The sequence below is a fragment of the Streptomyces sp. NPDC002276 genome (assembly GCF_053891435.1).
Genome location: NZ_JBSFCQ010000003.1, coordinates 1 through 57,671, shown reverse-complemented (window position 1 = coordinate 57,671; position 57,671 = coordinate 1). Strand labels below are relative to the sequence as shown.

The window sequence follows — 57,671 nt, the reverse complement described above, 5'->3', positions numbered from 1 at the left end:
GTCGCGGCCGGGCAGGTCGAGGGCCGCGAGGTCGTGACCGTCGAGGGGCTCGCGGACTACGCGCGGGAGAGGGGGTGCAGTCCAAAAAAGTGTGACGCTTCTGCGAAGAGTGACACACTTTTCTCGGAAGGGGTCCCCGCCCGGCAGGCCAAGCCGCTCGACTCCCAGACCGGCGAGGGCACTCAACTCGCCCCCATCCAGCAGGCGTTCATCGACGCCGGCGCCGTCCAGTGCGGCTTCTGCACCCCCGGTCTCCTCGTCGCCGCCGACGAGATGCTGGAGCACAACCCGAACCCGACCGACGCGGACATCCGCGAGGCGCTCTCGGGCAACCTGTGCCGCTGCACCGGCTACGAGAAGATCATGGACGCGGTCCGCCTGGCGGCCGCCCGGCAGGGAGAGGCGGTCTGACATGCCCGGCATCTCCGCAAAAGGCGCCCCCATCGGCACCCCCACCAAGGTCACCCAGGGGTCCAAGACCAAGGGCGGCATCGGCGAGTCCACGCTCCGCCCGGACGGCACCCTCAAGGTCACCGGCGAGTTCGCGTACTCCTCCGACATGTGGCACGAGGACATGCTCTGGGGCCAGATCCTGCGCTCCACGGTCGCCCACGCCGAGATCGTCTCCATCGACACGGTCGAGGCGCTGAAGACCCCGGGCGTCTACGCCGTCATGACCTACGACGACCTCCCGACCGACGTGAAGAACTACGGCCTGGAGATCCAGGACACCCCCGTCCTCGCGCACGGCAAGGTACGTCACCACGGCGAGCCGGTCGCGATCGTCGCCGCCGACCACCCGGAGACCGCGCGCCGCGCGGCTGCGAAGATCAAGGTCGAGTACCGCGAACTCCCGGTCATCACCGACGAGTTGTCCGCGACCGCGCCGGACGCGATCCTCGTCCACGAGGGCCGCGACGACCACCACATCGGCCATGTCCCGCACCCGAACATCGTGCACCGTCAGCCGATCGTCCGGGGAGACGTCGAATCCGCCCGCGAGCGTGCCGACTTCATCGTCGAGGGCGAGTACATCTTCGGCATGCAGGACCAGGCGTTCCTGGGCCCGGAGTCGGGCCTCGCGGTCCCCGCCGAGGATGGTGGCGTCGACCTCTACATCGCCACCCAGTGGCTGCACTCCGACCTGCGCCAGATCGCGCCCGTGCTCGGCCTGCCCGAGGACAAGGTCCGGATGACGCTGTCCGGTGTCGGCGGCGCGTTCGGCGGTCGCGAGGACCTGTCGATGCAGATCCACGCGTGCCTGCTGGCCCTGCGCACCGGCAAACCCGTGAAGATCGTCTACAACCGTTTCGAGTCCTTCTTCGGGCACGTCCACCGCCACCCCGCCAAGCTCCACTACGAGCACGGCGCCACGAAGGACGGCAGGCTCACCCACCTCAAGGCCCGCATCGTCCTGGACGGCGGCGCCTACGCGTCCGCGTCCCCGGCCGTCGTAGGAAACGCGTCCTCGCTCGGTGCCGGACCGTACGTCATCGACGACGTCGACATCGAGGCCATCGCGCTCTACACCAACAACCCGCCCTGCGGCGCGATGCGCGGCTTCGGCGCGGTGCAGGCGTGCTTCGCCTACGAGGCGCAGATGGACAAGCTCGCCGACAAGGTGGGCATGGACCGGGTCGCGTTCCGTCAGCTCAACGCGATGGAACAGGGGACGGTCATGCCGACCGGGCAGGTCGTCGACTCGCCCGCCCCGGTCGCCGAACTCCTGCGCCGCGTCAAGGCGATGCCCATGCCGCCCGAGCAGCAGTGGCTCGCCGCCGGAGAGGCCGCCGACGTACGGCAGTTGCCCGGCGGTCTGTCCAACACCACGCACGGCGAAGGCGTCGTACGAGGAGTCGGCTACGCGGTCGGCATCAAGAACGTCGGCTTCTCCGAGGGCTTCGACGACTACTCAACGGCCAAGGTCCGCCTGGAAGTTGTCGGCGGTGAGCCCGTCGCCGTCGTGCACACCGCGATGGCGGAGGTCGGCCAGGGCGGGGTCACCGTCCACGCGCAGATCGCCCGCACCGAACTAGGCGTCACGCAGGTGACGATCCACCCGGCCGACACCCAGGTGGGCAGCGCCGGTTCGACCTCCGCGTCCCGGCAGACGTACGTCACCGGTGGCGCCGTCAAGAACTCCTGCGAGCTGGTCCGCGAGAAGGTCCTGGAGATGGGCCGCCGCAAACTCGGCACCTACCACCCCGCTTGGGCCACCGCCGAACTCCTCCTGGAGGGCGGCAAGGTGGTCACCGACGCGGGCGAGGTCCTCGCCGATCTCGTCGACGTACTCGAAGGCGAGGCCGTCGAGATCGAGGCCGAGTGGCGGCACCGCCCCACCGAGGCCTTCGACCTCCGTACCGGACAGGGCTTCGGCCACGTCCAGTACACCTTCGCCGCGCACCGCGCCGTCGTCGAGGTCGACACCGAACTCGGCCTGGTGAAGGTCATCGAGCTGGCCTGCGCGCAGGACGTCGGCAAGGCGCTCAACCCGCTGTCCGTGATCGGCCAGATCCAGGGCGGTACCACCCAGGGTCTCGGCATCGCGGTCATGGAGGAGATCATCGTCGACCCGAAGACCGCGAAGGTGCGCAACCCCTCCTTCACGGACTACCTCATCCCCACCATCCTCGACACGCCGACCATTCCGGTCGATGTGCTCGAACTCGCCGACGAGCACGCCCCGTACGGGCTGCGCGGCATCGGCGAGGCCCCCACCCTGTCGTCAACTCCGGCCGTACTCGCGGCGATTCGGAACGCGACCGGGCTGGAACTGAACAGGACACCGGTACGCCCGGAGCACCTCACCGGTAAGTGACCCTCCGGGTCCCCTTGTTCGTCTCGGGCCGTCCCCCGGGTCGTCCATCCCAAATCCCGCGCACCGCCGAGAGCGGTCCGCGAGTGCCCCTGTGAACCTTGGGAGATGGCCCCATGACCCAGCAGTCAGTGGAACCGAGGACCGCCGCCGAAGACGCGGGCGAAGGAACCCGCGTCCCGGCCGGCCGGTCCTGGCTCGACCGCTACTTCCACATCTCGAAACGGGGATCGACCGTCGCGCGCGAGGTGCGCGGCGGAGTCACCACCTTCATGGCGATGGCGTACATCCTGTTGCTCAACCCCCTGATCCTGTCCGGCAAGGACGTCGCGGGCGACACGCTCGGGCAGAAGGGCCTGATCACCGCGACCGCGTTCGCGGCGGCCCTCACCACCCTCCTGATGGGCTTCGTCGGCAAGGTGCCACTCGCCCTCGCCGCCGGGCTCTCCGTCTCCGGAGTGCTCTCCTCGCAGGTCGCCCCGCAGATGACCTGGCCGCAGGCGATGGGCATGTGCGTGGTCTACGGCGTGGTCATCATGCTGCTCGTCGTCACCGGGCTGCGTGAGCTGATCATGAACGCGATCCCGCTCGCGCTGAAACACGGCATCACGATGGGCATCGGCCTCTTCATCGCCCTCATCGGCTTCTACAAGTCGGGCTTCGTGCACCAGGGCAAGGCGACGCCCGTCACCCTCGGCCCGGCGGGCGAACTCGCGGGCTGGCCCGTCCTGTTGTTCGCGGGCACGCTGCTCCTCATCTTCATGCTCCAGGCCCGCAACCTGCCCGGCGCCATCCTCATCGGCATCATCACCGGCACGGTCGTCGCCGCGATCCTCAACTCCGCAGGAGTCATCGACCCCAAGCAGTGGGCGAGCGGCTCCGCCCCCGAACTGCACGGCAGCGCGGTCTCGATGCCCGACTTCTCGCTCTTCGGCCATGTGGAGTTCGGGGGTTGGGGCAAGGTCGGCGCGATGACGGTCGGCATGATCGTGTTCACGCTCGTGCTGGCCGGCTTCTTCGACGCGATGGCCACCATCATCGGCGTCGGCACGGAAGCCCAACTCGCCGATTCCAAGGGCCGGATGCCGGGCCTGTCGAAGGCGCTGTTCATCGACGGCGCGGGCGGCGCGATCGGCGGTGTCGCGGGCGGCTCCGGCCAGACCGTCTTCATCGAGTCGGCGACAGGGGTCGGGGAGGGCGCCCGCACCGGCCTCGCCTCGGTCGTCACCGGGCTCTTCTTCGCCGCCTGTCTGTTCTTCACCCCGCTCACCGCGATCGTCCCGCAGGAGGTCGCGTCCGCCGCCCTGGTCGTCATCGGCTCGATGATGCTGATGAACGCCCGGCACGTGGACTGGGCCGACCGAGCCACCGCGATTCCCGTGTTCCTGACGGTGGTTGTGATGCCCTTCACCTACAGCATCACGGCCGGCGTCTCCGCGGGCGTCATCTCGTACGTCGCCATCAAGACCGCCCAGGGCAGGGCACGCGAGATCGGCGCCTTCATGTGGGGCCTGACCGTCATCTTCCTCGTGTACTTCGCCCTCCACCCGATCGAGGGCTGGCTCGGCGTGCACTAGCCGACGCCCCAACTCCCCTGACTCCCCTTCCCCGTAACCCCGTTAGGAGACCGAGATGCTGGACATCGCCGAAGAGCTGCACCGGTGGGTCGAGCAGGGCCGCGACTTCGCCGTCGCCACCGTGGTGGCCGTCGGCGGCAGCGCACCCCGCCAGCCGGGCGCCGCCCTCGCGGTGGACGCCGACGGCACGGCGATCGGCTCGGTCTCCGGGGGCTGCGTGGAAGGCGCGGTCTACGAACTGTGCCAACAGGCCCTCCAGGACGGCGAAACCGTCCTGGAGCGCTTCGGCTACAGCGACGAGGACGCCTTCGCCGTGGGCCTCACCTGCGGCGGAGTCATCGACATCCTCGTCACACCGGTACGGGCCGAAGACCCCGCCCGCCCGGTGATCGCCGCCGCCCTCTCGACCGCGACGAGCGGTGGGGCGGCGGCACTGGCCCGGATCGTCTCGGGCCCGACCCACCTGCGGGGCCGCGCACTTGTCGTCCACCCCGACGGCTCCTACGACGGCGGTTTCGGCGCCCACCCCGAACTGGACCGCACGGTCGCCGCCGAGGCCGCCGCCCAGCTGGACGCCGGCCGCACCGGCACCGTCGAGATCGGCGAGCAGGGCTCCCGCTGCGGGGCCCCGCTCACCGTCCTCGTCGAGTCCTCGGTGCCGCCGCCCCGGATGATCGTGTTCGGCGCGATCGACTTCGCCTCCGCGCTGGTCCGCATCGGCAAGTTCCTCGGCTATCGCGTGACGGTGTGCGACGCCCGCCCCGTCTTCGCCACCAGGGCCCGCTTCCCCGAGGCCGACGAGATCGTCGTCGAGTGGCCCCACAAGTACCTGGAGCGCACGGACACCGACGCCCGTACCGTCCTGTGCGTCCTCACCCACGACGCCAAGTTCGACGTACCGCTGCTCCAGCTCGCCCTGCGCCTCCCGGTGGCGTACGTCGGCGCGATGGGCTCCCGCCGCACCCACCTCGACCGCAACGAACGGCTGCGCGAAGTCGGCGTCACGGAACTGGAGTTGGCGCGCCTGAGGTCCCCGATCGGCCTCGACCTCGGCGCCCGGACACCGGAGGAGACGGCCCTGTCGATCGCCTCCGAGATCGTCGCCAACAGACGCGGCGGCAGCGGCGTCGCACTCACCGGCGCGCACACCCCGATCCACCACGACGCGACCTCGCTGCCCGCCCGGCGGATCGGTTCGGTGGCCTGAACTCCCGCTGTCAGCGCGGCAGTACGGGCCGGTCCGTGCGTACCGAGAACGCCGTGTCGCCCGCCACCGCCACCAGGGCGTCCTTGACGAGCAGGGCGTACGGGACGGTGTCGTCCGTGGAGTCACCGGGGTTCTGGAGCGCCGAAGTGCGCCAGCGCACCGTGCCGGTGTGCGCGTTCAGGGCCAGCAGCCTGCCGAACCGGTTGGTGAGATAGAGGGAGTTGGACTTCGTCGAGAGCACCGGCGCCGACAGGTTCTCGATCTCCGTGGCCCGCTGCCACAGCTGCTTGCCGTCGCTCGCGCGCACGGCGGTGACCGTGCCGTTCGGGCGGACGAAGTGGATGACGCCCTTGAGGAGAGTGGGGGTGCCGCGCGCCGCGCCCGGCAGCGGGACCCGCTGGCCCCCGTCGGCGGGGTCCACCTCCTCCAGGGTGATGTACTGCTGGTCCTCGCCGCTGCCGAAGGAGCCCGCCGCCAGCTTCGGCACCGCGAACACCAGCCGTTCGTCGCTCACCCCCAACGGCTCGGCGCCCGTGGGCAGTTGGGCGATCTCCTTGGACGTGCCGTCCGCCGGGTTCAGGTGCAGCAGGGTGACCCCGCCCTTGGTGGGATCGTCCGCCGGTGTGCACAGGCCGTAGGGGGCGCCGTCCAACACGGCCGGGGTGCAGGCGTCCCCGGCCGTCGACTTCGCCGGCGCGGTCCACAGTTCGTGGCCCGTCGGGTCGTAGGCGACGAACTTGGTCGCGTTCTCGTCCATCGCCAGGATTCCGCCGTCGAACATGACGGCGTTCCGGTCCTCGCTGACCGGGTGCTCCCACAGCTGGGTGCCGGTCTTCGCGTCCAGGGCGACCAGACGCCGGGTGACGAAGGTGTCGGTCGAGTCCGGCTTCACGTAGGTGAAGACGCGGCCGTCCTCGACACCGATGGGGCGCGAGGTCTCCGGACTCGTGCCCGACCGCCAGGCGACCCGGCCGGAGGCCGCGTCGAGCGCGGTGACCGTGAAGCCGGTACCGGCGCAGTAGACGAGGGCACCGCCACCCGCCACACAGCCCGACTCCAGCTCGTCGAGGGGCTCGCCCGTCTTGGCCGTGAGCAGACTCGCCCGCCACGGCCGCCAGCCGGCGGGCAGCGCCACGGCGGCCGAGGACGCGGCCGACGCGCTCGCGCCCGTGTCGCTGTTCCTGCTGTTCGACATCCGATGCAGGGTCGTGAGACCGAGCGAGGCGACGGCGACCGCGACGGCGACCGTGACGACGACCGTGACGACGAGCCGCCGTACTCGACGCGGGCGTCGGCCGCCGTCCCGCACGGTCGCGGGAGTTCCGGGGCCGGGGCGCGCCGCTCCCGGCAGGTCCACCGCCGTCGCCGACTCAGGCAGGGCCAGCAACATGCCCTGGAGTTCGGTGAGTTGGGGACGGGCCCGCGCTTCCTTGTCGAGGCAGCGCTCGGCGATGCTCCGCAACGGCTCCGGCACACCGTCCAACCGCGGCTGCTCGTGCATGACTTGATAACCCGTCAAGTACGGGCTGGCACCGTCGAAGGGCCGGTTGCCGGTGGCCGCGTACACCAGCAGCGAGCCCAGCGAGAAGATGTCGGAGGCGGCCGTGACGTCCCGGGGTGCCGCGAACTGCTCCGGGGACATGAAGGGCGGAGTGCCGATCAGCCGTCCCGTCATGGTGAGGGTCTGGTTGTCGGCGGCGCGCGAGATCCCGAAGTCGATGACCCGGGGGCCGTCCTCCGCGAGCAGCACATTGCTCGGCTTCAAGTCCCGGTGCACGACACCGGCCTGATGGATGTCCCGCAGCGCCTCGACCAGACCGAGCGCCAGAGTGCGCAGCGCCCGGCCGCCCAACGGGCCGTCCTTCTCGACGACTTCGGCGAGCGTACGGCCCGGCACGTACAGCGTCGCCATCCACGGGACCTCGGCATCGGGGTCCGCGTCCACGACGGGCGCGGTGAAGGCGCCGCTGACCCGGCGGACGGCGGCGATCTCCTGCCGGAACCGGGCCCGGAACTCCTCGTCCTGCGCGTACTGCGCGTGCACGACCTTGACCGCGACCTGCCGCCCCGAGGCCGACCGCCCGAGATACACGACGCCCATCCCGCCGCTGCCGAGCCGGTCCCCCAGCACGTAGCCGCCCACGGACTCCGCGTCCCCACGGTGAAGCGACATCGGCCGGTCACCTTTCCTGATTCCCGTGCCCCCAAGGGCCGTTCAGCACCATCACACTAAAGCGTGCGCACCTGTCACCGGACACTGCCGCCGGGGGGAGCGGGAAATGGGTTGCGAGCCCGGGGCGGTCCCGCCTTCCATGGGCACATGGTGTCCACCGACCGACTGCTCGCCTTCGCGGCCCTGTCCTTCCTGCTGATCGTGGTGCCCGGCCCCAGCGTGCTGTTCGTGATCGGCCGGGCGCTGGCCCACGGCCGCCGCGCCGCGCTGACCACCGTGCTGGGCAACACGCTCGGCGCCTACCTCCTCGTCGTGGCGGTCGCCCTCGGCGTCGGCTCGCTGGTGGAACGCTCGGTGCTCGTCTTCACCACACTCAAGCTCGTCGGCGCCGCCTACCTCGTCTACCTCGGAGTGAAGGCCTGGCGTCAACGGGGCTCGCTGCGGGCCGCGTTCGCGGGGGAGGAGGCCGTTCCGCACAGCGGCCTGCGCACCCTCTGGGAGGGCTTCGCCGTCGGGGTCGCCAACCCCAAGACCATCGTGTTCTTCGCCGCCGTACTGCCCCAGTTCGTGGACCGCGAACACGGCCATGTGACGGCCCAGATGCTGCTGCTCGGCCTGGTCTTCAACCTCATCGCCGTGGCCTCGGACAGCGTATGGGGGCTGGTCGCCGCGACCGCGCGCGACTGGTTCGCCCGCTCACCCCGCCGGCTCTCCGCGGTCGGCGGCGCGGGCGGCCTCACGATGATCGGCCTGGGCGTGACGGTGGCGGTCACCGGCCGCAAGGACTGAGACCCGCACGAGGGCGCCGGCCTGACGGACGTAGGGGCGGCTTCGGGCGGCCGGGCCCGCGTGCATCCGGACCCAGCCGACCGTGGTCGTACGGTCCCAGGGCACCATACGGACCAGGCGGGTGGCCCAGTCGGGCCAGCGCGCCGGGGGATACGGCACGAACACGACGGCCGTGCACCGCGACCGGGCGAGCAGCGAGAAGAAGCGCTCCCATGCGGCGCGACCGCCCCGAGAGGGGTGCGGCGGGCCGCCGATGCCTAGGTCGCTGAGGACGAGCACCCGGGTCCCGGGCGGCGGAGGGGCGTACTCGCGCCAGGTCCACCGTGCCTCCAGCCCCGTACCGCGGAGGGGGGAGTCCTCGAAATGGAGGACCTCCGTGGCCTCCCGGCCGACGGTGCCGGCGATGAGGGCGGAGAGCTCGTCCTGGTCGCGGTGGAAGGGCTGCATGCCCGGCCCGCGGTCCACCAGCACCTGCGCCCCGAAGCGGAGTGTCGGCGCGGGCAGCCGCGGCAGGGTGCGCAGCGGCAGGCCTCTGGCGAGCCTGGCCACGGCCCGCTCGATGTCCACGTCCCGGTCGGCCTCGTGGCGCGACACCGCGGCCTGGATGATCGCGCGCGCCGAGCGGGGCGCCAGGAGGGGGCGGTGCGGCGCCGTTCGTGTGGCGCGTGACGCGGGCGGCAGCGACGGGGTGGCCCACACGGTCGGTGTCCGTGGCTCGCGGGCGACGGGCGTGAGGAGTCGCGGGCCCTCGCCGGACGTGGCGAGGTCGGTGACCGGGGACGTACGACGGTCGAACGGGAGGTCCGAGGTGCCCGGCTCACCGGCGGACGGCGGCTCCACATAAGGGAGTTGGGGCTGCTCCTCCTCGGCCTCGCCGTCCTGCGGGGTGGTTCGGCCCGTTTCGCCCACGGGGGCCAACCCGAGCAGTCCGGCGACGGCACGCAGGGTCTCCGGATCCGAGGCACCGACGGCGCTCGCCGCCCGGGCGAGATCCCCGAGCCAGATGCCGGGAGACCGGGAGGACGCCACCTCAGGCCTCCGGTTGCTGTGATTTGAGGAGGGTGAGTTCCTTGAGCTGCTCCCAGCGCGGGTCCCCGGTGTCGATCGCGAGTTGTTTGCAGGCGTGGAGCGCGTCGAGGAACTCGGCGGTGTTGGGCGGCCGCATCCCCTTGTCCCGGGCCTGGGCGCGGGTGGTCAGCAGGGCCCCGGCGAGTTCCTCGGTGAGGGACCGGTCATTCCGTGTGAACTCCCCGTAGGCCGCGCGGAAATGGGCCTTGGCGATCCGCATCAGACGCGGCTCGTCCGGTGCCTCCAGGGCAAGGACCACACAGCGGCGGAGGAAGGCCTGGGGGAGTTCCCGCTCCTCGTTGGTGGTGATGATCACGAGATGTCCGCCTCCGGGGGCGGTCGGCTCCCGGCGGATCACCTGTCCGGTCTCCTGCACCAGGAACCATTCCGAACCCAGCGGAACCAGAAGGCTGTTGGGCATGTCCGGGTCCGCCTTGTCGATCTCGTCGATCAGAACGACGGAACCGTCCGGCGAGCGATCGACGTTGAGATCCCAGAAGGGGTCGACGCGCCGAGGCCCGTTACCGTCGCCGGCCGCCGAGCGGGGATGGAACGCCCACCACAGCGAGCCCGGAGTCACATAGTCCTCGTCCCGGAGTTCGAAGGTAGCTGCCGTTCCGTAGCGTCCCGCTCCGGCCGCGCGTACCTGGGCGTCGCCGAGCCGCCGCACCTGGTCGTACGTCCACAGCAGGTCCTTGCCGGCCGTACGCGAAGTGACCACGTGCTCGTAGTAACGCCAGCCGCGGTCCTGGGCGATGTAGGGCGCCAAGGACGATTTGCCGGACCCGGGTTCCCCGCGCAGCAGCAGGGGCCGTCCCGTGGCCAGCGCGACGTTCACGGCGAGTTCGATCCGCTCGGACATGATGTAGACGGAGTCGGTCCGCGGATCGGGCGCGCGCGACCTTCGCGGTTCGGGGGTCGGATCTTCGCCGCTCATGCGCTGGCCTCCAGGCCTTTCAGACGGTCGGGCAGGCCCCGCAGCTCGTGGGTGAGCTGGTAGCCCAGACTTTCCTCGGCCTCGGTGAGGTCGGGCAGGATCACGAGGTCCTTGAACCGCGGTGCGAGCCTGGCCCGGCTCGGATCGCACTCGTCGGACAGCAGCACGATCAGCAGCCACGGGAACAGTTGGTGCAGCCGGGTCACGAGTTCCTCGACCAACCCCGGCCGTACCCTGTGGACGTCGAGGATCAGGCAGTGCAGGAAGTTCTCGCGCGGCCGGAAGTTGCGGTGGTCCTGCCAGGGCGGGGCGACCAGGACCCGGCGTACGGCCTCCACGCCCTGAGCGGTCAGGTCGTCCAGAGCGTCCTCACCCACCGGGATGCCGCCGGCGGTGTGGAACTGGTAGTACATGATCTGCCGGCACATGGCGCGATCCACGTACTGCCCGGCGGTGTCGGCGCCCCGCGCGTTCAGCGCCACGAGACGTTTGACGGCCAGCCCGTCGGGAGGCAACAGCCGCCGGGCCGCCTCACCGTCGATCCAGGCCGGCGTGAGGAGCGCGATGAGCGAGGTGAGATCGTCACGGCTCAGCCGCCGCTTCCGCGCGATCTCGTGCACGGCCCCCCTGAGCCCTGTGACGGACGCCGTGGCCAGCAGGTGATGTGCCAGGAACTGCCCCGCGCCGGCGTGCGCGTCCAACATGTGCAGATCCTGCTCCGCGATGCCCAGCGCCCGCCCCGTGGCCCGTAAGGTGTCGGGCGAGTCGGACATGTCCAGCAGCGCCGCGACATCCTCGATCCAGTTGCGCATGTGATCGGTTTCGAGTCCTACGGCGGGCAGGTCGGCGAACTCGGCGAGCACGGCCACGCTGAGCTTGCGGGCGTACTCCGCGTCGCTCTCGCCGTCCTCACGCGGCAGGCGGACGAACTCCAGCGGGAGGATGTCACCGAAGCCGGCCTTCTTCAGCTGATCCGTCGTCACATTCCCGATCAGGACGGGAAGAACGCGCAGGGACGGCCACAGGGCGCGTCTCCACATCAGGATGTTGACCTCACGGCGCACCCAGTCGGATTCGAGCGCCGCTTCGTTCAGCAGGACGACGGCCGCATGGCAGTCGGCCATCCACCACATCAGCTGAAGACACCACTCCCGGCCTCTTCGCAGCGCCTTGGTATCCACCTTGACCCGGTAGTTCATGGCGCTGAGGCCGCAGAAGATCCGCCCGCGGACCGCCCCGGCCAGCCGATCGCCCTTCGAGCTGTGACTGATGAACACGTCGATCATGTCCTGCGCGCCTTACGCCGTCGTCCACTTGACCATCCAGGCGTCGTTCTGCACCGAGATGATGTCCTCGCATGCGGCGACGAACGCGTCCTCGTCGGCCTCGGTGGGCTCCGACAGATCGGTACGGCTCATCAGCAACACCCTCAACTCGTTTGCCGTACGCGTGTATTCGAGTTCCTGGTAGCCGTACTTCGAGGCTGCCCCATGAGCGGTCACGGCGGTGGCCATGGTCGCGCAGACCGCGACCCAGACCCCGGCCCGGTCGATCGCGAAGGCACCCGCGGTCGCACCGAGGGCCGCGCCGGACAGGCTGAAGAGCACTTCGAGCCGGCGGACGACGGTGACGCGCTCGCGCATGCGCAGCGCCTGCGGGACGTAGTACTCGTCCATCTGCTCGCGCGGACGCAGGACGGCGTAACTGGCGACGTCCCGTACATCAGGGAGTGAACGGTCCGCGGCGATCGCGCCGTTGGTGTGGTGGACCAGGTCCGCCGCGTCGCGTTCGAGCCCGGTGAGACGGTCCTGGAGCACGAGGTCACGGTCGGCGCCACGGAAGGGGCTGACACCGGCCAGGTAGCGGTAGGTGTCCGACTTCAGCGCCTCCGAGATGGCCCGCAGCCGGACCCACTCCGCGGCCGGTCCAGGCCCGGAGCGCACCGCGACCAGCGGAGTCGCCGCACCGGCCAGCGCGGCGACGAAGGCGAGTCCACGGCCGAGCGGGGCGGAGACGTCCATCGTCTGGGCGGAGGCGGTACCGGCGATCGCCGTGACGATGGAGAGGCCCAGAGCGAGGAGACGGGCGCGAGCCACGGACTTCTTCTGCCGCGTGGCGGCCTGAGACCAGACGCGCTGCCGCTGCCAGGTCATGGATATCAGCGTGTTCCCCCCGAGAATCCCCACGGGGGGATTCTGACGGACGGACATGGCCGCAGGCAAAGACTCGGACATACTCGGGGGCGTGGAGCGGAATTCGGGGGAACTGGTGGCACTGGAAGACGTGCTGCCGTACCTGGAGACGGTGTCCGTCGCCCCTCCGGTCGACGAGGGGGCGGCACGCACGTGTGCCTCACGTGTGGTGCTGCGTGCCGCAGAGAACGGCGAACTAGGCACGCTGAGAGCGAAGTTGAACCCCATGATCGACAGGTTGGGCGATGCCCTCGTTGCGATCGCGCTGAGGCCGGGGCCCGTTCGGGGGTGGACCGAGAGCCCTTCCGAACTCGCCAACCTGATCTGGACGCGAGTGTCGGACCGTCGACTGGTCCGGTCAGCGGAGACGCACGGCCGACGGCTTCTCGTGGAGCTTTGCTCGCTTGTGCTTGAGTTCGGCGGGCGAGCCGATGGCGGGTTCGAGTCGGGGTACAGGGCGTATGTCGCCACGAGATATGCGAAGTTGACTGTCCATGGGTTCGGTCCGGCGGAGAGATCCTACGAACTGCCGCTGGAAAACGCCTATGTAGGGCCGGTCGGGCAGTTGCTCATGAGTCGGCAACGAGTCTTGCTGCGAGGCGAGGCGGGCTCGGGCAAGACGACGACGCTTCAGTGGCTCGCGGGGCGGATTGCCCAAGGCATCCTGCGCATACCGGACGCACATGACAAGCTTGTTCCGTTTTTCCTCTCCCCGCGCACGGTGTTCCGACGCGGTGCGACGCCGACGCCCGACGATTTCCTCTCGGCGATCGGATACCCCCTCGCGGAACAGCAGCCCCGAGGCTGGGCCGATCGTGTCCTCGCTGAGGGGAGAGCGGTACTGCTGCTGGACGGGCTGGACGAGGTGTCGGCCGAAGAGCGACGAGTTGTCTTCGGCTGGCTCGTCGAGATGCTCCGCGTCTATCCCGACAGTCGATGGATCATAAGTTGCCGTTCGGAGGTGGTTCCCGAGGGTGGCATCCAGGGCTTCGGAGACCTGGTCCTGCACCCTCTGACGGCGGCTGGTGCGGAGAACTTCGTACGGGCGTGGTACCGCGCGCGGCTCGCGACACGTGTCGACGCGGCGGAGAATGCGGCCTACGAGGAGTCGCTCCTCCAACTACTGCGCAGTCGGGCGGACTTGGCGGAGCTGGCGAGTAATCCCCTGGTGTGTGGCGAGTTGTGTGCCTTGAACACGGCAGGCAGGGGCGCGCTACCCGGGAACCGCGCGTCTCTCTATTCGGGTTTCCTGGAGCTGTTCCTCTCCCGCCGGGACGAAGAGCGAGGCATCGAAACGCTCGCGTCGAGAGGCCTCGGGCAGGACGAACAACTCCTCTTGCTGGGGCGCTTGGCCCACTGGATGCTCCGCAACGGTATGAGTCGGATGGCGCACGACGATGTGATGTGGCAGATCGGCCTCGTCCTGCCGGGACTGCCGACTCGTCTTGTTGCGGAGGAGATTCTCGCTCACCTCATTGAGCGCACAGGCCTCCTCCGAAGCGACGCCCACGGAGCCGTCGAGTTCATTCACCGTCCCTTTCGGGACCACCTCGCGGCGGGCGCCCTGGTCGGCGAGGTCGACTTGCCGCTTCTGATGCGGCACGCGCACGACGACCAGTGGCGGGACGTTCTCCTGAACGCCGCGGGACTCGCCAGACCGCCAGAGTGCGGCCAACTCCTCATGTATCTCATCCAACTCGGCATCGCCGAGCCCAGGCGCTCCGCCGCTCTGCGTCTCTACCTGCTCGCCGCGATGTGCCTCACCGAGGCGCGCCAGGTCGAACCGTCCGTCCGACAAGCGGTCATGGACCGCATCGCCGACTGCCTGCCACCCCGCGGTGTCGACGAGGCGACCGCCTTCGCGGCCCTCGGCCCCACCGTCCTGGCCCTCCTGCCCGAGCCCACGGCGCTGAGCCGCGCCGAGAACCGGGCCTTCCTCGACCTCCTCGTCTGGATCCCCGGGCCCGAAGCCGAGGCCGCCGCCCGACGTCACTCGCTCCCACCGCACCCGCCATGGCCCTCAGTGCTCAGTGGGCTGCCCGAACCGGCCCCAGGCGCACGCGAGTTGGCCGTCGCACTGAGCGTCGCGACCCGCATCGAACCGGAGTTGATCCGAGCCGTACGCCTGCGCGTGTTCCCCCTCCTGGACGTGGGCGACGAGGCGGACCTCTGGTTCAGCGCGTGGACGGCCGCACGGACGGCGCACGCCATGGCGCTGCGTCCCGAACTGCTGCCCGTACTACGGGCCGAACTCGCGGAACGGCTGCTGAGCGCGGCGCCCGATGATCCGATCCATGGCCTCGGAGAGGTCTTGGCCGAGGTCCACGAACACATCTCGCCCGCGCTGCGCGTGGAGGAACGGCTCAACTGGCTCGACGTGACAGGTGTGTTGGCGTCCCGTGGCGGCGAGGCGATCGTCGGCGACCTGCTGTCGCCCGCCCTGCGTGCCCTGGTGGAGGAGCGGCGCGAGGGGGTCGCCGACTGGCTGTCCGGTGCCTGGTCCCGGCTGCCCGAAGCCGCGCGGGAGAGCGTCCGTGCCTGGCAGTTGGTGACGGCGGCCGCACAGCAGATCCCCGACGCCGGCCTGGAACAGGCGCCCGGGCCGACCGCCCTGACCGCAGTCGACGTCTCGGTCATCGTCGAGTCGGTCGGGGACGCGGTACTGACCGTCGCCAGGAGCCGGGACACCCTGACCCTGGCCGCCGACACCGGAACCGCGCAGGACAGCGGGATCCTCGTGCCGGACACAGATCCCCGCGTGGTCGAGGTACTGGTCGACGAGGGCGATACGGAGCCCGTGTTCCGTACGGTGACGGTGTCGCCGGGCGAGGCTCGCACCGTGCGCGTCGGGGACGGGCCGGTACGGCTGCGTACACCGCGCGGTGACGTCTACGAGCTCGCTGCAACTCCAGATCCCCCGACGCCCGTCCCGGACGGCGGCACCGCGCGCGACGTTCTCTGGCAGGAGGAGACCCGATCCGGCTCGTGCTTCCGGGTGTCGGCGGCGACGCTCGCCGCACCCGAAGTACTGGCCCAGCTCGAACGGGAGGTACGCCACGCGCGCGCCGTTTCGCCGGAAGGCCCTTTGCCGCGAGGGGAGGTGGGGCAGTGGCGGGACGGACTGCGCGTGCTGGCTCGGACGCTTGTCGACGCCGGGCTCGGGGATGTCGAGGTGCTCATCGGCCAGTGCGCCGGACCGGGCGACGATCCGACGGACGTGACGCTCGCGGGCGAGCACCTGTCGACGGGGCAGCCTTCGTACATCGTCGTCGAACTACGGGGCTGGCGGTCCCTGTTGCTGGAGCGCGGAGACGCACGGTTGTGCAGGCCCAGCCGTGGCCGTTTGGAGGTCAACCCGCAGGAGCGGGCGCGGAGTCGATGGGCACAGCTCGTCGCCACGCGCGACGTCGTGAGCCGCGATTACCAGAAGTTGGCCTCGGTGGTCCTCCTGCCCCTGGCACGCGACAGGGACGTCGACCGGATGCCGCAGCCGTTGGACGGACCCGCCGTGCCGTTGTTCGCGGGGGACCAGCTGGACGACTTCAAGGAGTTTCTGCAGTCCCGCCTCGCACCGACACCTGGAGCGCCGGCGGCGGACCGTCTGCTTTCCGGGCGCCTGCTTCCCCGGCAGAGAGTACTGAAAGCCGCCCTGGGCTTCGACAGAGAGCCGCCCTTCTCCGCACTCGGCAGTCAGTCGGCCGTCCTCGGCCATGCGATGTCGGCGCTGCGACGTGCGGAACGGCAGGTCGTCGTGGTGACAGGACCGGCGGGAACGGGGAAGACGGCCCTCGCCCTGATGCTGCTTTTCGAAGCGCGGCGGACGCACCCCGACGCGACTTACGCCTCCGGACTGCGCGCCTTCGCGAGCCGACTGCGGATGGCCCTGGGCGGTGGCCGCGCGTCGAACGTCGACTGGGTCCGGTTCCCCTTCCATGTCGTGCCACCGGACGGCGACGGTTCCGGGGCGACCGCCAGGCTTCCCCTGCTCGTCTGCGACGACGCGCAATTCGCCCGCGCCCGGTCGAATGGCCGCTACATTCCCCCGGCCGAGAGATCGGATCAGCCGGAGACCGAGCGCATGATGGACTCGGCGGACGTCTCCGTCTTCCTTGTCGACGAGACTTCGACCTGGGACCGCAACCACGTCGGATCCGCCGAGCGGATTCTTCAGTCCGCGAGGGACAAGGGACTGCCGACCCTGCACGTGGAACTGCGCGGGGCGCTCCGTTTCGGTGGCAGTGCCGCGTACCCCCGGTGGGTGGCGGGTCTGCTGGGCGGGACCGACGAGGGCGCCGTTTCCTGGCAACCGGACGGTCGCTACGACGTGTTGGCCGCCGACAGTCCGCAGGAGATGGAGGAGTGTCTGCGGGCGCGGGTGGAGGAGGGCGACTCGGTGCGGATGACGGCGGGTCTGTGCTGGCCGTGGACGGTCCCTGCCGACGAGGAGGCGTCGGACCAGACCCGGGGCGAGGTCACTGTGGGCGACTGGCGTCGGCCCTGGCAGTCACCGACCCCACCGGGCCGCTGGGCCGTGGACGCCTCCGGATTCGAGCAGATGGGCAACATCCATGGCGCGGCGGGCTTCGAGTTCGACTGGTGCGGTGTCCTCCTGGGACCCGACTTCGTGCATCGCGACGGCCGCTGGATCACCGTACGGTCGGGCAACCAGTCCACACTGCTCAGGACCAAAGCGCTCCCGGACGCGGAAGCCGACCGCCTGATCAGAAACGCTTACCGCATCCTCCTCACGCGCGCCGCGCAAGGCGTCGTCCTCTGCTCCACGGACCCGGAGACCCGGCAGGCCCTGCGGGCCCTCGCTCCCGGGACGGCCTCCGGCCTCTCCCGCCCCGCCGGCCTGTGACGCGTCACGCCCGTCTCAACAGCCCGTTCACCGCCCGCCCGAACATCGACCGCGCCGCCCACCGCAGCGGCCCGTCGAAGAGCCGGGGCAGGAACCGCACCCGCAGCTCCTCCTGCCAGACCACGCGGCTACGGCCCCCCGGCCCCGGCCGTACCTCGATCTCCGCCCAACCCAGGACCACCCGCCCGCGCTTCTCCAGCCGTACGAGACCCGGCTCGTCGTCCGTGGGCGGTCGCCACACGGTGACCTCCATACGGTCGTCGAAGGCGAGTGGGCCGAGACCGGAGCGGGCCACGAACACCGTGCCCTCACCGGTCGGCGGGGGAGTGAGCACGGTGACCCGGGTCAGCGGGACCACCTCGCCGTGGCGCGGCCACTCCGTCAACCGGCGCCACGCCTCCTCCAGGGGGAGCGGTGCCGTGCGTTCGAGACGGAAGTCGACCATGCAGGGATCGTAGAGAACGCATCGCGGTCGGCGGTACTTTCGTCGGGGGGCTCACACCCTTGGCCCAGCCGTTCACGGGCACGCAGACGTACACCACTGGGGGAGTCGGTCGTCATGCCACTGAAGGCCTACGGCGTATTGATCACGCGCGCGGTGGACACCCGGCGCGAGGGTGCCGCCGGTACACCGCACTATCAGATCCACCTCACGGACGACGCGGGCACGCACTACCGCGCCGCCGTCAACGTCCTGTCCGCCGAGCAGCCGTCCGAGCTGCTCTATCTCGTCAGCGAGGACTTCCAACACCCGGTCACAGCCCGCCTGGAGGGCCTGCCGAGCGGCTGGAACACCCTGCTGCCCGGACCCGGCGGACCGAACCTCGACTTCGTGCGCGGCAACCTCTTCGACCCGGCGCAACTGCGCACGCTCCCGCCGGACGCAAGCGGTCCCGACAACGACCTCGCCGACCTTCTCGACCACTACGTGCGACGCGCGGTCGACGATCCGGAGGCCCGGCTGTACGTCTACGGCGAGCGCTTCGGGCCCGAACCGACCGTCAAGGACAAGGTGTTCGGGTTCCTGCCCGGCAACGGCGTCCACGACATCCATATGAACCAGGGCAACAGCCGTCGCTTCAGCGGCGACGACGGGGTCTGGCAGGACGGCGGCATCCTGATCCACTTCCCGGCGCAGTCGCGCTGGGTGGGCATCTTCCTCGCCTTCCAGAGCCAGTCCTGGCACACCGACGACACCACCGGCCACACCCTGGAGGGCACCGACGGCAACCGCAACGAGCCCGGCGGGCAGCCGGTCCGGGTCGTCGCGGCCCTCGTCAACCCCCGTGGCCCGGCACCGGAGTTGGAGAGCGTCACCCTCCTCAACGCCTCGCCCGATGCCGTCGACCTGACCGGCTGGCACGTCCGGGACCGGCTGGGCAACTCCTGCGCGGTACCGGCCCCCGGCCCGCTCGCCGCCGGCGCCCCGCTCCTCGTCCCGCTCACGGACGGCGTCCAACTCGGCAACAAGGGCGGGGAGATCACCCTCCTGGATGCCAACGGCCTGAAGGTGCACGGCGTTTCGTACACCGCCGACCAGGCCGCGCGGGAGGGCTGGACCGTGGTGTTCTGACGCCGCCGGAGGCTCCCTTCCGCACCGCGTGCGCGTACGGCACCATGAGCCCGACCCGCACCGCACTGCACCGCACCACCGGCCGGAGGGTGTCCCGTGGACCGCGAACTGCACGGCAGGCTCGACGAGTTGCAGCGCGACCCGTACCCGCTCTACACCCGGGCCCGGGGGACCGAGGGCCTCACCCACGTCGCCGAACTCGACGCCTGGCTCGTCGCCCGGGACGCCGACGTCCGCGAAGTCCTGCGCCGCCCCGAGGAGTTCTCCTCGGCGGTCGCGCTACGGCCCGACGTGCTGCCGTCGCCCGCCGCGCTCGCCGTCCTCGGCGGCGGCTTCGGCGGGCGGCCGGTCGTGGTCACCGCGGACGGCTCGGAGCACCAGCGACTGCGCGCGCCCATCGTCCGCGGCCTCTCCCCGGCCCGCGTCACGGCCGTCCTGCCCTACGCCGCCGAGCGCGCCGCCGCCCTTGTCGACGCCTTCGCCGGGGACGGGCAGGTCGACCTGATGTCGGCGTACGCCCGCAGGCTCCCCGGCGAGGTGATCGGCCGGATCGTCGGCCTCGACCCCGCCGACGTGCCCGGAGTCGTCCACGGCGGCCACCGCGCCGAGGAGTTGCTGTTCCGTCCCCTGGAGGAGGCCGAGCAGGTCGCCGCGGCCGAGGACGTCGTCGCGATGCAGCACACCCTCGACCGGTACGCACGGGAGCGCTACGACCAACCCCGCGAGGACCTCTGCTCGGAACTGGTCGCCTCCGTCGTCGAGGGGCCGCTCACCCTCGACCATCGGCACCAACTCGTCGCCGATCTCCAGAACTTGCTGATCGCCGGACACCTCACCACCACCGCGCTCATCGGCACGACCGTCCTGCATCTGCTCCGCCACCCGCGCCAGTGGGAGCTGCTGTGCGCCGAGCCCGAGCGCATCCCCGCGGCGATCGAGGAGGCGGCCCGCTACGACACCGCACTCCAGGGCTTCCGCAGGATCACCACCCGGCCGGTCGTCCTCGCCGGTACCGAACTCCCCGCCGGGGCAACGCTGTTCATCGCCTTCGGCGCGGCCAACCGGGACGAGCGGCGCCACCCGCGCGCCGACACCTTCGACATCACCCGCTCCCCGGTAGCCCGCCACCTCGCCTTCGGCCTCGGCGTGCACGGCTGCCCGGGCTCCCAGCTCGCCCGGGAGCAACTCCGGCTCACCCTGGAGGAGTTGACCCGCCGGCTGCCCGGACTGCGGCTCGCGGCGGACGGTCCGGTCACCATGCGGCCCACGATGATCCACCGTTCCCCGTACGCCCTGCACCTGACGTGGTGAGAGGAGCGGGCCCCGGGTGACTCAGGGCCGGTAGACCTTCCCCGGCTCGGCCTTGCCGGGCGCCAGCAGTTGCGGCACGGTCACGAACACGTACCCGCGTGCCTTCAACGCGTCGATGATGCCGGGGACGGCGGGCACGGTGCCGTCGTACAGGTCGTGCAGCAGGATGATCCCGTCCCGGGTGGCCTGGGCGAGGACGCGCTTGGTGATGAGGGCGGAGTCGGTGGTCGCGTAGTCCTTGGCGGTCACGCTCCACAGGACCTCCGAGAGGCCCAGCTCACGGCAGATCTTGTGCACGGTGTCGTCGGTGCGGCCCTGCGGCGGACGCATCAGCGTCGGCTTCTTGCCGGTGATCCGCTCTATCGCGTCGTCCGTGCGTCGCAGTTCGCCGCGTATCTGCGCGGGCGTGATCCGGGTCAGGATCTTGTGGTCCCAGGTGTGGCTGGCCACCTCGTGGCCCTCGGCCGCCATGCGCTCGACCAGCTCCGGGTACTTCTCGATGTGCCGCTTGCCGAGCAGGAAGAAGGTAGCCGGGACCTGCTTCTCCTTCAGGATGTCGAGCAGCCGCGCCGAGTGCTCGCTCGGCCCGGCGTCGAAGGTCAGCGCGATGCACTTGGCCTCCCGGCAGTCGACCGTCCCGAACCGAGCCTGCGCGGTGGCCGATACGGCGTGCGTCCGGGCGGCGGCGGGCGAGGTCGTGTCGAGCTTGGTGCACCCGCTCGACGCGAGGGCCAGCGAGGCGACCGCCACGAACATGCCGACGGCACGGAACCCGGACCGCGTTCTTTTCCTCTTCTTGCTCGAAGACCTCAGAGATGGCATGTCCAGACTATACACAGCGACTATATACAGTGTGTATAGCTGATCGGGGTGACCAGGAGAGGGACCCCCGTACCCCCGCGTCAGCGGCCCTCGGACCCCAACTCCCGTCCGAGCCGCAGGTTCCATCGCCCGGACTGTCCGCTGAGGTCGGTCGCGGTCAGCGGGGGCACGTCGAGTCGCCAGAAGGCGGGCCCGGGTGTGTCGAGGACCGTGACCGCCAGGGCCCGCACGAGTTCCTGTTCCACGACCGCGAGGGTCCGGCCCTCGAAGGTCGCCGCGGTCTCCAGCCACCCGGCCGCCCGCTCGCACAGCGCCCGCACCGACTCCCCGCCGTGGGGTGCCGCGCCCGGGTCCGACAGCCAGGACAGCACCGCGTCCGGCTCCCGTGCCATCACCTCGTCGAGGGTCAGACCCCGCCAGCGGCCCATGTCGAGCCCCGCCAACTCCGGTTCCGGGACGGCCGCGAGACCGAGCGCGGACGCCGTCTCCCGGCAGCGCGCGGTGGGGGAGACCAGCACCCGGTCGGCCGCCCCGAGCGAACCGGCGGCGGACTCGGCGCGGGCCCTGCCGCTCGGGTCGAGCGGACTGCCGTCGTCGAACCGGGCCTCCCGCAGGGAACGGTTCAACGCCGGTGAGATCAGGGTGATGCGGCTGGTCACTCGCTTGCTCCACTTCTCCGGACGGGGTGTACGGACATCGTCCCCCGGTACTGAGGGGCGGGGTCGGCCGGGAGGGTGCCCCCGGCCGACCCCGCCCCGTTCGTTCCTCGGGTCAGGAACCGGCCAGTTCCTCACGGACCGTGCGGGCCGCCGCGACCAGGTTCTCCAGCGACGCGCGGGTCTCGGGCCAGCCGCGGGTCTTCAGCCCGCAGTCGGGATTGACCCACAGCCGCTCCGGCGGAATGGCCTCAAGTCCCTTGCGCAGCAAGGCCGCTGCCTCGTCCGCGCCCGGCACGCGCGGCGAGTGGATGTCGTACACGCCGGGCCCCGCCTCGCGCGGATAACCGTGCTCGGCCAGCTCACGCGCCACCTGCATGTGCGAACGGGCCGCCTCCAGACTGATGACGTCCGCGTCGAGATCGTCGATGGCCCGCACGATGTCGCCGAACTCGGCGTAGCACATGTGCGTGTGGATCTGCGTGTCCGGCCGGACCCCGGCGGTGGTGAGCCGGAACGCCTCCGTCGCCCAGGCGAGATACGTCTCCCGGTCCGCCGCCCGCAACGGCAGCGTCTCGCGCAGCGCGGGCTCGTCGACCTGGATGACCGAAGTCCCCGCCGCCTCAAGGTCGTTGACCTCGTCGCGCAGGGCGAGGGCGACCTGCCGTGCGGTGTCGCCGAGCGGCTGGTCGTCACGGACGAACGACCAGGCGAGCATGGTGACCGGCCCGGTGAGCATGCCCTTGACCGGCCGCGAGGTGAGGGTCTGGGCGTACGTCGTCCAGCGGACCGTCATCGGCTCGGGGCGGGAGATGTCGCCGGCCAGGATCGGCGGACGGACGTAACGGGTGCCGTAGGACTGGACCCAGCCGTGCTGCGTGGCGAGGTAGCCCGTCAGCTGCTCGGCGAAGTACTGGACCATGTCGTTGCGTTCGGGCTCGCCGTGCACCAGGACGTCGAGGCCGGTCTTCTCCTGGAAGGAGATCACCTCGCCGATCTCCGCCCTGATGCGCTCCTCGTACCCGGCCGTGTCGATCCGGCTCGCCCTCAAGTCGGCGCGGGCGGCGCGCAGTTCGGCGGTCTGCGGGAACGAGCCGATCGTGGTGGTCGGCAGCGGCGGCAGACCGAGCCGCGCCCGCTGGGCGGTGGTCCGCTCGCCGTACGGCTGCGAACGGCGGGCGTCGGCCTCCGTGACGGCGGCGGTACGCTCCCGTACGGCGGGGTCCCGGGTGATCGGGGAGCCCGCGCGGGAGGCCAGGTCGGCCCGGTTCGCGGCCAGTTGGGCGGAGATCGTGCCGGTGCCCTGGGCCAGGCCCTTGGCGAGGGTGACGATCTCGCGGGTCTTCTGCCGCGCGAACGCGAGCCAGCGCAGGATCTGCGGCTCGATGTCCCGTTCGGCGGCGGCGTCGAGCGGGACGTGCAGCAGCGAGCAGGAGGCGGCCACGTCGACCCGGTCGGCGAGACCGAGCAACGTACCCAGCGCGGCAAGGGACTTGGTGAGATCGTTGACCCAGATGTTACGGCCGTCGACCACCCCGGCGACCAGCCGCTTGCCGGGCAGCCCGCCCACCGCGGCCAGCGCGTCGAGGTTGGCGGCGGCGGACCCGGTGAAGTCGAGCGCCAGCCCCTCCACCGGAGCCTTCGCCAGCACCGGCAGCGCGTCGCCGAGCCGGTCGAAGTAGGAGGCGACCAGCAGCTTCGGCCGGTCGGCGAGCGCGCCGAGGTCGCGGTAGGCGCGCTCGGCGGCGTTCAACTCGGCCGGGGTCCGGTCCTGGACGAGCGCGGGCTCGTCGAGTTGCGCCCACTCCGCGCCCGCCGCCCGCAGATCCGCCAGGACCTCGGCGTACACGGGCAGCAGCCGGTCAAGGAGCGTCAGCGGATCGAAGTCCGCGGCGACTCCGGGCGCGGGCTTGGCGAGCAGCAGATAGGTGACCGGGCCGACGAGCACCGGGCGCGCGGTGAGGCCCAGCGCGAGGGCCTCCCTCAACTCGTCGACCTGCTTGCCCGAGTCGGCGGTGAAGACCGTGTCGGGGCCCAACTCGGGCACCAGATAGTGGTAGTTGGTGTCGAACCACTTCGTCATCTCCAGCGGCGCCACATCCTGCGTGCCGCGCGCCATCGCGAAGTACCCGTCCAGCGCGTCGAGTTCGACGGCGGCCCGGTGGCGGGCGGGGATCGCGCCGACCATGACGCTGGTGTCCAGGACATGGTCGTAGTAGGAGAAGTCGCCGGTCGGCACTTCGTGAAGGCCGGCCTCGGCCAGCTGCCGCCAGTTGGCGCGGCGCAGTTCGGCCGCGGTGGCCCGGAGGGCGTCGGCGTCGACGCGGCCCTTCCAGTAGCCCTCGACGGCCTTCTTCAGTTCCCGGCCCTGTCCCTGACGGGGGTAGCCGTACACGGTGGCCCGTGCTGCCGCGGCTGCGGACTTCGCTGTCACGGAACTCTCCTTCGCGAGCTGTCTCCCTGAGATCCCGGGACGGAACGCGAGCGCGAAGGAAAGGGCACACCGGATGATGTGTACGCCGACCCGCCCACGAGGTCACCGGGATTCCGCGCACGAATGCTTCGCGCACGGGCAGTTGGCAGGTCTTCGGACTCGCGGGCACGCCCTCCGTCGAACCGGAGGACACCTACTGGCCGTCGCTTCCCAGATCCTGTCGCGGACCCAGTGCGTATGACGGCGGTCGTTCTCGCTTACCGCTGCGGGGCAGTCCCGGAATCTCACCGGGTTCCCTCTTGCGACGCGTCCGTCTGGCTGACGGGGCGAACCAGCTGCGTGGGTCAGCGTATTACAGCTGGTCCCCCAGGGTGGCCGGCTCGGGAGGATGCGGCCCGCCGCCGTCCTTGCCGTCCTGCGCGCAGGTTCGTGTCTGGTAGTGCTGGTCATTGGGGATGAACAGCACTCCGGCGACCTGCGCGGGGTGCTCGACGGCGAGCCAACTGTCGCCCGTGCGGTCGCCGTTCGGCCCGAACGCCTCGGTCGAGTAGACCGTCTCGCACAACAGGGCCACGCGCTTCCTGTCGACCGCGCAGACGTCCAAGGCGGGGCCGTTGAACTCGTCGGCGTCGTAGAACCGGAAGTGGAAGTGGACCTGGTCACCGTCGGAGGGCCGCTGCGGATGAGGCTCAAGGCGCCAGTCGACGATCTCGGCGGAGGCGCCGAGATGCTGCCCGTAGATGTCCTCGACCCGCACCCTGACAGCGGCCCTGCCGCGCTTCGCGGTGGTGTCGGAGCAGCCCCAGGTGGAAGAGCAGCCGGACACGGCGAGACTCGCCAGAGCCAGCGCCAACGGAGCGCCGACGGGTAACCGTGCGGGAAACACTCGGACGACCTCCGGTCGCGGTGGGTCAGCCGGGCCGGGGTCCGAAAGCCCGCAGGATCTGTTCGGCGGCCAGCGTCGCCGTCAACTCGCCCTCCCGCACCCGCCGTTCGAGGTCCGGGGCCAGTGAGCGTACCGCCGGATCCGCGTGCAGCCTGCCCAGCAGCTCGTCGCGGACCATCGTCCACGTCCAATCCACCTGCTGCTCGCGGCGCTTGGCGGCTAGGCGGCCGGTGGAGTCCAGCAGGGACCGGTGCTGTTCCAGGCGCTCCCAGACCGTGTCCAGGCCCGTGCCCTCACGGGCGCTGCAACTCAGCACCGGCGGGGTCCAGGCCGCGTCGACGGGGTGCATCAGCCGCAGCGCGCCCGCCAACTCCCTTGCCGCGCCCCGCGCGTCGCGCTCGTGCGGGCCGTCCGCCTTGTTCACGGCGATCACGTCCGCCAGCTCCAGGACGCCCTTCTTGATGCCCTGCAACTGGTCGCCCGTGCGGGCCAGGGTCAACAGCAGAAAGGAGTCGACCATGTTGGCGACCGCGGTCTCCGACTGGCCTACGCCTACCGTCTCCACGAGGACGACGTCGTAGCCCGCCGCCTCCATCACCACGATCGACTCCCGGGTCGCCTTCGCGACGCCGCCGAGTGTGCCCGCGGTGGGGGAGGGGCGGATGAAGGCCGCCGGGTCGACGGCCAGGCGTTCCATGCGGGTCTTGTCGCCGAGGATCGAGCCGCCCGTGCGGGTGGAGGACGGGTCTACGGCCAGTACCGCCACCCGGAAACCGAGCGAGGTGAGGAGCGTGCCGAACGCGTCGATGAACGTCGACTTGCCGACGCCAGGCACACCGCTGATCCCGATGCGCCGGGCCTTCCCGCTGTGCGGCAGCAGTTCGGTCAGCAACTGCTGTGCCATGGTGCGGTGTTGGGGCTTGGTCGACTCGACGAGGGTGATGGCGCGGGCCACCAGGGCCCGCTTGCCGTCGAGTACGCCCTTCACATAGGTGTCGACATCGATCACGGGGTGTGCCCGAGGTCGGTGGCCAGCCGCTCGACCAGGTCGTAGGCCGCGTCCGGGATCACCGTCCCGGGCGGGAACACGGCCGCCGCGCCCATCTCCAGGAGCGTGGGCACGTCCTGCGGGGGGATCACCCCGCCGACCACGATCATGATGTCCTCGCGGCCCTCCTCGGCGAGGGACTCCTTCAACGCCGGTACGAGGGTGAGGTGTCCGGCGGCCAGCGAGGACACCCCGACGACGTGCACGTCCGCCTCTACGGCCTGGCGGGCCACCTCGCCCGGGGTCTGGAACAGCGGGCCGACGTCGACGTCGAAGCCGAGGTCGGCGAAGGCGGTGGCGATCACCTTCTGGCCGCGGTCGTGGCCGTCCTGGCCCATCTTGGCGACCAGGATGCGCGGGCGGCGGCCCTCGGCCTCCTCGAACTCGGCCACGAGGGTGCGGGTGCGTTCGACGGACGGGGAGTCGCCGGCTTCGGTGCGGTACACACCGGAGATCGTACGGATCTGGCTCGCGTGCCGCCCGTACACCTTCTCCAGCGCGTCGGAGATCTCGCCGACCGTGGCCTTCGCGCGGGCCGCGTTCACCGCCAGCTCCAGGAGGTTGCCGGTGCTCTCGGCGGCCCGGGTCAGCGCGTGCAGGGCGTCCTGCGTGGCCTGTTCGTCGCGCTCGGCGCGCAACCGCCGTAGTTTCTCGATCTGTTGGGTGCGGACGGAGGAGTTGTCGACCTTGAGGACGTCGATCTCCTCGTCGGTCTCCACCCGGTACTTGTTGACGCCGATGACCGGCTGGCGCCCGGAGTCGATGCGGGCCTGGGTACGGGCCGCCGCCTCCTCGATGCGCAGCTTGGGGATGCCCGCGTCGATGGCCTTGGCCATGCCGCCCGCCGCCTCGACCTCCTCGATGTGCTGCCAGGCCCGGCGCGCGAGGTCGTACGTCAACTTCTCGACGTACGCGCTGCCGCCCCACGGGTCGATGACCCGGGTCGTGCCGGACTCCTGCTGGATGAGGAGCTGGGTGTTGCGGGCGATGCGCGCCGAGAAGTCGGTGGGCAGCGCGAGCGCCTCGTCCAGGGCGTTGGTGTGCAGCGACTGCGTATGGCCCTGCGTGGCCGCCATGGCCTCCACGGCCGTACGCGTCACGTTGTTGAACACGTCCTGCGCGGTCAGCGACCAGCCCGAGGTCTGTGAATGGGTGCGCAGGGAGAGGGACTTGGCGTTCTGCGGGTCGAACTGCTTGACCAGCTTCGCCCACAGCAGGCGCGCCGCCCGCAGCTTCGCGATCTCCATGAAGAAGTTCATGCCGATCGCCCAGAAGAACGACAGCCGGGGTGCGAACGCGTCCACGTCCATCCCCGCCTCGCGGCCCGCCCGGATGTACTCGACCCCGTCCGCGAGGGTGTACGCCAGCTCCAAGTCGGCCGTCGCGCCCGCCTCTTGGATGTGGTAGCCGGAGATGGAGATCGAGTTGTAGCGGGGCATCCGCTGCGAGGTGTAGGCGAAGATGTCGGAGATGATCCGCATCGACGGCTTCGGCGGATAGATGTAGGTATTGCGGACCATGAACTCCTTGAGGATGTCGTTCTGGATGGTCCCGGCCAACTTCTCGGGCGGTACGCCCTGTTCCTCGGCGGCGACGATGTACAGCGCCAGTACCGGGAGCACGGCACCGTTCATCGTCATCGACACGGTCATCCTGTCGAGGGGGATGCCGTCGAAGAGTTGCCGCATGTCGTAGATGGAGTCGATGGCGACACCCGCCATGCCGACGTCACCGGTCACGCGCGGGTGGTCGCTGTCGTAACCCCGGTGCGTGGGCAGGTCGAAGGCGACCGACAGGCCCTTCTGACCGGCCGCCAGGTTGCGCCGGTAGAACGCGTTGGACTCCTCGGCCGTGGAGAAGCCCGCGTACTGGCGGATCGTCCAGGGCTGGTTGACGTACATCGTCGGGTACGGGCCGCGCAGATACGGCGCGATGCCGGGGTAGGTGGCGAGGAAGTCCAGGCCTTCCAGGTCCTGCCCGGTGTACAGCGGCTTGACCGCGATGCCCTCCGGGGTCTCCCAGAGCAGATCGTCGCCGCCCGCCGCCTTCTTGACGGCGTCGCGCCACTCGTCGGGTCCGGCTTCGGTGGCCGGGGCCCCCAGCTCGATCCCGGAGAAGTCGGGGATGCGCCCGCTCGCTGCCATCAGGACACTCCCATGCGGTCGAGGGTGGCGGACAGTACGGCCACGGCGTCGCAGCCCGCGAAGACGTAGGCGTCGACACCGGAGTACTGCCCGGGACGGCCCGCGAGGAACACATGGCCGGCACCGGCCGACCTCAACTCCCCGGCGATCGTGGCCGCTTGCTCCTCGTACAGCGCGTCGCTTGAGCACAGGCAGGCCTCGGTGGCCCCGCTGTCCGCGAACGCGCCCTCGGTGACGGGCTCGATGCCGCCCGCCTGGAACAGGTTCGACGCGAAGGTGAGCCGGGCGGTGTGCGCGGCGGCCGGGCCGAGTGCGGCCAGGAAGATCCGCGGGCGGGAGCCGGTCGCCGCGAGGTGGGCGTCGGAGCGGGCGCGCAGGGCCTCGTAGGCCTCGTCGCGGCGCACGCGCGGCAGCCCGCCGGAGGGCTCCGAGGGGGCGGGTGCGCGTTCCGGGAGGCGTTCGGCGAGGTTCGGGAACTCGCTTACCCCGGTGATGGGTTCGCGGCGCTTGGCGAGCTTCGCGCTGCGGGCCGCCCAGGTCGTGGCGAGGTCGTCGCGGAGGCTGCCGGACCGCAACACGGCCGCTTGGCCGCCCTGTTGCTCGATGTGCTGGAAGAACTCCCAGCCCGCGTGGGCGAGTTCGTCCGTGAGCCGCTCCACGTACCAGGAGCCGCCCGCCGGGTCGATCACCCGGGACAGATGCGACTCCTCGACCAGGATCGTCGAGGTGTTGCGGGCGATCCGGCGCGCGAACGCGTCCGGCAGGCCCAGCGCGTGGTCGAAGGGCAGCACGGTGACGGACTCGGCGCCGCCCACCCCGGCGGCCAGCGTCGCGACCGTCGTGCGCAGCATGTTCACCCATGGGTCGCGGCGGGACATCATCACCGGCGAGGTCACCGCGTGCTGCACCTGCCCGCCCGGCGCCCCGCACACCTCGGCGACTCGGGCCCAAAGCCTGCGCGCCGCCCGCAACTTGGCGATGGTGAGGAACTGGTCGGCGGTCGCCGCGTACCTGAACTCCAGTTGCCCGACGGCCTGTTCGACGTTCAGCCCGGCTTCCGTCAGCTCGCGGAGATACGCGACACCGGTCGCCAGCGAGGCGCCCAGCTCCTGCCCCGCCGAACCACCGGCCTCGTGGTACGGCAGCGCGTCCACGGTCAGCGCGCGCAGCCCCGGGTACTCCTCGGCGCAGCGCCGGGCGAGCGCGGCGACGGGCGCGAAGGGGAAGCCCTCGTTCCCGGTGCGGGCCGCGAAGCTCAGCGGGTCGGCTCCGAGGTTGCCGCGAGCGGCCTCGCGCGCGACGCCCCGCTCCTCGTACAGCCGTAGCAACTCGCCCGCCGCGGGCTCGACTTCGCTTCCCGCGTCGAGGGCGACGGGCGCCAGGTCGAGATAGACACCGTCGAGGACGGCACCGAGTGACGCGACCGGGATGCCGCGCTCGCCCGCGACCAGCCAGAGCGAGGTGACGCCGTTCTCCAGGTCGCCGAGGACCGCGGCGTTGTCGGCGGTGGTGTGCCGCTGGCGTACGTCCCAGCCGCCGAGGGTGTTGCCCTCGGCCCGGCCGCCCCGTACGAAGGGGGCGAAACCGGGGAGGCCGGGTTCGGGTGCGGAGTCGTCCGCGGTGTAGAGGGGACGGGCGAGGAGCCCGTCCTCCAACGAGGTGGACAGGGCGTCTTCCGCCGCCGTACCCGAGACTTCCTTGCCCGACTTGCGCAGTACGCCTTCCACCAGGCGTTGCCACTGCTCATGGGTCGCGTCAGGGAACTCGGCGGCCAGCGAGAGCCCGTCGTCAGGCAGGACCGTCATGCTCGGATGCTAGGGCAAACGTGCAGGTGAGCAGCAGAGGACGCGGCTGTGACCTTTGCCTCGCCTGGCGGTCTAGACCGCATGGTTTACAACCCGACGTCCCGTCGGCTCATGTCCTCCAGCGACTCGCGACGGACCAGGACCCGTGCGATGCCGTCGGTCACCGCGACGACCGGCGGGCGGCCGACCAGGTTGTATCCGGACGCCATGGACAGGTGATAAGCACCGGCCGCCGGTACGGCGAGGAGGTCGCCAGGGCGTATGTCGCCGGGCAGCGCCACCTCGTTGGCGAGGACGTCGCCCGCCTCGCAGTGCCGGCCCACGACCGTGACCAGGCGCGGCGGCGCGGAGGCCGGGCGGCCGATCAGCCGGGGCGCGTACCGCACGCCGTACAGCGCGGGCCGCGGGTTGTCGCTCATCCCGCCGTCGACCGCGACGAACGTACGGTCGCCGGTGCGCTTGACCGCCAGCACCCGGTACACGACGACTCCGGCGGGGCCGACGATCGCCCGCCCGGGCTCCAGGGTGAGCCGGGGCACGGGCAGCCCGCCGCGGGCGCAGCCGTCCTCCAGCTCGGCGCGGACCCGCCCGGCGAGGACGGAGATGTTCAACTGTTCCTCACCCGGGCGGTACGCGATGCCGTGCCCGCCGCCGATGTCCAACTGCGGTAGGGCGACGCCGTGTTGGTCACGGATGCGGGCCAACAGACCGACCATGCGGCGCACCGCGGCGACGTACGGCTTGGTCGTGGTGATCTGCGAGCCGATGTGGCAGTGCAGGCCCACGAGTTCGAGGTGCGGCTGGTCGAGGATCCGGGTGACGGCGTGTCGCGCGGAGCCGTCCGTGATCGACAGGCCGAACTTCTGATCGTCGGTGCCGGTACGTATTTTGGTGTGCGCGCCGGCCGCGACGCCGGGCACCACCCGCACCATGACCTTCTGACGGGTGCCGGCGGGCGTGAGCGCGGCCAGCCGGGCGATCTCCGAGGCACTGTCGACGACGATCCGGCCGACCCCGAGCCGGAGCGCGGTGCTCAGGTCCTCCGGGCTCTTGGCGTTGCCGTGCAGCACGATCCGCTCCGGCGGGAAACCGGTCGTCACCGCGAGGGCCAGCTCGCCCGCCGAGCACACGTCGAGGCCGAGCCCCTCCTCCTCCACCCAGTGGGCCATCGCCCGGCACAGGAACGCCTTTGCCGCGTAGACGACTTCGGCCTCCGGGAACGCCGCGCGATAGGCACGGCAGCGCTCGCGGACCTCGCGCTCGTCGAGGACATAGACCGGGGTGCCGAAGCGGTCGGCGGCCTCGGCGAGCGAGACACCGCCGACGGTCAGGTCCCCGGCGGGCGCGGGACGGGTGGAGCGGGGCCAGACGGACAGGTCGTCGGTGCCGGGGGCCTCGACAACGGGGGCGTCCAGGATGGACATGGGCGGGTCTCCTCAGCCGATCAGCAGGTTCAGACAGGCGACGGCGGCGGCTGCGCCGGTCACGCGCAGGGCGCCGATGTGCTGCGGATGCCAACGGCGCCAGGAGTTCTCGCGCTCGCGGACGGTGGCCGCCGTGCGGTCGGTCGCCGGAGCGGAGAGCGACGGGTTGACGGTGAGGGCGGTGACGCCCAGCGGCGCGGCGAGGGCGCGCAGCGCGGGTTCGGAGAGCCTGATGGCGGCCTGCTCGGGGCCGAGGGTGGCGGCGAGCCGCGCCGCCGAGGTGAAACCGACGGCTGTACGGCCGCCCAGCGGGGTGCGGAAGAACCGGGCCGTACAGCCCGCGGGCCCCGACCGGACGGGCACGTACAGAAGTCCGGCCGGGACGGGTTCGGAAGGCTCGGCGGGTGACTCGGGTGACTCGGGTGACTCGGAGGATTCGGGTGACTCGGAGGATTCGGCTGGAGACATCGTGCGGCTCCTTGAGGGAGGGGGGATCTGCGCTCACTCGAAGCTATGCCCGGGTGATCGGGGTCCGGGACGGTCGCTGACGGATGCTTGACGGCGAGCGGCGCACTCATAACGCCCCGCTGACGAGGGCGGGAACCGCTGGTCAGCGCCCGCCGTCCGTCAGCTCGCGGGCGTCGACCGCCCGCCGCAGGGCGATCCGCCGGTGCAGGGCGGCCAACTCGCCCGCCAGCGGCGAGGGCGGCACCGTCAGGACCGGGCAGCCGGCATGCGCGACGCAGTACCGCGTGACGGACGGGAACAGGCCGCGGAGCGTGCCCCGGGGGCCCGCTCCGATCACCAGGAGGTCGTCGGACCGGTCGGCGGTCTCCACCAGCGCGCGGCCCGCCGTCCCCCGGACGACCAGCCCCTGGAACGGAACCCCGGGACCCGCGTCGCCGAAGGCCGCGTCGACGGCGGCGAGGAGTCGTTCGCCGGCATCGCGGCGGAGGTCGGCCAACGGCAGCGCCAACGGCGAGCGCCCGTGGGCGAGTTCACCGCCGGGCGGCTCCCAGGAGAGTACGGCCAGCAGTTCGGCGCCGGTACGGCGGGCCTCCAGCACGGCCCGGTGCAGCGCCGCGAGGCTCCCCGGCGAACCGCTCACTCCGACCACGGCACGCAGCCGCCGGGCACCGCTCATCGTCGCTCACTCCTCGCCGTACGACAGACTTCTCCAGCCCATCGAAGTGCCGGAAAGAGCCGATGTATCGCCGCGTTGGCGAGGGCCTGACGCCGGAGGGGCGGTTCTTGACGCGCCCGTGACGCGGTGGCGGCGATGGCGGCGATGGCCGGAATTGATCCCTCAACTCGCCCTCCACTGCCCGCCCGTGTCAACGGAGTGGCGGCCCCTGGCAAAGCGCCGGGCAAGAATCGCCGCCGCGGACCACCCCGTGAGACGCGATGACCGTCTGGCAACGCACCGTTCACTCAGGAGCCGCCGGGAAGCGCCAGGGTGCGGACGTTGTCAGCTCAACTGCTCGCCAGGGAGGGCATCATGACCGCACAGACAGAGACACCGGACGGTTCGGCGCAGTCGTCCGAGGGGGTCAGTCGACGGCACGCGCTGGGTCTCCTCGGTACGGCGGGCGCGGGCGCCGCCGTCACCCCCTTGCTGGGAGCAGGCACGGCCCAGGCCGCCCCGCTGGACGCCCCGGCATTCCACCTCACCGCGGACGCCTCCGGCGCCTCGCCGGTCCAGGGCCTGCACCTCACCTTCGGGGCGGACCCGCGCACCCAGATGACGGTCTCGTGGATCACCGACAGACCGGTGTCCAAACCGGTCGTGCGCTACGGCACGCTGGAGCACGGCTTCGGCTCCAGCGCCAAGGCCCGCACCGTCACCTACGTCGACGGCACCTCCAGCCGCACCGTCTACGTCCACCACGCCGCGCTGAACAAGCTCACCCCGGACACCGACTACCTCTACCTCGCCACCCACGAGGGCGCAACGCCCGACAGCGGTACGTTCCGCACCGCCCCGCGCGGCCGGAAGCCGATCACCTTCACCAGCTTCGGCGACCAGTCCGCCCCGCAGGTGACCTGGGCGGCCAACGGCACGGTCGGTCTCGACGCGAACTCCACGCCCGCGACGAAGGACATCGTCACCGGCATCGAGCAGGTCGCCCCGCTCTTCCACCTGCTCAACGGCGACCTCTGCTACGCCAACCTGGACGTCGACCGGGTGCGCACCTGGAACAACTTCTTCACCAACAACACCCGTTCGGCCCGCTTCCGCCCCTGGATGCCGGCGGCCGGCAACCACGAGATCGAGAAGGCCAACGGCCCGATCGGACTCGGCGCCTACCAGACCTACTTCGACCTGCCGTCCACCGAGACCGACGCCGAACTCGCGGGCCTCTACTACGCGTTCACGGCCGGTTCGGTCCGGGTCATCGTGCTCCAGAACGACGACAACTGCCTCCAGGACGGCGGTGACGTCTACATCAGCGGCTACTCCGGTGGACGTCAACTCGCCTTCCTGGAGAAGGAGTTGAAGGCGGCCCGGGCCTCGCGCGACGTCGACTGGATCGTCGTCGCCATGCACCAGGTCATGGTCAGCTCCACCGACGCCAACGGCGCCGACCTGGGCCTGCGCCAGAAGTACGGCCCCCTCTTCGACCGCTATGGCGTCGACCTGGTTCTGTGCGGCCACGAGCACAACTACGAGCGCTCGCTGGCCGTTCGCGGAGTCGTCAGCGGCACCGAGACGCTGACCCCCAACCCGGTCTCCACCGTCACCGACGACATCGACACCGGCCTCGGTACCGTCCACATGATCCTCGGCGGCGGCGGTGTCTCGGGCACCACGAACCAGAGCTTCTTCAAGGACGGCACCGGCAAGGTGATCACGTCGGTGTCGGCGACCCCCGGCTCCAACGGCAAGCGCACCTCCACCTACACCAAGGAGGAGGCGGTCTGGATCGGCGTCCGGGACACCGAACACCCCTACGGCTTCGCCGCGTTCACCGTCGACCCCGGTCGGCACGCCGGTGACACCACCCGGATGCACGTGACCTACTACAACGTGAACAAGCCGAACGGCGACCTGTCGGTGTTCGAGAACTTCACCCTCCACCGCAAGCGCTCCGACGGCAAGCGCTGAGCCTCAACCGGAGCGTTCCTGGCCCTCGTCCGGCAACCACCGCAGGGCGAACCAGAGTTCCATCCGCGTGCCGGGGTCCTGTACGTCCACATCGAGCGGTTCGGCGACCACCCGTACGAGACGGTGGGTGCGGCACGGTGCTCCGGTGGACGTGCGGGGCCGCTGCCGTACGGTCCCAACTCCCGTGTGGCGAGTTGGGCCGGATCATCTCCTGGCGGCGGTGCCGTCGCGTACGGGCCGCACGGCGAGGTGACGCACCCGCCCAGGCCGGGGCCCGGTGCTGAACAACTCGTTGCGCCGGGCATCGTGCGGCACCGTCCAGGCGCCGGTGTGCCCGCCGAGCTGGGCGAGCACAGCGCGCAGCGCGTCCGGCCGGGCGGCCAGCGCCGACTGGGCCCGCACGGTCGCGGGCGCCTCGCCGATCGCCACGTACGTGGCCTGCCCGACCGTCACGAACGGGGTCGCGGGCGGCAGCCGTAGCAAGGGAAGGCCGTGGCGGTCGCAGGCGGCGACCAACTCGGCCGGGACCTCGTCGTGCATGGGCGCGACCTCGAACCCGAGCGTGCACACCCCGGCCGCGACGACTCGTCGTACATACGTGTCGACGCCCTCCGCGTCGGGCGGCAGCCGCACACCCGCCGTGAGGAGCAACTCGTCGCCCACCAGATACAGCGACCTGGCGCAGGCCGAGGCGAGGGCGTCGCCCCGGACTGCAAGGACTGACGTGCCCGGCGTCCGGTGGCACTGCGTCGCGCCACCGGCCGTCGACTCACTTGGCGGAGGCGGCAGTTGACCTGGTGTCGGTCCGGGGGGCCTTCTGGCGGGGGACTGTCGTGTGTGGGCCGAGGAGTTCCGCGACGTGGGTGTGGCCGCCGCGCTGGGCGTCGGTCAGGGCGGTGCCGCCCCAGCGGTCGGTGGCCGCGGGGTTGGCGCCATGTGCGAGGAGGTAGCCGGTGACCTCCACATGGCCCTCGGCCGCGGCGAGATGCAGGGGAGTGCGGCCGTCGTAGTCGCCGGTGCTGATGTCCGCCCCGGCGGACGCGAGCCGGCGGACCTCGTCCAGGTCGCCCTGGCTGGCGGCCCAGCACAGGGCGACGACACTCTCGACGGCGCTCTGGTTACGGCGTTTGCGCGGGTCCTTGCGCCGGGAGCCACTGGAGACCGACGCATGCGGATGGACCTCGAACTTCTTCACGAGCTGACGGCAGAACTCGATTCCCCTTACCGAATTGCCGAGTTCGTCCAGCCTGGGCGACCAGATGCAGACCCCCATGAGCCCGGGGATCACCACCATGAGCGCGCCGGACACCCCGCTCTTGGCCGGCAGGCCGATGGTGAAGGCGAATTCGCCGGAGAAGTCGTACATCCCGCACGAGGACATGAGGGAAAGGCAGTGCTGGACGGTCTCCTGGCTGAAGATCCGGTCGCCCGTGAGCGGGCACACCCCTCCGTTGGCGAAGGTGGCGGCGACCACCGCCAGCATGCGCGCGTCCAATTCGATGGAGCAGCACTGGAAGTAGAACTCCAGCGTTTGCAGCAGATCCGTGCCCGAAGGGAAGGCCTTGCTCTCCCGCATCGAATAACCGAGCGCGAAATTGCGGTCGGCCGTCTGCCGTTCGGAGAGATAGACGGAGTTGTTGAACCCGACCCGCCTGCCCCCGGCCAGCCGCTGCCAGGTCTGCGCCACGTGGTCGAAGCGGTCCGCGACGGGCAGCTCGGGACGGATCAGCGCGCAGCTCATGATCGCGCCGGCGTTGATCATGGGGTTGTGCGGGCGGCCCTGGTGGTTGAGCGTGAGTTCGTTGAAGCTCTGCCCGCTCGGTTCACGCCCGATGTGCCGGTGCGCGACGTCGACGCCGTGTTCCTCCAGCGCCATGCAGTAGCTGACGGTCTTGGACACCGACTGGACGCAGAAGGGGACATCGGCGTCCCCCACGGTGTGCCGCTGGCCGTCGACGGTGCACAGGGAGATCGCGAACTGTTCCGGGTCGATACGGGCGAGTTGGGGAATGTAGTCGGCCACCCGGCCGGCGCGCACGGGAAGCAGATCTTGGTGGATCCGGTCGATCTCCTCGGTGAGCGACAGGAAGTCCGGCACGATGAGGGAATTCTGCATCGCCCGTTGCAGCAGACCGCTGTGATGCTGGATCAGGGCCACGAATTCCGGGAATCCCATTTCCCGCTCGCCGTCGCCGTCCTGCGTTGCGTCGAGGATGCCCTGAATCCGGGGGTCGTCCTCCAGGATTCCGGTGGCATGGAGATTCCTGACGAGTTCCGCGCGGGACAGCGTCTGGCTTCCGTCGTCGTCGAAAGCGTCGAAGAGGGCGCGGTACGCGGCTTCGAAGGGGTTCGTTCCGGAGGCGGACTGGGAGTTTTCCTTGGGGCGGGTCGTGGACGCCATGCGGCTCACCTCGTAGCAGAAACAGCGGATCGCGGAACATTACGATCGTTATGCTCCATCTTGGTGAGGGTGGGCGCCGCTGCCCAGAGCGCCATCACCCGTTCGGGTGGGGCGTGCGGGAGCGCGCGGGGAGCAGTGGCTGGGCGAGCAGTGCCTACGCGGCGGACCTCGGTCCGGGAGCGCGGTCAAGCAGGGTGCGCGCCCGGTCCAAGCAGCCGTGCGGGTCGGGCGAGGCCTGGAGAGCGGGGAGCAGGAACAGCCAGAGATCGGTCACCGCCCGCTCGACGTGCCTGCGGTCGTCCAGAGCGGCGGACACGGTGTGGGTGCCGAAGAATCCGGCGACGACGACCCGCGCGGCCCGCTCGACATCCGTATCGGGGGCGAGTTCGCCGTTCTCCCGTGCGGCGTCCAGGAGTTGGGCGACGATTTCGATCCAGCCGACGAACGGCTGCGGCAATTCGGCGGGGATGGATCTGCTCTCGTTCGAGAGCCGGTTGCCCGCCCGCACGATCACGTTGTCGCGGAACTCGCGCGCCACCGCGAGGCTGAGACCCACCAGCCGGTCCAGGACGGGTCCTTCGAGCGAGGTCCAGCTCGCCACCAGCCGCGGCCATTCACCGAAGTGGGCCTCGAAGACGGACGCGGCCAGGCCCTCCTTGCTGCCGAAGTGGAAGTAGATGGCGCCGCTGGTGTAGCCGCTCCTCCGTGCCACGTCGCTGATGCTCGTCCCGACGTATCCATGCTGTTCGAACAGCACCGCCGCCGCCGCCAGGACGGCCTGTCGGGTGGCTTCCGCGCGTTCTTGCATCGCCCTCAACGACCCTTGCCCTTCACGCTGAATCGTCTTTTCAGGCGAATCTATCGGACAGCACGGCATTTCTTATCCGCACCCACAAGAATCACGCATCCTATTATTTTATGAAGGAATCAACCGGATCTCCCCCCTTCGCTACGGCGGCGATCCCGACGCTGAGCTGGGACCGCTCCGTACCGCGGAATCTCGTCCACCGGAAGTCGATCGCGGAGGTCCTGCTCACCGACGGACTCGCACTGGACGAAGGGCGGTATCTGCTCGCCGCGCAGTGGTCACGCTCCCACACCACGTTCCGGCCCGGATCCGGCGACCGGCACGACCCGCTGCTGATCGCCGAAACCCTCCGGCAGGGCTGCCTGTACCTCTGCCAGCGCTTCCTGGGCGTCCCCAGGCGGAGCAGGGCCGTCATCAAGACCATCGGCTTCCGCCTCGACCCCGCCACCGAACCCGTGGTCGGTTACGGCGCGACCGACGTGACCTGCCGCGCCACGGTCTACGACGTCCGTCGCGTCGAAGGTCTCCCGTATCCCGTCGCGCTCAGTCTCCGGCTGGAACTGGCCGCGGGCGACGCCGAGTTCGGCAGCGCCGAGGGCCGGGCCCGCATTCTCACCGAGGACGAGTACGGGGCGCTGCGGGGCGCTCGGGCCGGTGCGCTTCCGCCACCCGGCGAGGATGTCCGGCGACTCCCGCCCGCCGCCGTGTCGGCCTCCGCGTCCGGCGGTGTGATGGTGGCCCGGGACGGAACCGGCTCCCTGCGGGTGGCACCGGCGGACCTTCGCCATCCGTTGTTCTTCGACCACCCCAGCGACCACATCCCCGGCATGGTCCTCCTGGAAGCCGCCCGGCAGGCCGTCTGCCTCACGAGCGGCAACACCTCCGGCCGGCTGACCGGCTGCCGTATGACGGCGTCCCGGTTCACGGACTGGGACCCGCCCGCGTACGTCGCGTGCGAACCCGGCGAGGAGGGCTGGGAGTTCGGCGTCACGCAGGGCGGGGCCGTGACGGCGTCGGGGGTCCTGTGGTGGGAGCCGGTCCCGAACGACTGAGCGCTGGTGGTGTGGCGTGGCGCGTTCAGTGACCCCGCTACCAGCACGTCGACGGGGGCGCGGAGTACCCACCCACAGACCTATTGTCGACCCATGAGGGTGGATCATCACGGCGTCGACTGCGTCTTCTGCGGTATAGCCGCCGGTACCGAACCGGCCCGCGTCGTCGCCGACACCGCCGAGACCCTGACATTCCTGCCCCTACGAGCCGTACACCCCGGGCATGTTCTGGTCGTGCCCCGGCGTCATGTCGCGGACATCTGGGAGCTCGACGAGGAGACAGCGGCGGCCGTCGGCACGGCGGTTCTCCGGGCGGCCCACGCGGTACGGGCCGCCCACCGCCCCGAGGGGCTGAACGTCATCCAGTCGTCCGGGGCGGTCGCCACGCAGTCGGTGTTCCATCTGCACGTCCATGTGGTCCCGCGCTACCAGGGCGACCGGATGCCGTATCTGTGGCCCGCGAAGACTGAGGAGATAGAGAGGACCGAGAGGACCGAGAGGACCGGGAAGACCGGGGAGACCGGGGAGGATTCGGCACTGCTCGACGACTCCGCGCGGAGACTGCGCGGTGCGCTGACCGCACGGCGGCACTGAGGCGGCACCGAGGCGGCACCGGCCCGGAATCACAGCTCACCCACCCGACCCTCGTCCGGGTTCGCCGACGACGGACTCGTGGACGGGACGCTCGTCGGGTACGGGTTGGGATGGCGTCCGACCGGTGCCGCGACGGTTCGCGCGGGTGGGGCGGCGGCCCGCGCGGGTGGGGCGGCCCAGGACGACTCCGGCCAGGACCATTGCCAGCCCGCACAGTTGACGGACCGTCAGGATCTCTCCGGCGACCACCGTGCCGAGCAGTACGCCCGTGACGGGGTTGAGCAGTCCGATCAGGCCCACCGTTCCGGAGGGCAGGTGCCGCAGTCCGGCGAACCAGGCCGCGAAGGCCAGCGCGGTGGCGACGAGCGTGACGTAGCCGAACGCGAGGAGCGCCGAGGGGGAGAGCGCGGGCGGCGGGCCCTCCACGGCCGCGGCGACCGGCAGGAGGAACAGCCCTCCGGCGGTGAGCTGCCAGGCGGTCGAGGCGAGTACGTCGGTGCCGCTGGTGTTCCACCGTTTGGTCAGGATGTGGCCGAAGGCCGACACGAGCATCGCCGCGGCCGAGGCGAGGACTCCCGGCACGCTCACCCCGCCCGCTCCCGTGAAGAGCATGAGACACACCCCGCCGAGCCCGATCGCCGCGCCGGCGAGGTGCGCGCGGCCGGGCCGCTCGGACACCAGGGGCCAGGCGATGAGCATCATCGCCAGCGGGGACACCGCCATGACGGTCGAGGCGATGCTCGTCGGGAGCAGCTGGGAGGCGGCGTAGACGAGGACGAAGAACACGCTCACGTTCAGCAACCCGAGCACCGCGGAACGCCACCACCAGGTGCCGCGCGGTCGCTGTCGGCACAGGGCGAGCAGGACGAGGCCGGCGGGCAGGGCTCGTAGGGCCGCGCCGTAGAGCGGGCTGTCGGGCGGCAGGAACTCGTGGGTGACGTAGTAGTTGGTGCCCCAGGCCACCGGTGCGACGGCGGTCAGTGACACCCATCGCATATTAGCTTCCATGGAAGCTAATATAGAGCCGATATGGCTTCCTGGGAAGGTATTGTGGTGTCCATGGACGACCCTCGCCCGCCGGACCGCGTAGCCCGCATCCAGGCCGACTGGCGCCGCGAGCGCCCTGACCTCGACGTCACCCCGCAGGGCGTGATCGGCAGGCTGCACCGCCTGGCCGACCACCTGACCGAGGAACTCTGCCTCGTCTACGGGCGCTACGGACTCGGCGAGGGGGAGTTCGACGTCCTGTGCGCACTGCGCCGCGCCGGCGAGCCCTACGAACGGGCACCCGGCGAACTCGCGGCCCACACCATGGTCACCACCGGCGCGATGACAAAGCGAATCGACCGCCTGGAACGCGCCGGACTCGTCACCCGCCGCCGCTCCGACGACGACCAGCGCGGCCGGATCGTCGCCCTCACCCGCCCCGGACACGACCTGATCGACCGGGCGTTCACCGACCACATCCGCAACGAACACCGCCTGCTGGGCCTGCTGACGCACGGGGAGGCGGAGACGCTGGAGGGGCTGCTCACTACGTGGCTCTCACGGGTGGAGGATCCGCGGGTGGGGGAGGGCGGATGAGGAAGGAGCACGAGGAGTAACGGAGTAGAGGGGTGACGGAGTAGAGGGGTGACGGTGCTGGAACTGCTGGGTTTCTACGACGAGTTGGACGACAGGTCCGGGCAACCGAACGGATCGATACGCGACGCCGTCCGGCCCGTCGGCGAACCGGACGAAGCGGAACTGGTCGCCTACCTGGACGGTGGCCATGTCCTCATCGACGTCATGGAAGGCGGAGCCGACGTCATCACCGGGAGCCCCCACCGGCACTCTCCGGGATGCTCGTCGCTGATGACCGACGGCAACTGGCTGTGGCGCCGGGACTTCCCGCACTACGTGGAGACCCACCACGTCGCCCTGCCGACCGCGTTCGTCGAGCATGCCCGCGACCTCCGCTACCGGATGCCCGCCATCGCCGTCGCGCGGTTCGCTCCCCACTACGACGAGACCATGCCCCTGGTCGGCTGGTCCTCGGCCGTCCCCTGGCGATCGACGGCGACCACGCTCGTCCCCGAACCGCGAGTGGTGATCAGCAAGGCCGAGTTCGACGCGGCGAAGGCGACCCGGGACCGGGACCGGCCGGCGGGTGGCTGGAGCAGACCACGCAAGTCGCGGAAACCGCCGGGGACTTAGGGGGCGTTGGGATCCGGATCGGCGTTCCGTGCCCGGCCCGATCCCGGCCCGCGTGCGGCCTGCCCACAACTACCCCACCACTGCGCTCAGTTCGTCCTGGTGAGCCCCCCGGTTGAGAACGACCCTGTCGCCCACCCGCGTCTGGAACATGAACACCCCACCGTGGTCCCAGACTCGGAGTGGAGCGGGTTGCGGTCGCCGGAGAGGCGGTGGAGGAGTGCCTGGTCTGCGCGGGTCGGGCAGGTGACGACGTGGTCGGCGGGGTGGGACGGCGGGGTCGAGGGCTCGCCGCTGCGCCGTTCGCCGGTGGTGGCGTCGATACTGGCCGACTCCAGCACGATCAGCGCGTCGGCGCCCTTGTCGTAGAACCCGGCGAGTCGGGTGGTCGTACGGGAGGTTCCCGAAGGGGGCAGTTCGCGGTGCGGGGTCACGGACTGTTCCGCGTGCGGGAGTTGGGCCAGGTCGAAGTCGCCCAGGCGGGGTTGGCCGCCGTCGTTGCCGCCGATCGTCACGGCGAAGGTGGGCAGCACCTTCTGGTCGACGCCGTGCGAGTTCTCCGTGGTGAACTCCGGCTCGCGGAGCGGATCGGCCGACCTGGCCCCCACCCCCAGCGCGTAGAGGATCGTGTCGGTGGAGGTCCAACTCCGTTCGCCCGCGCCCCATTCGGCCCCGGCCGCCGTGAGGTTCAGGGTCATTGAGCGGCCTCCGCGGGGACCGTACCGGTCATGTCCACGTTGGGGGCGGCCTTGGTCACCAACTCCTCTATGACAGAGTCGAGTTCGGCCGCTTCCCAACGCCCCTGGCGGGTCACCTCGGGGCCGAGGCGCCAGGACTCCGCCACGCCGATCCGGCCGCCGGCGACGTCGAAGATCCGTCCGGTTACGTCCTGGCTGTCGGTACCGGCGAGCCAGGCGACCAAGGGGGAGATGTGCTCCGGGCCGAGGTTCCTCACGTACTCCTCCGGCATCAGCGCCTCGGTGAGGCGGGTGTGCGCCGCCGGGGCGACGGCGTTGGCGGTAGCCCCGCAACTCGCCAACTCCTGCGCCGCGATGAGGGTGAAGTTCGCGATTCCGCCCTTGGCCGCGCTGTAGTTGGACTGGCCGAAGTTGCCGTAAATACCCGATGCGGACGTCGTGTTGATCAACCGGGCGTGTGTCGGGCGCCCGGTCTCCTTGGCGCGGGTCCGCCAGTACGCTGCCGTGAAACGGGTCGGGGCGACCGTGCCGCGCAGATGGACCCGGATCACGGCGTCCCACTCGTCCTCGGTCATCGAGCCGATGGTCCGGTCGCGCAGGATGCCCGCGTTGTTCACCAGCACGTCGAGCCCGCCGAACTCCTCTACGCCGCCGGACACGACCTGACCGACCCCATGCACCGCGCGCTGCGGGCCGCGGGCTGCGAGCGATGAGTTCCGATGCGAGGAGAGGTCTTCTTGGGCATGCGAACTCGTGACTTCGTCGTCCAGAAGATCGTCCGGCCCGAACGCACCGTATCCGGCACGTGGTTGGAGGTGATCGCCTCGAATCTCGACTACCACCGGGCGACCTTCCTGTGGAAGTGCGAGGGTCTCTCGGACGCACAGCTGCGGCAACGCCCCCTGGGGTCATCGGCGTTGACCCTGCTGGGGCTTATGCGCCATCTGCAAGGGGTCGAACGCGCCTGGTTCCAGCGGACGTTGGCCGGCACGGCGCCGCGCTTCTTCCCGTATCGGACCTACGTCACGGCCGACGGCGACGAGTGGTACGACGAGTCGGACGCCACGTCGGCCAGGGAGGTCTACGCGGACTACCTCAACGCGTGCGAGGAGTCACGGCAGGTGTTCACGAGGGTGACCGCCGACCTCGCACGCATCGTGCCGAACCCGGAATTCGGCGACACCGACGTGCGGTTCGTCCTTGAGCACGTGATCGAGGAGTACGCCCGCCATGTCGGCCACGCGGATCTCCTCCGCGAGGCCATCGACGGCGCCGCTGGCGAGTGAGCCTGCCCGATTCCGGGCAGAAAAGTGGAGGTCGCGTGATGTGCGGGCCTATGGTCGTCGTTCGTGATCGACATAACCGCCTTGTGGACCTTCTCCCTGATGGTGGGACTGCTCACCGTCACTCCCGGACTGGACACCGCGCTCATCCTGCGTACCGCCGGACTCGGCCACCGCCGTCGGGCCTGGGGCGTGGTCCTCGGCATCCAGTGCGGCACGCTGATCTGGGGCGTGCTCGCCTCGCTGGGTGTGACCGCGCTCCTGACCGCCTCTCACCTCGCCTACGAGGTGCTCCGCTGGGCCGGGGCCGCGTACCTCATGTGGATGGGAGGCAGGATGTTGTGGACCTCCTGGCGCCGCCCGGCGGGAGAGCACGCGGAGGAGGACGGCAGCGGGGTGCGCGCCGACGGCGACACGCTGCTCGGCGGCTGGCGGCAGGGGATCACCACCAACCTCCTCAACCCGAAGATGGGCGCCTTCTACGTCGCGGTCCTCCCGCAGTTCATCCCCGCCGGCGCCTCCCACCTCGCAGCGGGCGTACTCCTCACCGGTGTCCACATCCTGCTGGCCGTCCTCTGGTCCTGCGCCCTGATCGCCTTCGCGCGCGCACTCCGTGGCCGCCTGCAACGGCCTTCCGTACGCCGCTGCCTCGACCGTGCAACGGGCGCGGCCATCGCCGTCTTCGGCCTCCGCCTCGCGCTCGGGGACTGAAGCCCGGCATGAACACGGGCCGGATCTCGTAGTGTTGGCCGCGACAGGCCCGGATGGAACGGCACGCGGGGGTGTGGTGGCCGAAGACGAAACTCCGCGTCGGTTCTTTGTCAGTCACGCGGGAGCCGACCAGGCGTGGGCGGCGTGGGTGGCCTGGGAGTTGGAGGCCGCCGGCCACACCGTGGAGCTTGATTTCTGGGACTGGGGTGCGGGGGACAACTTCATCCTGAAGATGAACACCGCCCTGGCGGAAGGGCAGTTGCTCGCTCTGTTCTCCACCGCCTATTTCGATCCACGCCGTTTTACGACCGAGGAGTGGTCGGCCGTCCTGGCGGCGAGGGAGAGGCTGATTCCGCTACGGCTCGACCGCGCCGAGGCTCCGCCGATGCTGCGTGCCTTGCTGGCTCCGTCCCTGGCCGGTCTGGACGAGGAAGAGGCACGGCGGGTGCTGCTCGACGCGGTCGCCGGACCACGGCGTCCTGACGGCAAACCGGCCTTTCCGGGCCCCGACGACACGGTCCGGACGTCGGCCACGACCGGCACCGCCCCAGGGTTTCCCGGACTCCTGCCCCAGGTGTGGAACCTGCCCGCCCGCAACGCCGGATTCACCGGGCGGGAAGAGCTGTTGGCGCGGCTACGCCAAGAGCTCGCCGCCGGATCACCCGTGGCGATGCGCGCTCTGCGCGGACGCGGGGGCGTGGGCAAGACCCAGTTGGCGATCGAGTACGCCCACCGTTTCGCCTCCGACTACGAGTTGGGCTGGTGGATCTCCGCCGAGGAAACCGCCCTCGTTCCCGACCAGTTGGCCGCACTCGCGGTGCGGACAGGTGTGGCCGATCCGGACACGCCGGCGGGTGAGGCGTGCGAGGCGCTGGTGGCGGAGCTGCGCACCCGGGGGCACTGGCTGTTGGTCTTCGACAACGCCGAGGACCCCACCGCACTCACCCCGCATCTGCCGGGCGGTGCCGGCCATGTGCTGATCACCTCCCGCAACCCGAACTGGCACGAGCGGGCGGTCCCGGTCGACGTGGATGGGTTCACCCGTACCGAATCGATCGGCCTGCTGCGCGGCCGGGTTCCACACCTGTCCGAAGCCGACGCCGACGATCTGGCGGAGGCGCTGGAAGACCTGCCGCTGGCCCTGGCACAGGCCGCCGCGCTGCTGGCCGACGGTCTCACCGTGAACCAGTACGAACAACTGCTCAAGGAGCGGATCAGCGAGGTCCTCGACGAAGGGTGTCCCGACGGATATCCCGTCTCACTGGCCGCGCAGATCAGCCTCAGCGCGGAGCGCCTGGGCCGGACGGAGCCGGTTGCCCTGAGCCTCCTCCACGCCTGTTCCCTCCTGGCGCCGGAACCGTTCCCCCTGCACGTCTGTCGTGACGTGCCTCTCGGCCAGGCCTCGGCAGTGGCGGAGCTGCTGAGCGATCCGCTCCTCGCCCGCAGGGCGCTGGGGGCCCTCGCGCGACAGGCGCTCGCCCACGTGCGGAACGGTACGGTTCAGCCGCACCGCCTCACCCAGAGAGTGATCCGCGACCGGCTCACGGTGTCCGAGCGTGCCGAGGCCGCCCGGGCCGCGGAAGCCCTGCTGATCGCGGCCCACCCGGGCAGCCCGACCGAACCCGCGACCTGGTCCCGCTGGCCCGACCTCGTTCCGCACCTCCTTGCCTTCGACCCGGCCGAACTGACCACCCCGGAGGGACGGTCGGCAGCCTGCGACGCCTGCTGGTATCTGCTGGACCACGGACAGACCCGGGCCGCCCTGTCTCGCCTGGAGGTCCTCCACCAGACCTGGACCCGGCAACTCGGCCCCGATCATCTGGATACTCTGTGGGCGGTCCAGTGCCTCGCCCGCGCCCACGCCGATATTCAGGAGCACGCTCGGGCCCGGGAGTTGAACGAGGACGCTTTGCAGCGCATGCGGAGAGTGCTCGGCGACGACCATCCGGACACTCTCGCCGGTGCGTCTCACCTGGCCAGTCGGCTGGCGGCGCTGGGGGAGATCAAGGCGGCCCGTGATCTGGACGAGGACACGCTGGCCCGCGCGCGGAGAGTGCTGGGCGAGGACCATCGTCACACCTTGGGCGTCTCCGGCAACCTGGCCAACCGTCTCGCGGCGCTGGGGGAGACCACGGAAGCCCGCGCCCTGTACGAGGACGTCCTGGTCCGCAAGCGGAGGGTGCTGGGCTGGGACGACCCCGACACCTTGGTCACCGCCCACGGTCTGGCCCGGGTGCTGGCGGACCTCTCGGAAGTGGAGGCGGCCCTGGTTCTGGACAAGGACACCCTCGCGCGGCGCTTGCGAGTGCTCGGTGAAGACCATCCCGACACTCTTGCCAGCGCGTCCAATGTGGCCCACGGGCTGGGCAGACTCGGAGACCTGGAGTCGGCCCGAGTACTGGCCGAGGAGACACTGGACCGGCAGCGTCAGGTGGTGGGCCGGGACGACCCCAACACCTTGGTGACGGCTTTCGTCCTGGCCACGGTGCAGGGTCTGTCCGGCCAGCCGGAAGCGGCCCGTGACCTGGGCAGGGACACCCTGGACCGGCAGCGCCGGGTATTGGGCTGGGACGACCCCGACACCCTGTTCACCGCCAGCAACCTGGCGGTTGACCTGTCGGCCCTGGGTGACTTCAGGGCGGCACGAGAGCTGGACGAGGACACCCTTTCCCGTTGTAGGCGGGTGTTGGGGGAGGACGATCCCGCCACCCTGGGCAGCGCGGCGAACCTGGCTCCCCGGTTGGCCCTGCTCGGGGAGATCGAGGCAGCCAGGACCCTGGCCGAGGAGAGTCTGCCCCGGATGCGGAAGACTCTGGGGCCGGAACATCCCGACACCCTGCGAACCGCCAGTCTGCTCAAGGACTTGAGCGGAGGTGGCAGCGGTGACACGGATTGAACCTTGTTCGTCCTGGTCCTGCGTCGAGGAACCCGGTTGTCCGGCGAGGCCACGACAGCTTCTTCGCGCTCGTCGTCGTAGGTGAGGACCGAGAGGGCCGAGAGGACCGGCTCGACGAAGTGCACGGTGGTGTAGGGGAGTTCGGTGAGTTGGTCGTCGGCGCCGCCTTCAAGTAGCTCGTTCCGGAGGGGTGTCGGCCTTCGGCTGCGTATCCGGGTTTTCGCCGATCGGGCCGGGGCCGCGCGCTCCGTGTCAGGCGGCGCGAGGCTCCCCCGCGCTGCTCGTCCGTGGTGAGGAATAGAGGAACTCGCCCTTGCCCAGGGGTTGTTCCTCGACATTGCCGAACCACAGGAGTACGCCGTGACGGCGCTCCCAGAAGAACACGTACACGCCTTTGACGATCCGCTCCGGTACGAGGAGGACCGCCCAGGCGACGGCCCAGGGATTCCAGAGCAGGCCGTAGGCCATGGCTACCAGCGCGATGAAGACGGCCAAGGGTGCGTTGAAGCTGCGGCGCAGGGATTCGCGTGGGGAGGGGAGTGTCGCCTCGGGGTCGGCCAGCGGAACCGCGCCCTCGAAATCGTGCTTCTCACCGCCCAGCTAGGTCAACGGGGTCAGAACCGCCAGCAGGCCGAAGAACGCGCTGAGCCCCGAGAGGACCAGTAGGACAGCCACACCTTCCCCGCTGACCCGCGGCAGTTCGCGCACGGCGAAGACGACAGACGCGGAGACGGCCATGGCGACCGCCGCCTCGGCGATGGTGATCAGTTGATGGTGGACGTAGCGCACCACGGCACTCCCCCTTCGCACACGCCCCCCCGGGGACGGACGTGTACTCACTATGTACTGCGTGCGCGCCTCGGTAAACCGCCAGCCCCGGGGCCGAGTTCGTCGGCTGCATGGCTTTGGCGGGGGCACTCGGTTCTGTCTCGCTCGGTCGGCACGAATCCGGCCGACGAGACCATTCGGGCTCTTCGGGCCGCCGTCCGGCGGGCGTCGCGATGGGTCCGGGCCGCGGCCGGGGGCCGGGCCACCCCGTCCATGGCGGTCCATGATCCGCCAGGCCTCCAGACGTGTGACGCCGTGCTCGACCGGCGTTCGTGCCACGGACACGGGTGAGATCCACGGCCGCTGACCGACCACAAGGATCGGTCCACAGCCGCACGTTCACGCCACGTCGACGGAAATGCCGAAGCCGACGGGGAGTTGGGCGATGAGCGTCGTGACCCGACGGACCTGACCTGTTCCGCAAGGCAGCCCGGGTCCTGTGCCGCCGCCGGTCGGCATGCCTTCAGGCCCGACAAGGCATCCCCAGGGAGGCATTGTGCACCCTTTATCACCCTCAGCATCAGGCATCTGCACATGCTGAGGGTTCCTGCACGCGCGCATGTCGCGCATGGTTGATCAAGCGACAACAAACGGAGGTCTCATGAACTGCTACCCCTGGTTGACCACATCCGTCCGACGCCCGCCCAACGGCGAACTCTAGGTGACCCAGTGCGCCGTCCACCGCGCACTGTCCGGGCCCCTGGCACTGACCATGCCGGGTTACGCCCGATTGAACTCCTGGCGGATCTTCTGACGGGCCCAGTGCGGACCGAATCGAATGACGTAAACCGTTGCCGCTGCCCTCACCGGTGCGGCAACGCTGAAAGAGATCAGTGCATAGCTCAACGGAAAAAACGGGGGAACATCTGTGCAATCAATTCCAAGTCGAAGCGCCACTTCGATGATGCATGTCGAGCGGATGGCTGGGAATCCCCTACTGGATTCCAAGGTGCTTGTGGGACAGGCCTGCCTCCGTCTCCCCGAGGGCCTCCCGATCGAATCCTGGCGCCAGCTGGGCGAGCGGATTCAGGGTGTCGCGGATCTGTCTGCATGGTGGATCGGTGACTGGCTCGTATACGGGCAGAAACATTACGTAGGGCGATACCGACGAGCAATGGAGGGAACGTCGCTCCACTATCAGACCTTGCGGAACTACGCATGGGTGGCCCGTAAGTTCGATCCGGACCGCCGCCGGAAGGATTTGACCTTCCAGCACCACATGGAAGTCGCGGCACTCACCAGAGAGGAACAGGACCATTGGCTTGATTTCGCTGCTCGCCTGAATTGGACCCGGGACGAGTTGCGACGACAGATCCGGGCCAGCATTTCACCTGCACGGGATCAGCCCGAAATCCTTCCGGTTCAACTGAACCTGGAGTTGGATGAGATCAGACTGGAGCGATGGCGAGAAGCGGCAAAGAAGAGCAACCAGGATCTGAAGGACTGGATAACGTCCATCGTTGACAGATCCATTTAATTCTCGGCTTCCTGCGTGAGGGGTGCTCTCTGTCCCTTCGGTGGACTGAGAGCACCCCTCTACCAGCGCCATTCCCGCTGGCCGAAGAGATGACTACCCTTGATGCCGTGATCGGCGCACCACATCATGAACTCTTCGATTTGCTTGATCTGATAGGTGTCTTCGTTGTAGGTCGTAGCCATGACGTGCCCCAGCCACTCCTCTTCACCCATGGCATAGATGTGCACCTCACGGGCGCCCAGCTCGGTCGTGATCGCCGCGGCCTGCTCCGCGTTCGACCCCGAGAGCTTGCGAGAGTTGCTCATCGCCTTGGTCACCGGTGTGGTCAACAACGCCTGGTAGAGCCAGGTGAGCGGGGCGCCGTCACACTCCATGCCCAGGAACGCGATGTCAGCCGTTCCCAAGTGCTCCCGCACGTAGCGGTAGAGCGTCGGCTCGATGCCCGACGAGTCGGCCCCGATGAACACCTTCCTGCCCGCCAGCTCGACCCAGTACGTCGACTTGCTTCTGATGTCCAGGTCGCAGTGCTCGCCCAGGAAGGGCGTCGCCACGACCTTGCCGCCGGGAAACGGCACCTCGTCGAAGTCGTCCACCTCCAGCACCGTGAAGCCGAGGTGCTTGAGCGCCAGCGCGATCGACGGATCCGAGAGGTTGCCGCGCGAGGAGCGGGGCGCCACGATCGCGCCGACGCGGCCACGCAGCTGCAACAGCGTCTCCAGCACGATGTGGTCCTGGTGGCCGTGTGTGATCAGGACCAGATCGATGAAGTCCGGAAGGTCGTCGAGGGTGTACCGGCCGGCCATGGAACTGTCCGCGCTGATGAACGGGTCGGTCACGACGGAGCCCTGAGGCGTCTGTAGCACCAGGCAGGCGTGCCCGAAGTACCGGATGCGCCCGCCGCCCTCGATGTGCCGGTCCTCGGCCAGGCTCGGCCGGTCGCTGAGGAGCCCGGACAGCTGCGCCGCCTGCGCGTCGTCCAGCTCCAGCGCCTCGCGCAACCGGGCGGGCGTCGTGGGACTCACTCGCGACCTGAACAGCTCCTCAAGGCCGCCGTGGCGGAACGGAATCGGCAGTTCCAGCACATCCGGAGAAGGCAGACGGGGCGTGCTCAGGATGAAGGGCCGCTCCGTGCCCGGCTCCAGCGACAGCTGTACCGACTGCCGGTCCTCCGCGTACACCGCGCTCTTGTACAGGAGCGGCTCCAGGAAACGCATCGCTGCCTGGTTCCCGGTGTCGTAGACGAGTTCCACGAGTCCACCCAGTTCGGGCGGCAGCTTCGGATAGAGCGGAGTGAGGTCGAATCCGGTCGCGGCTTCCCGCAGCAGCTCGTGCCCTTGAGTGATCGCGGAGGCGAAGCGCAGCATGTCCGCCCGGTCGCGCGTGATGGAGTCGAGCAGGTCCTGGACCTCGTCGCGCCGATTCTTGTGGATGTTCACGAAGAAGCCGCCACGCAGCGTGGGATTCGCGCTGGCCGCCATGTGTACCTGCGGCGACTGTAGATACGACTGGAGCATCGGGATCTGACGGTTCGCCAGGTTCAGTGCCGCCTGCGCCGGCGCGAGGGTGTGCAGCCAGGCGTAGAACCGGTCGACCAACGGCTCGACTATTGCCTTGGACTTGAGAAAAACCTGCTCGTCAGCCATTCACGCTTCTTTCCAAAAGGGTCTGGTTCACGGTGAAGAGCCGGGCGTCGAAGTAGGGGTCGTCCGGTGACACCAACGTCTCGCCGATCTGCTGCCAAGCGGTCCTGTCGACCGCTGCCGGCAACAGCCGCTCGCCGACCAGACAGACGATCACCGGTCGGGGGTGGTCGCGCAGCGACTCCTCTATATTGCCGAATACTTGACCGGCGATGTCCTCCGTGAATGGCTCGTACAGATAGAAGAAGGCCGCATCGGCCGGGATCGCGAAATCTCTCGCGTCCGTGCAGCGGACCTCGATGTCGTGACACCGCTGGCTACTCGCCCGGTACTTCTCGATGTTCGCCCTTGCCACGCCGCACAGGTATTCCGAGAACTCGACACCGATGACCCTCTTGAAGGGCAGGTCGGCGGCGGCGAGCAGAACTCGACCCTTGCCGGAGCCGAAGTCCACGAAGGTGACGTCCTGGTGCTCGACGGGTGCCGCCCCAATGACATGGAGAATCGTACGGATCGGCGTGGGCGAGTACCGGGAATGGGAGCTCAGCGTCTCCTCGTCGGCCTCCGGAATCTCCCACGGCTCAAGGGGGCGACTCGTCTCGACCCCATGGGTTGTGTCGAATCCGGCCAGCGCGTCGATCTCCGCCAGCTTCGAGTCGAACCGTTCTTTGAAGTCAAGGGATTGGAGGCCGCGACGGCGGCTGTCTTCTTCTGCCATGAGGCCCCTCCCGGGGAATGAAACGCTGCGGAATCGCACAGGGGCAACCGATGGGTCCGGCGGGCGCACCGCGACCTTAGCCCAACCGCAGGAGCAGTCGGACGTGTCGGCGAAGAAGGCGAAATCTGTCTCGCCCGCGAGACAGCAGCATCGACTACGTTGCTCTTCCGTACGGGCAGGCTCGTCGAAGCTTCGATTGCATCTCGTCGAATTCGGAAACGGCAGCAGCCCTCCTTGGTCATACGGTGGGATACATCCGGTCCTGGCCTGCCGATCAGCGGCTCAGCCCGTTGTGCGCGAGGCACGAAGAAGGAATGATTTCATGATCCCCTTGTCTTTCGCGCAACGTCGGCTATGGTTTCTGCGCAAGCTCGAAGGCGCATCGGCCACTTACAACATGCCCTTGGCTCTGCGGCTTTCGGGGAAAGTCGATACGGAAGCACTGTGTTCGGCCCTGTACGACGTGATCGGTCGGCATGAGTCGCTGCGGACGGTGTTTCCCGAAGTCGGCGGCGAGCCGCACCAGTTGGTCCTGGACCCGGCGGAGGTCGATGTCCGGTGGGAGCACCGGCACACCTCGCGCGAGGAACTCCCCCTCGCTCTCGAAGAAGTTGCTCGCCATGCATTCGACCTCTCCTCCGAAGTGCCCGTCCGCGCTTGGCTGTTCGAGCAGAGCGAGGACGAGCACACGCTGCTCCTGCTGATCCATCACATCGCCGGCGACGGATGGTCCATGGGTCCGCTCGCGCGGGACCTGGTCGTCGCCTATTCCGCGCGTGCCGCGGGTACGGCGCCGCAGTGGCCCGAACTTCCGGTGCAGTACGTGGACTACACGCTGTGGCAGCGTGAACTGCTCGGCGACGAGTCCGATCCGAACTCCCTCCTCTCCCGGCAGGTCGCGTACTGGAAGCGGCAACTGGCGGGCACGCCCGAAGTGGTGTCGTTCCCCACGGACCGGCCGCGTCCCGCGGTCGCGTCGTACGGCGGCAGCCGACTGACCTTCCAGTTGGACGCGGAGCTGCACCGGCGGCTGGTGGCCCTCGCGTCGGACAGCGACAGCACGGTGTTCATGGTGTTGCAGACCGTCATGGCCGCCCTGCTGACGAGGCTGGGCTCGGGGGAGGACATCGCTCTCGGCAGCGGTGTGGCGGGCCGTACGGATGCGGCACTCGACGATCTCGTCGGATTCTTCGTCAACACCTTCGTGCTGCGTACGGATACCTCGGGTGACCCCACCGTCCGCGAACTCCTGGAGCGCGTACGCCGGGCGTGCCTGGACGCCTACGAGCACCAGGACGTGCCGTTCGAGTATCTGGTGGAGCGCCTCAACCCGAAGCGAACGGTGGCGCATCACCCGCTGTTCCAGGTCGCCATGGTCCTCCAGAACGCCCCGAAAGGACGATTCGAACTCCCCGGTGTACAGGTGGACGCGGACGTGGTGAGCGCCGGCACCTCCCGCTTTGACATGTTGCTGTCACTCGTCGAGTCCCATGACCCGGAAGCGGGCCCGGCCGGGATCGAGGTGGTCGTCGAGTACGCCACGGACCTGTTCGACCGTTCCTCGGTCGAGGGCTTCATGCGCCGCTGGACCCGGCTGCTGGAGCAGGCGACGGCTGACCCCGCGGTGCGCGTGGGGGAGTTGGCACTGCTCGACGACGCCGAGCGCGACCGACTGACGATGGAGTGGAACCGTACGGCCGTCGATGTCCCGCAGGCGGACCTGGCCGAACTGTTCGAGGAGCGCGCGCGTTCGGCGCCCGACGCGCCGGCGGTCGCCGTCGTGGGCGGCGACCGTCTCTCGTACGCGGAGCTGAACACCCGGGCGAACCGGCTGGCGCATTGGCTGATCGCGCGGGGAGTGGGCCCCGAGAGCCGGGTGGCGGTGGTGCTGCCGCGGTCGTTGGAGATGGTGGTGGCCACGCTCGCCGTTCACAAGGCCGGTGCCGCCCATGTGCCGGTGGACCCGGACTATCCGGCTCAACGACGCTCGTTCATCCTTTCCGACGCGGCTCCCCGTGTCGTCCTGGACGAGGACGCCATGGCTCGCGACATGTCCGGCTTTCCCGGTACGGATCCCCGGATCGACGCCTCGCCGGACCGCCTGGCGTATGTGATCTACACGTCCGGCTCGACCGGCACGCCCAAGGGTGTTCTGGTGTCCCATCGCGGCATCGCGAGCCTGGCCCACGAGCAGGCCCGGCGGCTTGGAGTGACTGCGACCAGCCGCGTGCTGCAGTTCGCGTCGCCGAGTTTCGACGCGTCGGTGTGGGAGCTGGTGATGGCCTTCTCCTCCGGCGCCCTGCTCGTGGTGCCGGGTGCGGGGCGCCTGGCGGGTGACGCGCTGGCCGCGGTGCTGGCCGACGAAGCCGTCACTCATGTGCTGCTCCCCGCGTCGGTGCTGGGCGGGATCGCGCGCGGCCACGAGTCGGGCCTGCCCGCGCTGGAGTGCCTTGTCCTGGGGGGCGAGGCCGTGCCGTTCGAGTTGGTCGCACGGTGGTCGGCGCCGGGACGGCGTGTCGTGAACGCCTACGGGCCGACGGAGTCGACCGTCTGGGTTTCGTTGGGAGAGGGCACCTCGCAGGGCGTTGTCCCGATCGGGCGTCCGGTGGCGAACACCAAGTTGTTCGTTCTCGACCCGGCGCTGGAGCCGGTCCCCGTGGGTGTGGTGGGTGAGCTGTATGCGGCGGGAGCCGGTCTGGCACGCGGCTACGCGGACCGTGCGGGGCTGACCGCCGAGCGGTTTGTCGCCTGCCCCTTCGCGGCGGGTGAGCGTATGTACCGCACCGGCGACCTGGTGCGGTGGCTCGGGGACGGCCAGTTGGAGTTCGTGGGCCGAGCGGACGAGCAGGTGAAACTGCGCGGCTTCCGGGTCGAGCCCGGCGAGGTGGAAGCCCTCCTGGCAGAGGATCCGGCAGTCCGGCAGGCAGCTGTGGTGCTGCGCGAGGACACGCCGGGCGACCAGCGTCTGGTCGCCTACCTGGTACCCGACCTGGAGGCCGTCGCCGAGGACGAGCCGTCGGCCGACGGGGGAACCCAGGTGGCCGAGTGGCAGGAGATCTACGACTCCCTCTACGCGGCGCCGAAGCCGGCGTCGACGCCCGGCGCCTCCGGGTTCGCGTTCGGCGAGGACTTCTCCGGTTGGGAAAGCTCCTACTCCGGTGATCCGATCGCCCTGAGCGAGATGCGGGCCTGGCGCGACAGGGCGGTCCAGCAGGTCCAGGACCTGGGCGCGGAGCGCGTGTTGGAGATCGGACTGGGTTCGGGCCTGCTCATGGCTCACCTCGCCCCGCAGATGACGGAGTACTGGGGCACCGACCTGTCCGCCGCCGCCGTCGACCGGCTCCGCGACGAAGTGGAACGGGCCGGCCTGTCGGAGCGGGTCCAACTGCGCTGTCAGGCGGCCGACTCCTTCCAGGGACTGCCGACCGGGCACTTCGACACGGTGCTGATCAATTCAGTCATCCAGTACTTCCCGGACGGCGACTATCTCTCCCGCGTGATCGACCAAGCCCTGGGCGCCCTCGCGCCCGGCGGCCGCGTCGTGATCGGCGACGTACGCCACGCCGGAACACTGCGCGCCCTGCACACCGCGATCCACCAGGGGCAGGGTGCGGCGGCCCGCGCGGTGGTGGACCGCGCGGTCCTGCTGGAGAAGGAACTGGTCGTCGCCCCGGAGTTCTTCGACCACGTAGCGCGGCACGACGAACGCGTCACGGCCGTCGACATCCAACTCAAACGAGGCGCCTACCACAACGAACTCACCCGCCACCGCTACGAGGTCGTCCTGCACACGGCGCCCACCGTGGCCGTGGACGTGGCGAGAGCTCCCGAGATCGCCTGGACCCCGTCCACCGAACTGGCGGACCTCTTCGGCACCACGCGACTCCCCCTGCGGGTAAGGGGAATCCCGAACGCGCGCCTGGTGGCCGAGGTCGCCCTGGAGCGGCGGCTCGACGGACTCGACGCCCAGGCGCCGGAGACCGGCGTGGACCCCGAGGACCTGATCGCCCTGGGAGCCGAGCACGGCCTGAGGGTGGTGACCACCTGGTCGTCCCGCTCCTCCGACCTCTTCGACGCCGTGCTCCTCCCGTCGGACCGCGGCCACGCCCCGCTCACGGGCGTCTACACGCCGAGCACCACACGTGCTCCTTGGACGAACAGCCCGGGTCTCGCGCGTGGCATCGGCACGCTCGTGGCGTCGGTGCGTCGACGCCTGGCCGAACGCCTCCCCGAGTACATGGTGCCGTCCGTGGTGACGGTGCTCGACCGGCTGCCCCTGACACCGAACGGGAAGCTGGACCGTGCCGCGCTGCCGGTACCGGAGTACGCGGCGGCCGTGGACGGCCGTGCCCCGCGAACCCCGCAGGAAGAGGCTCTGTGCGGCATCTTCGCCGAGGTGCTGGGGGTGGAGAAGGTCGGTGTCGACGACAGCTTCTTCGACCTCGGAGGCCACTCCCTCCTCGCCACCCGGCTCGTCAGCCGTATCCGTACGGTGCTCGGCACGGAGCTCTCGATCCGTGACGTCTTCGACCACCCCACTGTCGCGCGCTTGACGGAGCGGCTGGGGTTCGGCGCGGACGGGCGCGCCCCGCTGACTCCCGCGGTGCGCCCGGACCTGGTTCCGTTGTCGTTCGCGCAGCGTCGTCTGTGGTTCCTACAGCGGTTGGAGGGTGGTTCGGCGTACAACGTGCCGATGGCGCTCCGGCTCAGGGGTGAGCTGGATGAGGAGGCGCTGCGTGTCGCGCTCGGCGATGTGATGGCCCGGCACGAGTCGCTGCGCACGCTCTTCCTGGAGACCGACGGTGAGCCGTTCCAGCTCGTCTTGAACGCGGAGGACGCGGAACTCCCGTGGGAACGGCGCTCGTTGACGGAGGCCGAATTGCCGGCGGCTTTGGAGGAGGCCGCCGGGTACGGATTCGAGCTGGCCGCCGAAGTCCCCGTACGCGCCTGCTACTTCGACGTCGGCCCCGACGACGGCGTCCTGCTGTTGCTGCTGCATCACATCGCGGCTGATGGCTGGTCCATGGGTCCGTTGGTGCGTGACATCGTGACGGCGTATACGGCTCGTGCGCGGGGTGTGGTGCCGCAGTGGTCTGCGTTGCCTGTTCAGTACGCCGATTTCGCTTTGTGGCAGCGCGGGATTCTGGGTGATCATGCCGATGCGGACGGTCTGTACGGGCGTCAGGTGGATTACTGGCGTGAGGCGTTGAGTGGTCTGCCGGAGCTGATCTCCCTGCCCGCCGATCGTGTCCGTCCCGCGGTCGCTTCCCATGCGGGGGGCACGGTGTATGTGGAGTGGGATGCCGGACTGCATGAGGGTCTGGTGGAGTTGGCGCGCCGGACGGGCACGACGCTGTTCATGGTGTTGCAGGCGGGTCTTGCGGCACTGCTGTCGCGGCTGGGTGCCGGTAGTGATATTCCGGTGGGTTCGCCGGTGGCGGGACGGACGGATGACGCGCTCGATGATCTGGTCGGGTTCTTCGTCAACACGCTTGTCCTGCGCACCGATACCTCGGGTGATCCCAGCTTCGTGGAGTTGCTGGG

At 70.0% G+C, this 57,671-nt stretch carries 44 protein-coding genes and 1 riboswitch (1 of these 45 running past the window's edge); of the genes, 18 read left to right on the top strand and 26 right to left on the bottom strand.

The window, feature by feature from the left end:
* The 4 genes from ACWIHT_RS09435 to ACWIHT_RS09420 all read left to right on the top strand — a co-directional run.
* A protein-coding gene (locus tag ACWIHT_RS09435) for a (2Fe-2S)-binding protein (RefSeq protein WP_456166140.1) crosses the window boundary here: on the top strand, positions 1–411 show its 3' portion. Its footprint begins 183 nt before the window's first position; only the last 411 of its 594 coding nucleotides appear in the window; its start codon lies beyond the left edge, outside the window; the stop codon is at positions 409–411.
* A gap of 1 nt (position 412) precedes the next feature.
* Positions 413–2,818, top strand: coding sequence for a xanthine dehydrogenase family protein molybdopterin-binding subunit (locus ACWIHT_RS09430; protein WP_456166138.1), 2,406 nt, complete (start codon positions 413–415; stop codon positions 2,816–2,818).
* A gap of 113 nt (positions 2,819–2,931) precedes the next feature.
* Positions 2,932–4,392: an NCS2 family permease gene (locus tag ACWIHT_RS09425; protein ID WP_456166136.1), complete on the top strand. Its 1,461-nt coding sequence runs from the start codon at positions 2,932–2,934 to the stop codon at positions 4,390–4,392.
* A 55-nt stretch (positions 4,393–4,447) separates the two neighbouring features.
* Positions 4,448–5,599: an XdhC family protein gene (locus tag ACWIHT_RS09420; protein WP_456166134.1), complete on the top strand. Its 1,152-nt coding sequence runs from the start codon at positions 4,448–4,450 to the stop codon at positions 5,597–5,599.
* A gap of 10 nt (positions 5,600–5,609) precedes the next feature.
* Here ACWIHT_RS09420 and ACWIHT_RS09415 read toward each other — a convergent pair whose 3' ends face one another.
* Positions 5,610–7,772 carry a protein kinase domain-containing protein gene (locus ACWIHT_RS09415; RefSeq protein WP_456166132.1) on the bottom strand — a complete coding sequence of 721 codons (2,163 nt, stop codon included), beginning with the start codon at positions 7,770–7,772 and terminating at the stop codon, positions 5,610–5,612.
* A 147-nt stretch (positions 7,773–7,919) separates the two neighbouring features.
* On the opposite strand from ACWIHT_RS09415, the gene ACWIHT_RS09410 reads away from it, so the two are divergent.
* Positions 7,920–8,561 carry a LysE family translocator gene (locus tag ACWIHT_RS09410; protein ID WP_456166130.1) on the top strand — a complete coding sequence of 214 codons (642 nt, stop codon included), beginning with the start codon at positions 7,920–7,922 and terminating at the stop codon, positions 8,559–8,561.
* On the opposite strand, the gene ACWIHT_RS09405 is transcribed toward ACWIHT_RS09410, so the two are convergent.
* The 4 genes from ACWIHT_RS09405 to ACWIHT_RS09390 are packed head-to-tail and all read right to left on the bottom strand — an operon-like array spanning position 8,469 to position 12,719.
* A complete protein-coding gene (locus tag ACWIHT_RS09405; protein ID WP_456166128.1) occupies positions 8,469–9,590 on the bottom strand; it encodes a hypothetical protein in 1,122 nt (373 codons plus the stop codon). The genes ACWIHT_RS09410 and ACWIHT_RS09405 overlap by 93 nt on opposite strands.
* Position 9,591: 1 nt before the next feature.
* Entirely contained in the window at positions 9,592–10,566 is a 975-nt protein-coding gene (locus tag ACWIHT_RS09400) for an AAA family ATPase (RefSeq protein WP_456166126.1), read from the bottom strand.
* On the bottom strand, positions 10,563–11,852 hold the full coding sequence (locus ACWIHT_RS09395; RefSeq protein WP_456166124.1) for a toll/interleukin-1 receptor domain-containing protein: 1,290 nt from the start codon (positions 11,850–11,852) through the stop codon (positions 10,563–10,565). The genes ACWIHT_RS09400 and ACWIHT_RS09395 overlap by 4 nt, the downstream gene beginning before the upstream one ends.
* A gap of 12 nt (positions 11,853–11,864) precedes the next feature.
* On the bottom strand, positions 11,865–12,719 hold the full coding sequence (locus tag ACWIHT_RS09390; RefSeq protein ID WP_456166122.1) for a DUF4231 domain-containing protein: 855 nt from the start codon (positions 12,717–12,719) through the stop codon (positions 11,865–11,867).
* Between the two features lie 610 nt (positions 12,720–13,329).
* Between ACWIHT_RS09390 and ACWIHT_RS09385 the strand changes: the two genes are divergently transcribed.
* Complete coding sequence (locus tag ACWIHT_RS09385) at positions 13,330–17,619, top strand: DNA/RNA helicase domain-containing protein (protein ID WP_456166120.1); 4,290 nt, start codon at positions 13,330–13,332, stop codon at positions 17,617–17,619.
* A 4-nt stretch (positions 17,620–17,623) separates the two neighbouring features.
* Here ACWIHT_RS09385 and ACWIHT_RS09380 read toward each other — a convergent pair whose 3' ends face one another.
* Positions 17,624–18,064: an SRPBCC family protein gene (locus ACWIHT_RS09380; protein ID WP_456166118.1), complete on the bottom strand. Its 441-nt coding sequence runs from the start codon at positions 18,062–18,064 to the stop codon at positions 17,624–17,626.
* Between the two features lie 114 nt (positions 18,065–18,178).
* Between ACWIHT_RS09380 and ACWIHT_RS09375 the strand changes: the two genes are divergently transcribed.
* Complete coding sequence (locus ACWIHT_RS09375) at positions 18,179–19,192, top strand: DUF2278 family protein (RefSeq protein ID WP_456166116.1); 1,014 nt, start codon at positions 18,179–18,181, stop codon at positions 19,190–19,192.
* A gap of 96 nt (positions 19,193–19,288) precedes the next feature.
* The gene (locus ACWIHT_RS09370) at positions 19,289–20,503 is read left to right on the top strand and encodes a cytochrome P450 (protein WP_456166114.1); all 1,215 of its coding nucleotides are present in this window, start codon (positions 19,289–19,291) and stop codon (positions 20,501–20,503) included.
* Between the two features lie 21 nt (positions 20,504–20,524).
* Here ACWIHT_RS09370 and ACWIHT_RS09365 read toward each other — a convergent pair whose 3' ends face one another.
* The 10 genes from ACWIHT_RS09365 to ACWIHT_RS09320 form a co-directional block, all read right to left on the bottom strand.
* The gene (locus ACWIHT_RS09365) at positions 20,525–21,259 is read right to left on the bottom strand and encodes a polysaccharide deacetylase family protein (protein ID WP_456167091.1); all 735 of its coding nucleotides are present in this window, start codon (positions 21,257–21,259) and stop codon (positions 20,525–20,527) included.
* A gap of 146 nt (positions 21,260–21,405) precedes the next feature.
* Positions 21,406–21,984, bottom strand: a complete 579-nt coding sequence (locus tag ACWIHT_RS09360) for a histidine phosphatase family protein (protein ID WP_456166112.1) — start codon at positions 21,982–21,984, stop codon at positions 21,406–21,408.
* 112 nt (positions 21,985–22,096) lie between these two features.
* A complete protein-coding gene (gene metE, locus ACWIHT_RS09355) occupies positions 22,097–24,415 on the bottom strand; it encodes a 5-methyltetrahydropteroyltriglutamate--homocysteine S-methyltransferase (RefSeq protein WP_456166110.1) in 2,319 nt (772 codons plus the stop codon).
* Between the two features lie 127 nt (positions 24,416–24,542).
* Positions 24,543–24,766: riboswitch (cobalamin riboswitch) on the bottom strand.
* A gap of 1 nt (position 24,767) precedes the next feature.
* A complete protein-coding gene (locus ACWIHT_RS09350) occupies positions 24,768–25,301 on the bottom strand; it encodes a hypothetical protein (protein WP_456166108.1) in 534 nt (177 codons plus the stop codon).
* Positions 25,302–25,326: 25 nt separating this feature from the next.
* Positions 25,327–26,310 (bottom strand): methylmalonyl Co-A mutase-associated GTPase MeaB, encoded by a 984-nt coding sequence (gene meaB / locus ACWIHT_RS09345; protein WP_456166106.1) that lies wholly within the window; start codon positions 26,308–26,310, stop codon positions 25,327–25,329.
* On the bottom strand, positions 26,307–28,493 hold the full coding sequence (gene scpA / locus ACWIHT_RS09340) for a methylmalonyl-CoA mutase (RefSeq protein WP_456166104.1): 2,187 nt from the start codon (positions 28,491–28,493) through the stop codon (positions 26,307–26,309). The genes meaB and scpA overlap by 4 nt, the downstream gene beginning before the upstream one ends.
* Positions 28,493–30,298 carry a methylmalonyl-CoA mutase family protein gene (locus ACWIHT_RS09335; protein WP_456166102.1) on the bottom strand — a complete coding sequence of 602 codons (1,806 nt, stop codon included), beginning with the start codon at positions 30,296–30,298 and terminating at the stop codon, positions 28,493–28,495. The genes scpA and ACWIHT_RS09335 overlap by 1 nt, the downstream gene beginning before the upstream one ends.
* A gap of 86 nt (positions 30,299–30,384) precedes the next feature.
* Positions 30,385–31,722: a diaminopimelate decarboxylase gene (lysA, locus tag ACWIHT_RS09330; RefSeq protein ID WP_456166100.1), complete on the bottom strand. Its 1,338-nt coding sequence runs from the start codon at positions 31,720–31,722 to the stop codon at positions 30,385–30,387.
* A gap of 12 nt (positions 31,723–31,734) precedes the next feature.
* Positions 31,735–32,190, bottom strand: a complete 456-nt coding sequence (locus ACWIHT_RS09325; RefSeq protein ID WP_456166098.1) for an SAV_915 family protein — start codon at positions 32,188–32,190, stop codon at positions 31,735–31,737.
* A 142-nt stretch (positions 32,191–32,332) separates the two neighbouring features.
* Entirely contained in the window at positions 32,333–32,866 is a 534-nt protein-coding gene (locus ACWIHT_RS09320; protein ID WP_456166096.1) for a universal stress protein, read from the bottom strand.
* A 354-nt stretch (positions 32,867–33,220) separates the two neighbouring features.
* On the opposite strand from ACWIHT_RS09320, the gene ACWIHT_RS09315 reads away from it, so the two are divergent.
* On the top strand, positions 33,221–34,828 hold the full coding sequence (locus ACWIHT_RS09315; RefSeq protein ID WP_456166094.1) for a purple acid phosphatase family protein: 1,608 nt from the start codon (positions 33,221–33,223) through the stop codon (positions 34,826–34,828).
* 204 nt (positions 34,829–35,032) lie between these two features.
* Here the strand turns inward: ACWIHT_RS09315 and ACWIHT_RS09310 are convergent, their stop codons facing one another.
* The 3 genes from ACWIHT_RS09310 to ACWIHT_RS09300 all read right to left on the bottom strand — a co-directional run bounded on the left by ACWIHT_RS09310 (position 35,033) and on the right by ACWIHT_RS09300 (position 38,037).
* Complete coding sequence (locus tag ACWIHT_RS09310) at positions 35,033–35,491, bottom strand: PucR family transcriptional regulator ligand-binding domain-containing protein (RefSeq protein ID WP_456166092.1); 459 nt, start codon at positions 35,489–35,491, stop codon at positions 35,033–35,035.
* A 106-nt stretch (positions 35,492–35,597) separates the two neighbouring features.
* Positions 35,598–37,229 carry a glutaminase A gene (gene glsA, locus ACWIHT_RS09305; RefSeq protein ID WP_456166090.1) on the bottom strand — a complete coding sequence of 544 codons (1,632 nt, stop codon included), beginning with the start codon at positions 37,227–37,229 and terminating at the stop codon, positions 35,598–35,600.
* A 154-nt stretch (positions 37,230–37,383) separates the two neighbouring features.
* The gene (locus ACWIHT_RS09300) at positions 37,384–38,037 is read right to left on the bottom strand and encodes a ScbR family autoregulator-binding transcription factor (protein ID WP_456166088.1); all 654 of its coding nucleotides are present in this window, start codon (positions 38,035–38,037) and stop codon (positions 37,384–37,386) included.
* 110 nt (positions 38,038–38,147) lie between these two features.
* Here ACWIHT_RS09300 and ACWIHT_RS09295 point away from each other — a divergent pair, with 110 nt between their 5' ends.
* Positions 38,148–39,089 carry a ScbA/BarX family gamma-butyrolactone biosynthesis protein gene (locus tag ACWIHT_RS09295; protein ID WP_456166086.1) on the top strand — a complete coding sequence of 314 codons (942 nt, stop codon included), beginning with the start codon at positions 38,148–38,150 and terminating at the stop codon, positions 39,087–39,089.
* Positions 39,090–39,182: 93 nt separating this feature from the next.
* Positions 39,183–39,683, top strand: a complete 501-nt coding sequence (locus ACWIHT_RS09290; protein ID WP_456166084.1) for an HIT family protein — start codon at positions 39,183–39,185, stop codon at positions 39,681–39,683.
* A 36-nt stretch (positions 39,684–39,719) separates the two neighbouring features.
* Here the strand turns inward: ACWIHT_RS09290 and ACWIHT_RS09285 are convergent, their stop codons facing one another.
* Positions 39,720–40,679 (bottom strand): EamA family transporter, encoded by a 960-nt coding sequence (locus ACWIHT_RS09285; protein ID WP_456166082.1) that lies wholly within the window; start codon positions 40,677–40,679, stop codon positions 39,720–39,722.
* A gap of 63 nt (positions 40,680–40,742) precedes the next feature.
* On the opposite strand from ACWIHT_RS09285, the gene ACWIHT_RS09280 reads away from it, so the two are divergent.
* Both ACWIHT_RS09280 and ACWIHT_RS09275 read left to right on the top strand, forming a co-directional pair.
* The gene (locus ACWIHT_RS09280; protein WP_456166080.1) at positions 40,743–41,267 is read left to right on the top strand and encodes a MarR family winged helix-turn-helix transcriptional regulator; all 525 of its coding nucleotides are present in this window, start codon (positions 40,743–40,745) and stop codon (positions 41,265–41,267) included.
* A 48-nt stretch (positions 41,268–41,315) separates the two neighbouring features.
* Positions 41,316–41,879: a hypothetical protein gene (locus ACWIHT_RS09275; RefSeq protein WP_456166078.1), complete on the top strand. Its 564-nt coding sequence runs from the start codon at positions 41,316–41,318 to the stop codon at positions 41,877–41,879.
* An 86-nt stretch (positions 41,880–41,965) separates the two neighbouring features.
* Here the strand turns inward: ACWIHT_RS09275 and ACWIHT_RS09270 are convergent, their stop codons facing one another.
* Together ACWIHT_RS09270 and ACWIHT_RS09265 are read right to left on the bottom strand one after the other, a co-directional pair.
* The gene (locus tag ACWIHT_RS09270) at positions 41,966–42,574 is read right to left on the bottom strand and encodes a hypothetical protein (RefSeq protein WP_456166076.1); all 609 of its coding nucleotides are present in this window, start codon (positions 42,572–42,574) and stop codon (positions 41,966–41,968) included.
* The gene (locus tag ACWIHT_RS09265) at positions 42,571–43,254 is read right to left on the bottom strand and encodes an SDR family NAD(P)-dependent oxidoreductase (protein WP_456166074.1); all 684 of its coding nucleotides are present in this window, start codon (positions 43,252–43,254) and stop codon (positions 42,571–42,573) included. The genes ACWIHT_RS09270 and ACWIHT_RS09265 overlap by 4 nt, the downstream gene beginning before the upstream one ends.
* Before the next feature lie 63 nt (positions 43,255–43,317).
* On the opposite strand from ACWIHT_RS09265, the gene ACWIHT_RS09260 reads away from it, so the two are divergent.
* From ACWIHT_RS09260 to fxsT, 3 genes are all read left to right on the top strand, one after another.
* Complete coding sequence (locus ACWIHT_RS09260) at positions 43,318–43,860, top strand: DinB family protein (RefSeq protein ID WP_456166072.1); 543 nt, start codon at positions 43,318–43,320, stop codon at positions 43,858–43,860.
* 63 nt (positions 43,861–43,923) lie between these two features.
* Positions 43,924–44,568, top strand: a complete 645-nt coding sequence (locus tag ACWIHT_RS09255) for a LysE family translocator (protein WP_456166070.1) — start codon at positions 43,924–43,926, stop codon at positions 44,566–44,568.
* Between the two features lie 76 nt (positions 44,569–44,644).
* Positions 44,645–47,464, top strand: a complete 2,820-nt coding sequence (gene fxsT / locus ACWIHT_RS09250) for an FxSxx-COOH system tetratricopeptide repeat protein (protein WP_456166068.1) — start codon at positions 44,645–44,647, stop codon at positions 47,462–47,464.
* Between the two features lie 252 nt (positions 47,465–47,716).
* Here the strand turns inward: fxsT and ACWIHT_RS09245 are convergent, their stop codons facing one another.
* Together ACWIHT_RS09245 and ACWIHT_RS09240 are read right to left on the bottom strand one after the other, a co-directional pair.
* Positions 47,717–47,959, bottom strand: a complete 243-nt coding sequence (locus tag ACWIHT_RS09245) for a hypothetical protein (protein WP_456166066.1) — start codon at positions 47,957–47,959, stop codon at positions 47,717–47,719.
* A 105-nt stretch (positions 47,960–48,064) separates the two neighbouring features.
* Positions 48,065–48,256, bottom strand: coding sequence for a hypothetical protein (locus ACWIHT_RS09240; protein ID WP_456166064.1), 192 nt, complete (start codon positions 48,254–48,256; stop codon positions 48,065–48,067).
* A 937-nt stretch (positions 48,257–49,193) separates the two neighbouring features.
* Here ACWIHT_RS09240 and ACWIHT_RS09235 point away from each other — a divergent pair.
* Positions 49,194–49,769, top strand: coding sequence for an LmbU family transcriptional regulator (locus ACWIHT_RS09235; RefSeq protein WP_456166062.1), 576 nt, complete (start codon positions 49,194–49,196; stop codon positions 49,767–49,769).
* Positions 49,770–49,828: 59 nt separating this feature from the next.
* Here the strand turns inward: ACWIHT_RS09235 and ACWIHT_RS09230 are convergent, their stop codons facing one another.
* Positions 49,829–51,412: an MBL fold metallo-hydrolase gene (locus ACWIHT_RS09230; RefSeq protein WP_456166060.1), complete on the bottom strand. Its 1,584-nt coding sequence runs from the start codon at positions 51,410–51,412 to the stop codon at positions 49,829–49,831.
* The gene (locus ACWIHT_RS09225; RefSeq protein WP_456166058.1) at positions 51,405–52,127 is read right to left on the bottom strand and encodes a class I SAM-dependent methyltransferase; all 723 of its coding nucleotides are present in this window, start codon (positions 52,125–52,127) and stop codon (positions 51,405–51,407) included. The genes ACWIHT_RS09230 and ACWIHT_RS09225 overlap by 8 nt, the downstream gene beginning before the upstream one ends.
* Positions 52,128–52,449: 322 nt before the next feature.
* Between ACWIHT_RS09225 and ACWIHT_RS09220 the strand changes: the two genes are divergently transcribed.
* On the top strand, positions 52,450–57,671 hold a 5,222-nt coding region (locus tag ACWIHT_RS09220), incomplete at its 3' end, for an amino acid adenylation domain-containing protein (RefSeq protein ID WP_456166056.1).

Excerpts from the sequence above, each read along its gene's own strand:
- ACWIHT_RS09430 (WP_456166138.1), top strand. The coding sequence starts at position 413 with ATGCCCGGCATCTCCGCAAAAGGCGCCCCCATCGGCACCCCCACCAAG.
- ACWIHT_RS09425 (WP_456166136.1), top strand. The coding sequence starts at position 2,932 with ATGACCCAGCAGTCAGTGGAACCGAGGACCGCCGCCGAAGACGCGGGC.
- ACWIHT_RS09420 (WP_456166134.1), top strand. The coding sequence starts at position 4,448 with ATGCTGGACATCGCCGAAGAGCTGCACCGGTGGGTCGAGCAGGGCCGC.
- ACWIHT_RS09415 (WP_456166132.1), bottom strand. The coding sequence starts at position 7,772 with ATGTCGCTTCACCGTGGGGACGCGGAGTCCGTGGGCGGCTACGTGCTG.
- ACWIHT_RS09410 (WP_456166130.1), top strand. The coding sequence starts at position 7,920 with ATGGTGTCCACCGACCGACTGCTCGCCTTCGCGGCCCTGTCCTTCCTG.
- ACWIHT_RS09400 (WP_456166126.1), bottom strand. The coding sequence starts at position 10,566 with ATGAGCGGCGAAGATCCGACCCCCGAACCGCGAAGGTCGCGCGCGCCC.
- ACWIHT_RS09395 (WP_456166124.1), bottom strand. The coding sequence starts at position 11,852 with ATGATCGACGTGTTCATCAGTCACAGCTCGAAGGGCGATCGGCTGGCC.
- ACWIHT_RS09390 (WP_456166122.1), bottom strand. The coding sequence starts at position 12,719 with ATGACCTGGCAGCGGCAGCGCGTCTGGTCTCAGGCCGCCACGCGGCAG.
- ACWIHT_RS09385 (WP_456166120.1), top strand. The coding sequence starts at position 13,330 with ATGAGTCGGCAACGAGTCTTGCTGCGAGGCGAGGCGGGCTCGGGCAAG.
- ACWIHT_RS09380 (WP_456166118.1), bottom strand. The coding sequence starts at position 18,064 with ATGGTCGACTTCCGTCTCGAACGCACGGCACCGCTCCCCCTGGAGGAG.
- ACWIHT_RS09375 (WP_456166116.1), top strand. The coding sequence starts at position 18,179 with ATGCCACTGAAGGCCTACGGCGTATTGATCACGCGCGCGGTGGACACC.
- ACWIHT_RS09365 (WP_456167091.1), bottom strand. The coding sequence starts at position 21,259 with ATGTTCGTGGCGGTCGCCTCGCTGGCCCTCGCGTCGAGCGGGTGCACC.
- scpA (WP_456166104.1), bottom strand. The coding sequence starts at position 28,493 with ATGGCAGCGAGCGGGCGCATCCCCGACTTCTCCGGGATCGAGCTGGGG.
- ACWIHT_RS09335 (WP_456166102.1), bottom strand. The coding sequence starts at position 30,298 with ATGACGGTCCTGCCTGACGACGGGCTCTCGCTGGCCGCCGAGTTCCCT.
- lysA (WP_456166100.1), bottom strand. The coding sequence starts at position 31,722 with ATGTCCATCCTGGACGCCCCCGTTGTCGAGGCCCCCGGCACCGACGAC.
- ACWIHT_RS09325 (WP_456166098.1), bottom strand. The coding sequence starts at position 32,190 with ATGTCTCCAGCCGAATCCTCCGAGTCACCCGAATCCTCCGAGTCACCC.
- ACWIHT_RS09320 (WP_456166096.1), bottom strand. The coding sequence starts at position 32,866 with ATGAGCGGTGCCCGGCGGCTGCGTGCCGTGGTCGGAGTGAGCGGTTCG.
- ACWIHT_RS09315 (WP_456166094.1), top strand. The coding sequence starts at position 33,221 with ATGACCGCACAGACAGAGACACCGGACGGTTCGGCGCAGTCGTCCGAG.
- glsA (WP_456166090.1), bottom strand. The coding sequence starts at position 37,229 with ATGGCGTCCACGACCCGCCCCAAGGAAAACTCCCAGTCCGCCTCCGGA.
- ACWIHT_RS09300 (WP_456166088.1), bottom strand. The coding sequence starts at position 38,037 with ATGCAAGAACGCGCGGAAGCCACCCGACAGGCCGTCCTGGCGGCGGCG.
- ACWIHT_RS09295 (WP_456166086.1), top strand. The coding sequence starts at position 38,148 with ATGAAGGAATCAACCGGATCTCCCCCCTTCGCTACGGCGGCGATCCCG.
- ACWIHT_RS09290 (WP_456166084.1), top strand. The coding sequence starts at position 39,183 with ATGAGGGTGGATCATCACGGCGTCGACTGCGTCTTCTGCGGTATAGCC.
- ACWIHT_RS09285 (WP_456166082.1), bottom strand. The coding sequence starts at position 40,679 with ATGCGATGGGTGTCACTGACCGCCGTCGCACCGGTGGCCTGGGGCACC.
- ACWIHT_RS09280 (WP_456166080.1), top strand. The coding sequence starts at position 40,743 with ATGGACGACCCTCGCCCGCCGGACCGCGTAGCCCGCATCCAGGCCGAC.
- ACWIHT_RS09270 (WP_456166076.1), bottom strand. The coding sequence starts at position 42,574 with ATGACCCTGAACCTCACGGCGGCCGGGGCCGAATGGGGCGCGGGCGAA.
- ACWIHT_RS09260 (WP_456166072.1), top strand. The coding sequence starts at position 43,318 with ATGCGAACTCGTGACTTCGTCGTCCAGAAGATCGTCCGGCCCGAACGC.
- ACWIHT_RS09235 (WP_456166062.1), top strand. The coding sequence starts at position 49,194 with ATGATGCATGTCGAGCGGATGGCTGGGAATCCCCTACTGGATTCCAAG.
- ACWIHT_RS09230 (WP_456166060.1), bottom strand. The coding sequence starts at position 51,412 with ATGGCTGACGAGCAGGTTTTTCTCAAGTCCAAGGCAATAGTCGAGCCG.
- ACWIHT_RS09225 (WP_456166058.1), bottom strand. The coding sequence starts at position 52,127 with ATGGCAGAAGAAGACAGCCGCCGTCGCGGCCTCCAATCCCTTGACTTC.